The 57671-nt window shown below is 55.9% G+C and carries 48 protein-coding genes, 4 tRNA genes, 3 rRNA genes and 1 riboswitch (2 of these 56 only partly in view); of the genes, 21 read left to right on the forward strand and 34 right to left on the reverse strand.

From position 1 onward, the window contains the following. Window positions 1-546, forward strand: partial view of an alpha/beta hydrolase gene (locus ACXIZX_RS18240; protein ID WP_479404684.1) — the 3' portion only. 60 nt of this gene lie to the left of the window's left edge; only the last 546 of its 606 coding nucleotides appear in the window; its start codon lies beyond the left edge, outside the window; the stop codon is at window positions 544-546. Here the strand turns inward: ACXIZX_RS18240 and ACXIZX_RS18245 are convergent. The 3 genes from ACXIZX_RS18245 to ACXIZX_RS18255 all read right to left on the reverse strand — a co-directional run bounded on the left by ACXIZX_RS18245 (window position 543) and on the right by ACXIZX_RS18255 (window position 3144). Then, entirely contained in the window at window positions 543-1340 is a 798-nt protein-coding gene (locus ACXIZX_RS18245; RefSeq protein WP_479404685.1) for a sugar phosphate isomerase/epimerase family protein, read from the reverse strand. The two genes, ACXIZX_RS18240 and ACXIZX_RS18245, sit on opposite strands and share 4 nt — an antisense overlap. A gap of 106 nt (window positions 1341-1446) precedes the next feature. After that, the gene (gene crcB, locus ACXIZX_RS18250; protein WP_008109473.1) at window positions 1447-1824 is read right to left on the reverse strand and encodes a fluoride efflux transporter CrcB; all 378 of its coding nucleotides are present in this window, start codon (window positions 1822-1824) and stop codon (window positions 1447-1449) included. A gap of 90 nt (window positions 1825-1914) precedes the next feature. Further along, a riboswitch (Fluoride riboswitch) is annotated at window positions 1915-1990 on the reverse strand. Window positions 1991-2115: 125 nt separating this feature from the next. Continuing rightward, a complete protein-coding gene (locus ACXIZX_RS18255; protein ID WP_479404686.1) occupies window positions 2116-3144 on the reverse strand; it encodes a zinc-binding alcohol dehydrogenase family protein in 1029 nt (342 codons plus the stop codon). A gap of 135 nt (window positions 3145-3279) precedes the next feature. Here ACXIZX_RS18255 and ACXIZX_RS18260 point away from each other — a divergent pair, with 135 nt between their 5' ends. Together ACXIZX_RS18260 and ACXIZX_RS18265 are read left to right on the forward strand one after the other, a co-directional pair. Then, window positions 3280-4182 (forward strand): GntR family transcriptional regulator, encoded by a 903-nt coding sequence (locus ACXIZX_RS18260; protein WP_061723481.1) that lies wholly within the window; start codon window positions 3280-3282, stop codon window positions 4180-4182. A 174-nt stretch (window positions 4183-4356) separates the two neighbouring features. After that, on the forward strand, window positions 4357-5709 hold the full coding sequence (locus ACXIZX_RS18265) for an MFS transporter (RefSeq protein WP_008109477.1): 1353 nt from the start codon (window positions 4357-4359) through the stop codon (window positions 5707-5709). Between the two features lie 409 nt (window positions 5710-6118). Here ACXIZX_RS18265 and ACXIZX_RS18270 read toward each other — a convergent pair whose 3' ends face one another. Further along, window positions 6119-7033, reverse strand: coding sequence for a LysR family transcriptional regulator (locus ACXIZX_RS18270; RefSeq protein WP_154183256.1), 915 nt, complete (start codon window positions 7031-7033; stop codon window positions 6119-6121). A gap of 2 nt (window positions 7034-7035) precedes the next feature. Then, complete coding sequence (locus ACXIZX_RS18275) at window positions 7036-8091, reverse strand: dipeptidase (RefSeq protein ID WP_479404687.1); 1056 nt, start codon at window positions 8089-8091, stop codon at window positions 7036-7038. Window positions 8092-8289: 198 nt separating this feature from the next. Between ACXIZX_RS18275 and ACXIZX_RS18280 the strand changes: the two genes are divergently transcribed. The 6 genes from ACXIZX_RS18280 to ACXIZX_RS18305 all read left to right on the forward strand — a co-directional run bounded on the left by ACXIZX_RS18280 (window position 8290) and on the right by ACXIZX_RS18305 (window position 14941). Next, entirely contained in the window at window positions 8290-9885 is a 1596-nt protein-coding gene (locus ACXIZX_RS18280) for an ABC transporter substrate-binding protein (RefSeq protein ID WP_154193938.1), read from the forward strand. Continuing rightward, on the forward strand, window positions 9885-10895 hold the full coding sequence (locus tag ACXIZX_RS18285) for an ABC transporter permease (protein WP_479404688.1): 1011 nt from the start codon (window positions 9885-9887) through the stop codon (window positions 10893-10895). Before ACXIZX_RS18280 ends, ACXIZX_RS18285 begins: the two co-directional genes overlap by 1 nt. Then, window positions 10892-11791, forward strand: coding sequence for an ABC transporter permease (locus ACXIZX_RS18290; protein WP_154157288.1), 900 nt, complete (start codon window positions 10892-10894; stop codon window positions 11789-11791). The genes ACXIZX_RS18285 and ACXIZX_RS18290 overlap by 4 nt, the downstream gene beginning before the upstream one ends. Continuing rightward, a complete protein-coding gene (locus tag ACXIZX_RS18295) occupies window positions 11792-12619 on the forward strand; it encodes an ABC transporter ATP-binding protein (protein WP_479404689.1) in 828 nt (275 codons plus the stop codon). A gap of 73 nt (window positions 12620-12692) precedes the next feature. Continuing rightward, entirely contained in the window at window positions 12693-13433 is a 741-nt protein-coding gene (locus ACXIZX_RS18300) for an ABC transporter ATP-binding protein (protein WP_061719816.1), read from the forward strand. Then, window positions 13430-14941, forward strand: a complete 1512-nt coding sequence (locus ACXIZX_RS18305) for a serine hydrolase domain-containing protein (RefSeq protein ID WP_479404690.1) — start codon at window positions 13430-13432, stop codon at window positions 14939-14941. The genes ACXIZX_RS18300 and ACXIZX_RS18305 overlap by 4 nt, the downstream gene beginning before the upstream one ends. 77 nt (window positions 14942-15018) lie before the next feature. Here ACXIZX_RS18305 and ACXIZX_RS18310 read toward each other — a convergent pair whose 3' ends face one another. The 10 genes from ACXIZX_RS18310 to mntP form a co-directional block, all read right to left on the reverse strand. Beyond that, entirely contained in the window at window positions 15019-15855 is an 837-nt protein-coding gene (locus ACXIZX_RS18310; RefSeq protein WP_179453133.1) for a fumarylacetoacetate hydrolase family protein, read from the reverse strand. Between the two features lie 108 nt (window positions 15856-15963). Continuing rightward, complete coding sequence (locus tag ACXIZX_RS18315; protein ID WP_154183244.1) at window positions 15964-16785, reverse strand: M55 family metallopeptidase; 822 nt, start codon at window positions 16783-16785, stop codon at window positions 15964-15966. 49 nt (window positions 16786-16834) lie between these two features. Continuing rightward, the gene (locus ACXIZX_RS18320) at window positions 16835-17881 is read right to left on the reverse strand and encodes a DmpA family aminopeptidase (protein ID WP_479404691.1); all 1047 of its coding nucleotides are present in this window, start codon (window positions 17879-17881) and stop codon (window positions 16835-16837) included. 2 nt (window positions 17882-17883) lie between these two features. After that, on the reverse strand, window positions 17884-18768 hold the full coding sequence (locus ACXIZX_RS18325; RefSeq protein WP_007891891.1) for an ABC transporter permease subunit: 885 nt from the start codon (window positions 18766-18768) through the stop codon (window positions 17884-17886). Further along, the gene (locus tag ACXIZX_RS18330; RefSeq protein ID WP_008106670.1) at window positions 18768-19697 is read right to left on the reverse strand and encodes an ABC transporter permease; all 930 of its coding nucleotides are present in this window, start codon (window positions 19695-19697) and stop codon (window positions 18768-18770) included. The genes ACXIZX_RS18325 and ACXIZX_RS18330 overlap by 1 nt, the downstream gene beginning before the upstream one ends. Before the next feature lie 92 nt (window positions 19698-19789). After that, window positions 19790-21331: a glutathione ABC transporter substrate-binding protein gene (locus tag ACXIZX_RS18335; RefSeq protein ID WP_479404692.1), complete on the reverse strand. Its 1542-nt coding sequence runs from the start codon at window positions 21329-21331 to the stop codon at window positions 19790-19792. Window positions 21332-21352: 21 nt separating this feature from the next. After that, window positions 21353-23215 carry an ABC transporter ATP-binding protein gene (locus ACXIZX_RS18340; protein WP_479404693.1) on the reverse strand — a complete coding sequence of 621 codons (1863 nt, stop codon included), beginning with the start codon at window positions 23213-23215 and terminating at the stop codon, window positions 21353-21355. A gap of 18 nt (window positions 23216-23233) precedes the next feature. After that, window positions 23234-24199, reverse strand: coding sequence for an N-acetyl-D-Glu racemase DgcA (dgcA, locus tag ACXIZX_RS18345; protein ID WP_154183238.1), 966 nt, complete (start codon window positions 24197-24199; stop codon window positions 23234-23236). A 2-nt stretch (window positions 24200-24201) separates the two neighbouring features. Then, window positions 24202-25209, reverse strand: a complete 1008-nt coding sequence (dgcN, locus tag ACXIZX_RS18350; protein WP_479404694.1) for an N-acetyltransferase DgcN — start codon at window positions 25207-25209, stop codon at window positions 24202-24204. 488 nt (window positions 25210-25697) lie between these two features. Beyond that, window positions 25698-26267: a manganese efflux pump MntP gene (gene mntP / locus ACXIZX_RS18355; protein WP_061719827.1), complete on the reverse strand. Its 570-nt coding sequence runs from the start codon at window positions 26265-26267 to the stop codon at window positions 25698-25700. Between the two features lie 284 nt (window positions 26268-26551). On the opposite strand from mntP, the gene ACXIZX_RS18360 reads away from it, so the two are divergent. The 4 genes from ACXIZX_RS18360 (at window position 26552) to ACXIZX_RS18375 (ending at window position 29976) form a co-directional block, all read left to right on the forward strand. Further along, a complete protein-coding gene (locus ACXIZX_RS18360) occupies window positions 26552-26791 on the forward strand; it encodes a DUF1158 domain-containing protein (protein ID WP_007891898.1) in 240 nt (79 codons plus the stop codon). A gap of 535 nt (window positions 26792-27326) precedes the next feature. Continuing rightward, the gene (gene mqo / locus ACXIZX_RS18365; protein WP_179453139.1) at window positions 27327-28937 is read left to right on the forward strand and encodes a malate dehydrogenase (quinone); all 1611 of its coding nucleotides are present in this window, start codon (window positions 27327-27329) and stop codon (window positions 28935-28937) included. Window positions 28938-29194: 257 nt separating this feature from the next. Then, window positions 29195-29632 (forward strand): DUF417 family protein, encoded by a 438-nt coding sequence (locus ACXIZX_RS18370; RefSeq protein ID WP_479404695.1) that lies wholly within the window; start codon window positions 29195-29197, stop codon window positions 29630-29632. A gap of 38 nt (window positions 29633-29670) precedes the next feature. Next, a complete protein-coding gene (locus tag ACXIZX_RS18375; RefSeq protein WP_061719829.1) occupies window positions 29671-29976 on the forward strand; it encodes a hypothetical protein in 306 nt (101 codons plus the stop codon). Between the two features lie 74 nt (window positions 29977-30050). Here the strand turns inward: ACXIZX_RS18375 and ACXIZX_RS18380 are convergent, their stop codons facing one another. Further along, entirely contained in the window at window positions 30051-30638 is a 588-nt protein-coding gene (locus ACXIZX_RS18380) for a LysE family translocator (RefSeq protein ID WP_154157301.1), read from the reverse strand. 136 nt (window positions 30639-30774) lie between these two features. Here ACXIZX_RS18380 and ACXIZX_RS18385 point away from each other — a divergent pair, with 136 nt between their 5' ends. After that, window positions 30775-32265, forward strand: a complete 1491-nt coding sequence (locus ACXIZX_RS18385) for an aminotransferase-like domain-containing protein (protein WP_479404696.1) — start codon at window positions 30775-30777, stop codon at window positions 32263-32265. Here ACXIZX_RS18385 and ACXIZX_RS18390 read toward each other — a convergent pair. Next, window positions 32232-32855 carry a glutathione S-transferase family protein gene (locus ACXIZX_RS18390; RefSeq protein WP_008106644.1) on the reverse strand — a complete coding sequence of 208 codons (624 nt, stop codon included), beginning with the start codon at window positions 32853-32855 and terminating at the stop codon, window positions 32232-32234. The genes ACXIZX_RS18385 and ACXIZX_RS18390 overlap by 34 nt on opposite strands. A gap of 113 nt (window positions 32856-32968) precedes the next feature. Between ACXIZX_RS18390 and ACXIZX_RS18395 the strand changes: the two genes are divergently transcribed. After that, entirely contained in the window at window positions 32969-33817 is an 849-nt protein-coding gene (locus ACXIZX_RS18395) for a PhzF family phenazine biosynthesis protein (protein WP_479404697.1), read from the forward strand. Between the two features lie 70 nt (window positions 33818-33887). Here the strand turns inward: ACXIZX_RS18395 and ACXIZX_RS18400 are convergent, their stop codons facing one another. Then, window positions 33888-34646, reverse strand: a complete 759-nt coding sequence (locus ACXIZX_RS18400) for an SDR family NAD(P)-dependent oxidoreductase (RefSeq protein ID WP_061719832.1) — start codon at window positions 34644-34646, stop codon at window positions 33888-33890. Window positions 34647-34761: 115 nt separating this feature from the next. On the opposite strand from ACXIZX_RS18400, the gene ACXIZX_RS18405 reads away from it, so the two are divergent. The 3 genes from ACXIZX_RS18405 (at window position 34762) to ACXIZX_RS18415 (ending at window position 38338) form a co-directional block, all read left to right on the forward strand. After that, window positions 34762-35661: a LysR family transcriptional regulator gene (locus ACXIZX_RS18405; RefSeq protein ID WP_036648956.1), complete on the forward strand. Its 900-nt coding sequence runs from the start codon at window positions 34762-34764 to the stop codon at window positions 35659-35661. A 45-nt stretch (window positions 35662-35706) separates the two neighbouring features. Then, window positions 35707-36714, forward strand: a complete 1008-nt coding sequence (gene yhjD, locus ACXIZX_RS18410; protein ID WP_154157305.1) for an inner membrane protein YhjD — start codon at window positions 35707-35709, stop codon at window positions 36712-36714. Window positions 36715-37003: 289 nt separating this feature from the next. Continuing rightward, on the forward strand, window positions 37004-38338 hold the full coding sequence (locus ACXIZX_RS18415) for an MFS transporter (protein WP_061719834.1): 1335 nt from the start codon (window positions 37004-37006) through the stop codon (window positions 38336-38338). 47 nt (window positions 38339-38385) lie between these two features. On the opposite strand, the gene ACXIZX_RS18420 is transcribed toward ACXIZX_RS18415, so the two are convergent. Together ACXIZX_RS18420 and ilvC are read right to left on the reverse strand one after the other, a co-directional pair. Beyond that, on the reverse strand, window positions 38386-39714 hold the full coding sequence (locus tag ACXIZX_RS18420) for an IS4 family transposase (protein ID WP_479403474.1): 1329 nt from the start codon (window positions 39712-39714) through the stop codon (window positions 38386-38388). 226 nt (window positions 39715-39940) lie between these two features. Further along, complete coding sequence (gene ilvC / locus ACXIZX_RS18425; RefSeq protein ID WP_008106632.1) at window positions 39941-41416, reverse strand: ketol-acid reductoisomerase; 1476 nt, start codon at window positions 41414-41416, stop codon at window positions 39941-39943. Between the two features lie 161 nt (window positions 41417-41577). Here ilvC and ilvY point away from each other — a divergent pair, with 161 nt between their 5' ends. After that, on the forward strand, window positions 41578-42459 hold the full coding sequence (ilvY, locus tag ACXIZX_RS18430) for an HTH-type transcriptional activator IlvY (RefSeq protein ID WP_008106630.1): 882 nt from the start codon (window positions 41578-41580) through the stop codon (window positions 42457-42459). Here the strand turns inward: ilvY and ilvA are convergent, their stop codons facing one another. From ilvA to ilvL, 6 genes are all read right to left on the reverse strand, one after another. Then, window positions 42460-44007 (reverse strand): threonine ammonia-lyase, biosynthetic, encoded by a 1548-nt coding sequence (ilvA, locus tag ACXIZX_RS18435; RefSeq protein WP_479404698.1) that lies wholly within the window; start codon window positions 44005-44007, stop codon window positions 42460-42462. A 3-nt stretch (window positions 44008-44010) separates the two neighbouring features. Then, window positions 44011-45861 carry a dihydroxy-acid dehydratase gene (gene ilvD, locus ACXIZX_RS18440; RefSeq protein ID WP_008106626.1) on the reverse strand — a complete coding sequence of 617 codons (1851 nt, stop codon included), beginning with the start codon at window positions 45859-45861 and terminating at the stop codon, window positions 44011-44013. Window positions 45862-45923: 62 nt separating this feature from the next. Continuing rightward, the gene (locus ACXIZX_RS18445; RefSeq protein WP_007888821.1) at window positions 45924-46853 is read right to left on the reverse strand and encodes a branched-chain amino acid transaminase; all 930 of its coding nucleotides are present in this window, start codon (window positions 46851-46853) and stop codon (window positions 45924-45926) included. An 18-nt stretch (window positions 46854-46871) separates the two neighbouring features. Further along, window positions 46872-47129 carry an acetolactate synthase 2 small subunit gene (ilvM, locus tag ACXIZX_RS18450; protein ID WP_008106624.1) on the reverse strand — a complete coding sequence of 86 codons (258 nt, stop codon included), beginning with the start codon at window positions 47127-47129 and terminating at the stop codon, window positions 46872-46874. After that, window positions 47126-48772, reverse strand: coding sequence for an acetolactate synthase 2 catalytic subunit (ilvG, locus tag ACXIZX_RS18455; protein WP_479404699.1), 1647 nt, complete (start codon window positions 48770-48772; stop codon window positions 47126-47128). Before ilvG ends, ilvM begins: the two co-directional genes overlap by 4 nt. 149 nt (window positions 48773-48921) lie before the next feature. Then, entirely contained in the window at window positions 48922-49020 is a 99-nt protein-coding gene (gene ilvL, locus ACXIZX_RS18460; protein ID WP_071531048.1) for an ilv operon leader peptide, read from the reverse strand. A 328-nt stretch (window positions 49021-49348) separates the two neighbouring features. On the opposite strand from ilvL, the gene ACXIZX_RS18465 reads away from it, so the two are divergent. Further along, window positions 49349-50869: a YifB family Mg chelatase-like AAA ATPase gene (locus ACXIZX_RS18465; protein ID WP_479404700.1), complete on the forward strand. Its 1521-nt coding sequence runs from the start codon at window positions 49349-49351 to the stop codon at window positions 50867-50869. Between the two features lie 30 nt (window positions 50870-50899). Here ACXIZX_RS18465 and ACXIZX_RS18470 read toward each other — a convergent pair whose 3' ends face one another. Continuing rightward, complete coding sequence (locus ACXIZX_RS18470; RefSeq protein WP_008106616.1) at window positions 50900-51238, reverse strand: MaoP family protein; 339 nt, start codon at window positions 51236-51238, stop codon at window positions 50900-50902. Between the two features lie 121 nt (window positions 51239-51359). Here ACXIZX_RS18470 and hdfR point away from each other — a divergent pair, with 121 nt between their 5' ends. After that, window positions 51360-52181, forward strand: a complete 822-nt coding sequence (gene hdfR, locus ACXIZX_RS18475; RefSeq protein WP_008106614.1) for an HTH-type transcriptional regulator HdfR — start codon at window positions 51360-51362, stop codon at window positions 52179-52181. A gap of 105 nt (window positions 52182-52286) precedes the next feature. On the opposite strand, the gene ACXIZX_RS18480 is transcribed toward hdfR, so the two are convergent. From ACXIZX_RS18480 to ACXIZX_RS18510, 7 genes are all read right to left on the reverse strand, one after another. After that, window positions 52287-52362, reverse strand: a tRNA-Trp gene (locus ACXIZX_RS18480). Between the two features lie 8 nt (window positions 52363-52370). Beyond that, window positions 52371-52447, reverse strand: a tRNA-Asp gene (locus ACXIZX_RS18485). A 102-nt stretch (window positions 52448-52549) separates the two neighbouring features. Continuing rightward, window positions 52550-52665 (reverse strand): 5S ribosomal RNA (gene rrf / locus ACXIZX_RS18490). A 106-nt stretch (window positions 52666-52771) separates the two neighbouring features. Beyond that, window positions 52772-55677, reverse strand: a 23S ribosomal RNA gene (locus ACXIZX_RS18495). Between the two features lie 201 nt (window positions 55678-55878). After that, a tRNA-Ala gene (locus ACXIZX_RS18500) sits at window positions 55879-55954 on the reverse strand. A 143-nt stretch (window positions 55955-56097) separates the two neighbouring features. Next, window positions 56098-56174, reverse strand: a tRNA-Ile gene (locus ACXIZX_RS18505). A gap of 73 nt (window positions 56175-56247) precedes the next feature. Further along, window positions 56248-57671: ribosomal RNA gene (locus tag ACXIZX_RS18510) — 16S ribosomal RNA — on the reverse strand; it runs 116 nt beyond the window's last position. Together the 16S, 23S and 5S rRNA genes with 4 tRNA genes alongside form the textbook arrangement of a ribosomal RNA operon.

Here is a 57671-nt window from a genome sequence, read left to right on the forward strand (position 1 = left end):
GTGCTCGGCGAACATTGGGCGCGCCTGCTGCCAGATGTGGCGTTTGCCTCGCCGAATGCGCCCTATCCTTTTGAACATGCGATGGGATATCAGTGGTTTAGCCTGACCGGCATCACGCCTGAAAATCGCCCGGCGCGGGTGCGTGAAGCGCGCGCTGCCTTTGATGACACACTGCAACAGCTGATGACACAACACGGCATGGCGGATGCGTGGGACAAAGTGATTCTGGTGGGCTTTTCGCAGGGTTCGATCATGGCGCTGGATGCGCTGGCGTCGGGACGTTATCCGCTGGCTGGCGTGGTGGCATTTTCCGGTCGCCTGGCGTTTGATGGCGCGTTAACGCCGCAACAGTACACGCCTGCGCTGCTGATTCACGGCAAAGCTGATGATGTGATTCCGTTTAGCGAAAGTGCATCGGCGGAGCAGCGTTTGCAACAGGCTGGCGTGACGGTGGAAGCGCGCTATGAAGCGGCCACCGGCCACACCATTTCATCGCAGGGTGCGATGGATGCCGCCGGTTTTATTGCGCAATGTTTGCAGGATTAAGGCCAGTAGCGATTTAACGCCTGCCACGCCTTGTGCGCAGCCACGTCTGCTGGCTGCGCTTTCAACTTATCGTTAAACACTTCAATGCCGACCGGCCCGCTGTAACCGGCACTTTTCAGCTTATCGACAAAACGTTCCACTTCGATGATGCCATCGCCCGGCAACAAGCGCTGATGACGCGCATACTCGCTGAGCGGTTGCTTATCCTGCGGCGGCATTTCGCCCATGTCACACAGTTGCACTTCGTAGATACGATCGGCAGGAATGCCATCCAGCTGAGACGCATCGCCGCCTAACGCGCAGATGTGGAACAGATCGACCACCAAACCGATATTCGGCTGGTCCAGCCGTTGCAATCTTTCCCACGCCAGCGGCAGCGTATTATCCACGCTGCACCACGCCATCGGCTCATACATGATGCGCATGTTGTAGCGCGCGGCTTCCGACGCCATCCAACGTAAATCTTCATCAATGCGCGATGCTACGCAATCTTCACGCGTGCTGGCGGGAGCCTGAATGGTGTCGCAGCCAATGGTTTGGGCAATTTGAATGAACTGACGCAGCTCTTCGCGTTTTTGCTGGCGCTCACGATCCGGCGCACCGGTGAAATCGCGCAGCACCTGAACATTGGTGAAGCCAAGCTGTAACTGCTTTGCTAACTGTGGCGTACTGGCTTGCACATCGTCGCGCCAGATCTCAACCTGCTCGAAACCGGCGGCGCGTGCGGCACGCAGCTTCTCCTCAGGTTCACCGTTTAACAACACCAGGTTAAGGAATTTGGGGTTACTACGCATGACACAGCTCCTTAATCGTCCGGATAATCGGTGACACATTCTGTGCGTCACGCGCACAGAATGGCGATCAGTATCTACCTCTGAGGAGTTATTTCAAGCCTGAAGGTTATCCCAGCAGGTTTACCACGGCAAAACCGGCGAAGGTCATCAGCAGCGAACCGATGACATGCACCATCACGCTCGACATCGCCCACAGGTATTTGCCGGTTTGCAGCAGCCCGACAATTTCCGCAGAAAAGGTTGAGAACGTGGTTAAGCCGCCACATAAACCGGTGACAATCAGCAGTTTCCAGAAGGGATCGATATGCGGGTTACGCATGAAGAAAGCCAGCGCCGCACCGATGATAAAACCGCCCACCAGATTCACCATCAAGGTGCCCGGCGGCAGATTGGGAAACAACGCGTTAAAACGTAATGAGATCAACCAACGCAGCGAACAGCCAACCGCTCCGCCCAGTACCACCGCCAGTAACGACTTCAACATAGTTTGGAGCTCCTGAAATGAATTACGCGCAGGGCCGCGGCAGGACAGAATAACACCTGACACACCGCCGTCTCCCGCGCAGGGATACGAGTGTTGTCAGGCGTCATCAGCCGTCTGTGACCAGAACGGCGGTTGGGGAAGGTGGCACGCCATCACCTTAGGCGGGAGATAATACGCTGGCTTGGCAATGCAGACAATATGCGAGCCAGGTGCGCATTAATGCGCACCCTACGAAAACGTCACCGATCTGTCGTAGGGTCGCCATTCATGGCGACCGAACTTCCCGGAGAACTACCGCTCGAAGTGAATTACGCCTTTAATCAGTTCCCGGTTATTAATCACATCCGCTTCAAAACGCTCCACCAGCGTTGAAAAATCATAATGACGATTCAGCATCATGTCGGCACGAAGCTGCCCTTTCGCCATCAATTCGCCGACTTTAGCGAAATCTTCCAGCGTGGCGTTGCGGCTGCCCAGCAGCGTGGTTTCTTTTTTGTGAAACTCGATATCCGGGATCACCAGATCGCCTTTATGCAGGCCGACAAACACGATGGTGCCGCCGTGGCGAATCAGTTTCACCGCGCCGTTCATCGCCGCTGGACTGCCGGTGGCATCGATCACTTTAGCGGCCAAACGTCCGCCAAACTCCGCTTTAAGCTGCGCATCAAAATCGGCGTCTAATGGATTCACCGTCGCCAAACCCAGTTTCTGCGCCACGTGCGCACGGCGCTGCTCGCTGGTATCGGCCACCACCACTTTGGCACCCGCCGCCGCTGCAATCGCGGCCACGCCAAGGCCAATCGGGCCTGCGCCCACCACCAAAACCTGCTCATCCGCCGCCACGGCCGCACGGCGCACCGCATGCGCGCTGATGGCGAAGGGTTCAATCAGCGCGGCGGCTTCGGGATCAACATCATCCACCGCCAGCAAATTGCTGCTCGGCACGCTAAGAAATTCGCAGAAACCGCCATCCTGATGCACACCAATCACCGAGATGTTTTCGCAGCAGTTGGTTTTGCCGCTCAAACAGGCATCGCACTGCTGGCAGGCAACGTAGGGAATCAGCGCCACGCGCTGGCCCAGCCTGAAGCCGCTGGCCTGGCTGCCGAGTTCCACCACTTCGCCACAAAGCTCATGCCCTAACACGCGTGGATAGCTGAAGAACGGCTGATTGCCGGCCCAGGCGTGGATATCGGTGCCGCAAATCCCGGCGGCAATCGGTTTGATCAGAACGTCATTGGCGGCGGGTGTCGGCTTCGCGCGCTGCTGCCACACCATCTGGCGCGGCTCGGCGACCACCAGCGTTTTCATTGTTGTCATGGGCTTCTCCTGTGCTGTTGTCGCAGTTATGGCGAAAATCGCCGATGACAGCGTTTTGCGTTGGGGGAAGTGTGAAGCCAACCGCTTTTTTTGGGCTTTGTATGGTTTTTAATAGATAAAAAACCGGAGACGCGCATGAGCCGCAGCCAGAACCTACGTCAGAACGTGATTAACCAGATGCTGGAAGGCATTGCCAAACGGCATATCCGTTCGCCGTTGCCACCGCAGGCGGCGCTGGCCGAAATGTTCAATATCAGCCGCACCACGGTGCGCCACACCTTGCAGCATCTGCATGAGCGCGGCGTGCTGGAAAAGGTGGATGAAACCTACGTTATCGTGCGCGATCCCAGCGATGAAGATGGTTTTAACGCCCTGACGCCGCCGATTGATCAGCAGGCGCTGCAGTTTGAGCAGACCTTTTTCAACCTGATTAATCAACGTCAGCTGATGCCGGGCGATACCTTTAGCGAGCTGCAGTTAGCGCAGCAGGTGAAGGTCAGCCCGATTGTGGTGCGCGAATTCCTGCTGCGCTTTATGCGTTATGACCTGCTGGAGCCGGTGAAGCGCGGACAATGGCGCATGAAGAAGTTCGATCAGAAGTATGCCGAGAACCTGTTTGAGCTGCGTGAAATGCTGGAAACCCACGCGCTGACGCGTTTTCTTAATCTGCCTTCACAGGATGAGCGCTGGATGCAGGCGCGCGACCTGCTGGATCGCCATCGTTCAATGCGTGACACCATCGCCAGCAATTACCGCCACTTCGCCGCGCTGGATAAAGAGATGCACACGCTGATTCTCTCCGCCGCCAACAATCCGTTTTTTAATCAGTCGCTGGAGATTATTTCCGTGATTTTTCACTCGCATTATCAATGGGATGAAACCGACCTCAAGCAGCGTAATATCGTGGCGCTGGAGGAGCATATGGCGATTCTGACGGCGCTGATTAGCCGCCAGGATGTGGAAGCCTTGTGCGCCCTGCACAATCATCTCGGCACCGCCAAGACATCGATGATCCGTTCAATCCGTCAGTACAATTAAAAACCGATTAAAAACCACAAAGCATTAGCTCCCGCACGAATCTGAAACATCTCCGCAACATCCCGATCTGATTGCTTCTAGTCTCGAAGTCAATCCGTTGGGGCAGCACCTTTTTGCTGCCGCAGGATCCCACTCAAACGCATAACGATAAGTACCCAGATCCGGGAGGTCGCAATGGAAAATACTTCGGCTCGTGGCCGCGAAAACGCGCCACAACCGGCTGCAGACGGGCAAGATTTTATCCCGGCACGCAGTGACGTGGTGCGCTCGCCGCGCATCAGAAAGATCCAGATTACCGCCATGTTGCTGCTGCTGTTCGCCGCCATGATCAACTATCTCGATCGCAGCTCGCTGTCGGTCGCCAATATGACCATCCGTGGAGAACTGGGTTTATCTGCGACCGAAATTGGCGTGCTGCTGTCAGCGTTTTCACTGGCGTACGGCTTAGCACAGCTGCCGTGCGGAGCGCTGCTCGATCGCAAAGGGCCGCGCATCATGCTGGCGATTGGTATGTTCTTCTGGTCGCTGTTCCAGGCCGCGGCCGGTTTGGTGCATAACTTCACCCAATTTATTTTGGTGCGCATCGGATTAGGTATTGGTGAAGCGCCGATGAACCCGTGCGGCGTCAAGGTGATCAACGACTGGTTCAACATCAAAGATCGCGGCATGCCGATGGGCATGTTTAATGCCGCCTCGATGATTGGTTTGTCCATCGCGCCACCGATTCTGGCCGCGATGATGATGGTGATGGGTTGGCGCGGCATGTTTGTCACCATCGGCGTACTCGGCATGTTCCTCGCCATCGGCTGGTATCTGATGTACCGCGATCGCGATAACAACAAGCTGAGTGGCGAAGAGATTCACTATCTGCAGGCGGGCAGCGTGGCATCGCGCAAAGAGCCGCTGAGTTTTGCCGAGTGGCGCGGCCTGTTCAAGCAGCGCACCATGTGGGGCATGATGATTGGCTTCAGCGGCATCAACTACACCGCATGGCTGTATATCGCGTGGCTGCCGGGCTATCTGCAATCCACTTACAACCTCGACCTGAAAAGCACCGGTTTGCTGGCGGCGATTCCATTCCTGTTCGGCGCGGCGGGCATGCTGCTGAACGGTTATGTGGTCGATGCGCTGGTGCGTCGTGGTCATGATGCGGTGAAAGTGCGTAAGGTCTCTATCGTCACTGGCATGCTGTTGTCTGCTGCGTTTACCGCTTTCGTAACGCGTGCCACCGACACCACAAGCGCGGTGACGATGATCGGTATGGCGCTGTTCTGTATCCACTTTGCCGGTACATCGTGCTGGGGTTTGATTCACGCCAACGTCACGGCGCGCATGACCGCCTCGGTTGGCAGCATCCAGAACTTCGCCAGCTTCGTGTTCGCCTCGTTCGCGCCAGTGATCACCGGTTGGGTGCTGGATACCACCAAGTCGTTTAGCCTGGCGTTGATGATTTGCGCCGGTGTGACGGTGGTGGGTGCGCTGGCGTATTTGCTGCTGGTGCGTAAACCAATTACGGATGGGGTTTGAATGGTCGCCAGGAATGGCGTAATACATGTCCATTAAGCGCAGTGCGACTTTCGTTCGCCATGTGCTGAGGCAGTTGCAGTAACTTCATGCGGCGACCGAGCAGAGGGCGTCTGGCCACGCCCTCTGCACTCCCGGGCCCTGCGCCAGCCCAACCCGCCGCTGCGCGGTACCTTCACTCATTCGCGATTCCTGACGGACCGGTGTCGATTCGCTCCTGCTCAACGCCACCTCTCGCCGCATCCATGCGGCTCATCCTGGAATCCCTCACTCGTTCAGCGGATTGGGATGTCGCCTCAACACCCGCGCTGCAGCAGCATTGCGTTTTCTTAACTCACAATCGCTACAAACTCCGTAGGGTCGCCATTCATGGCGACCTGGTGCGCATAAATATGCGTACCGGCAATCGGCATCACGACGGGCGGGTGAAAAACTGCGATTCACATTGGCGCGCGATCTCCCACAGCTTGTTGCGAATCACCTGTTTTAGCTGCAGCGTGGATTGCGACTGCGGCTGATCGCGGCGGCTGATTAACATCACTTCAAACGGTAGCGGCTGCGCGACCGGCAACAGCTTGAGCTGGTCGGCATAACGGCAGGCGGTAAACAGATCGACAATCCCGACGCCGCCGCCCGCCAGTACCATATCGGCAATCACCGAATAGGTTTTGATCGACAGCGATACCGCCGGATTGAGTCCTTTATCGCGTAGCGCGCGGTGCAGCACGCGACCGAGCGGATCCTGATTCTGCATCATCAGCAGATTGTTGGCGCACAGCCACTCCAGCGTCACCGGCTCATTGTGGGTGTGATCGCGCGGCAGCAACGCCACCATCGACGACTGAAACAGCGGTTCCGCCAGTAAATCCGCATCCACCTGCTGACCAAACACCAGCGCGAAATCGAGCTGATTAGCCATGATCATGCTGCATAAGGTGCTGAAATGCTCGGTAACCAGCTCCACGCTGACCGATGCCGCCTGTTGCCGCCAGTTCACCAGCGCTGGCGCTAACACCATCTGACCAAACGCATGAGCGGCGCCGACGCGCACCGTTTGCCCTTCGCCGCGTCGCAGTTGCTCGGTGAGCTGAGTAATCGCTTGTAAACGTTGGTAGATGTCTTCCACTTCCGGCAGCAAACGCCGCCCTTCTGCGGTCACCACCATGCCCTGCGCACGCCGCTCAAACAGCGCAAAACCGAGCTGCTGCTCGGCGTGATTGAGCACGCGGCTGACATTCGGCTGCGACACATTCAGCAAACGCGCCGCCGCACTGATGCTGCCGGTCTGCACAATCGCCTGAAACACTTCAATATGCCGCAGCCGCATGATTATTCGCCCCAGGTGGCTTCAAGCACGCGCAGCCAGTTGCCGTGGCAAATCTTCTCCAGCAGCTCACGCGAATAGCCGCGTGCCGCCAGCGCCTGCACCAGCAGCGGGAATCCGGCCACGTCTTTCAGATCGCCCGGCATGGTGGCGCCATCGAGATCCGAACCAAAACCAACGCCATCTTCCCCGACTTTTTCCAGCAGATACTCAACGTGGCGTACGATGGCATCGACGCCGGTCGGCGCATGGCGATCGCCATCTTCACGCAGGAATGGCACGGCAAAATTGACGCCGACAAAGCCGTTGGTCTCGGCAATCGCCGCCAGCTGGCGATCGGTGAGATTACGCGACTGCGCGCTGATCACATGCGCGTTGGAGTGGCTCGCTACCAGCGGCGCATCGCTGATTTCTGCGGTGTGCCAGAAACCTTTCTCATCCATATGCGACAAATCAACCATGATGCGGCGGCGATTACAGTCGCGTACCAGCTGCTTGCCCGAGGCCGTCAGGCCGTTGCCGATATCCGGCGACGAAGGATAGAGGAACGGTACGCCATCGCCGAATTGATTCGGGCGGCTCCACAGCGGCCCCAGCGTGCGCAAGCCGCTGGCGTAGAGCATGTCGAGCAGTTCGCCGTGAGTATCCAGCGCTTCCGCGCCTTCCACGTGCATCACCACCGCTAACACCTTGTTTGCCATGCAGTGGCGAATATCGCGCACGCTGCGGCAAATCTTCACCTGGCCGTTTGAGGCCTGCTCAATGCGCAGCAGCAGCGCCAGCATAGAAAACGTCGCGTCGCGCGCTGAGTTGATAATTTCCTGAGGAAAATCTGCGAGGTCTGGCGCACTTCTTGCAATCAGAGGGTGGGACGGCACCCAGGTGGCGAAAATGCCACCTAACATATTTCCCTGACGGATACGCGGAAAGTCCATTTGGCCCGTTTTGGTGCCAGTGAAAAATGCATTAACCGCGTCCGGCTGATGGTGCTGCCACAGCTTATTCAGCACATCGTTGTGGCCGTCAAAGACCGGAATATCGAGGGTAATCGAGTCAGACATGTTGTTCAGTTCCATGTTCGGGGGAAAGCGCAGCACTGCCAGCTGGCGGAGCAAATTGCACCAAAAAAGGGCGAGCACCCGCGCGTGAAACAAATGGCTTAGAGCCGGTATTAATCCTCCGGCAGGTGTGTAAAGTCAAGACAAAAAACAATCAAATAACAATATTTTATTTTACTTATCAATCAGTTGGGAGTTTACATGGTTACCAGAAGACGTTTTCTTGCAGGATGCACTGCTGTACCTGTTGTTTCCTACCTCAGCCTGAATTCTTCCTTTGCCGCGACGCCGCCGACCATGCTGGTGATCGCGATGCAGCTCGATAACATCACCAGCCTCGATCCACACGAAAGCTTCGAAGCCACCGGCGGCCAGATCTGTGGCAACCTCTATCAACGTTTAGTCACGCCCGATCCAAAGCAAGCCGATAAAGTGATTGGGCAACTGGCGCAAAGCTGGGACGTCAGCAGCGATAACGGCACTTACACTTTCCATCTCGATCCGGCAGCTAAATTCGCCGATGGTTCGCCGCTCACTGCAGAAGATGTAGCGTTCTCGATTGAACGTATCGTCAAGCTGGATAAAAGCCCGGCCTTTATTATCAACCAGTTTGGCTTCACCAAAGACAACGTGACGCAGCTGGTGACCGCGAAAGATGCGCACACCGTTGAGATGAAACTCGGCGCGCCGGCGGCCGAAACCTTCCTGCTCTACTGCTTATCCGCCACCGTCGGCAGCATCGTGTCGAAGAAAGCCTGTCTGGCGAACCAGCAGAACAATGACTTCGGTAACGGCTGGCTGAAACAGCACAGCGCCGGTTCCGGTGCCTTTACCCTGCGCACCTGGAATGCCAGCGAAACGGTGATTCTGGAGATTAGCCCGCAATATGCAGGTTCAAGCAAAACCAAACGCGTGATCCTCAAACACATCGCCGACCCGGCCGCGCAGGCGCTGATGCTGAAAAAAGGCGATGTCGATGCCGCGTATGACCTCACCACCGAACAGCTGCTACAGGTGAAAAACGACAGCAGCGTGTCGCTGGTGAATCAGTCGCTGTCGGCCATCATGCTGATGTCGTGCAACACCAATAATCAGTACCTGAAAAAACCGCAGGTGTGGCAGGCGCTGAAGTGGGCGCTGGATTACGAAAGCATCCAGAAAAACATTCTGTCGATGAGTTTTGTTACTCATCAAAGTTTCCTGCCGAGCGGCTTCCCGGCGGCGCTGGACGATACGCCATTCCACAAAGATCTGGCGAAAGCCAAAGCGCTGCTGGCCGAAGCGGGTTACCCGGATGGCTTCGAAATCACCCTCGATCACTACTCAATGCAACCGTATCCGGACATCGCGCAGGCGATTCAAACCCAGCTGGGCGCGATTGGCATCAAAGTGTCACTGATCGCCGCCGAAAACCGTCAGGTTCTGACCAAAATGCGCGCGCGTCAGCATCAGCTGGCATTGACGGTTTGGGGTGCCGATTACTTTGATCCTAACTCCAACACCGAAGCCTTCTGCGTTAACACCGACAACAGCGATAACGCGCGTGCGCGCACGTTGGCGTGGCGCTGCAGCTGGTCAGATGAAGAGTTCAATAAACTCACCGAGCAGGCGTTACATGAGCCGGATCCGGCGAAGCGTATCGCGCTCTATCAGCAGATTCAGCAGCTAGGCCGCGAGAAGAGCCCGTTCATTTTCATGATGCAGAAGACCAAAAACGTGGCCACCAGCAAAGCGCTGAGTGATGTTCACATGACCGTGCTGGAGCAGTGGCCGTATGCGCAGGTGAAAAAAGCCTGATGCCGTTACTGAAGAGAATCGTCAGCACCCTGGGAAGCCTGGTGCTGACGCTGTTTGGTCTGTCGGTTTTGACCTTTTTCATTGGCCGCGTTATGCCCACCGATCCGGTGCTGGCGGCGGTCGGTGATAACGCACCGCAATCGGTGGTTGAGCGCGTGCGTGCGGAAATGGGGCTGGATCAGCCCCTTTACGTGCAGTTTGGTCATTACCTTAATCAACTGCTGCATGGCGATCTCGGTAAATCGATTCTCACCTCGAATCCGGTGATTACCGACATTGCCCGCTTCTTCCCCGCCACCATGGAGCTGGCAACAGCGGCGATCATCATCGCGGCGCCGATCGGCATTCCGCTCGGCGTGTGGGCGGCGGTGCGTCAACGTTCGTGGGTCGATCAAACCATTCGCGTCATCTGTCTTGCGGGCCATTCACTGCCGGTGTTCGTGCTGGCGTTGCTGAGCCTGCTGGTGTTCTACGCGGTACTCGGCATTGCGCCCGGCCCCGGACGGCAGGACATCATCTGGCAGGATATGGTGCCGCAGGTCACCGGCTTCCTCACCATCGATTCGCTGCTGGCCGGGGAAACCGACGCCTTCTGGGATGCGCTGGCGCACATGGCGCAGCCGGTGCTGATTCTGGCCTACTTCAGCATGGCCTACATCACGCGTATGACGCGCACCTTTATGCTTAACGCGCTGAGCGGCGAGTTCGTGATCACCGCGCGCGCCAAAGGTTTATCGTCACGGCGGGTGATTTGGCGGCATGCGTTTCCCACCGTGGCGGTTCAGCTGGTCACGGTGCTGGCGCTGACCTACGCCGGATTGCTGGAGGGCGCGGTGGTGACGGAAAACGTCTTCGCCTGGCCCGGTATCGGCCAATATCTCACCACATCGCTGATGAACGCCGACATGAACCCGGTAATCGGCGCAACCTTGCTGGTCGGCACCGTGTATGTGCTGCTCAATCAGCTGGCTGACCTTCTCTATCGACTTTGGGACCCGCGCGTAAAATGATCTTCTTCTCACGAGAATGGCTGCTCGACGACACGCCCGCCAATCGTCGCCAGGCGGTGTGGGGCCGGCGTTATCGCCTGTGGCTCAGCCTGCGCAGCAATCCGCTGGCGATGGCCGGACTGCTGGTGGTGGCGGTGATGCTGCTGCTGGCGCTGTTTGCGCCGTGGCTGACGCCGTTCGATCCCGGCGTGCAGCATCTGGAAAACCGTCTTGCGGCACCTTCTGCCGCGCACTGGCTCGGCACTGATGAACTGGGGCGCGATGTCTGGACGCGCATTATCTATGGCGGCCGCACCACGCTCGGCATGGTAATCGCCGTGGTGCTGCTTACCGCGCCACTCGGCCTGCTGATTGGCTGTATCGCCGGTTATGCCGGAGGCTTCATCGATAAAGCGCTGATGCGCCTGACCGATATCTTCCTCGCCTTCCCGCGTCTGATTCTGGCGCTGGCGTTTGTTGCCGCGCTGAAACCCGGCGTTGAGAGCGCGATTCTGGCGATTGCCCTGACGTCATGGCCGCCTTATGCGCGTCTGGCGCGCGCTGAAACGCTGCAGTTCCGCCACAGCGACTTTATCGCCGCCAGCCGTCTGACCGGCGCGTCGCCACTGCGCATTATTCTGCGCCACATCATGCCGCTGTGCGTGCCAAGCCTGATTGTGCGCGTCACGCTGGACATGAGCTCCATCATTATCACCGCCGCCAGCCTTGGCTTCCTTGGCATGGGCGCGCAGCCGCCGTCACCGGAATGGGGCACGATGATCGCCACCGCGCGTCGCTTCCTGTTCAGCGAATGGTGGGTGCCATTAATGCCGTGTATCGCGATTTTCCTGACGTCGCTGGCGTTTAACTTTCTCGGCGACGGTCTGCGCGACGTGCTGGATCCTAAGGAGCGCTAAATGTTGGTGGAAATCGAGAACCTGCGCGTTGCCTTCCGCTCGCGCAGCGAAACCTTTGAAGCAGTGCGCGGCGTCAGTTTTAGCGTGGGCCGCGAGAAGTTCGCCATTGTCGGCGAAAGCGGTTCCGGCAAGTCGCTGACCGCGCGCAGCCTGATGCAGTTATTGCCGGGCAATGCAGAAGTCAGCGCTGACGTGCTGCGCTTCGACGGTATCGATTTGCGCGGTGCCAGCGAGAAAGTGCTGCGTAAAATTCGCGGCAAGCGCGTCGGTTTTATCCTGCAAGACCCGAAATATTCACTCAACCCGGTGATGACCATCGGCCAGCAGATCGCCGAAGCCTGGCGCGAGCACAAAGGCGGCAGCCATAAAGCGGCGATGCAGGCGGCGATTGAGCTGCTGGAGCAGGTGAAAATTCGCGATCCCGCAGCCGTGGCGAAACACTATCCGCATGAAGTCTCAGGCGGTATGGGCCAGCGCGTGATGATTGCCATGATGCTGGCGCCCGATCCGGAACTGTTGATCGCTGATGAACCCACCAGTGCGCTGGATGCCACGGTGCAGGCGGAGATCCTCAAGCTGATTGACGAATTGGTCTCGGCGCGCGGCATGGGGCTGATCCTGATCAGCCACGATTTACCGCTGGTGTCGCACTTCTGCGATCGCGTGGCGGTGATGTATGCCGGCCGCATCGTCGAACTGCTCGATGCCGGGCAATTGCAACAGGCGCAGCATCCTTATACGCGCGGTTTGCTGGCGTGTTTGCCGTCGTTGCGCCATCCGCGCGAGCGTTTACCCGTATTGCAGCGCGATGCCGCGTGGCGCGAATAACTATCGGCGCACAGCGTAGGGTCGCCATTCATGGCGACCGTTTAAATGGACGCACAGAATTTACAGGCTTCCCATGATTCAAATCGATAACCTGCGCATCAACTTCGGTGCGCACACGGCGGTGAAAGACGTCAGCTTCTCAGTCGGTAACGGCGAAAGCTTTGGCCTGGTCGGTGAAAGCGGCTCGGGAAAATCCACCATCCTGCGTGCACTCGCTGGGCTGAATGCCGACTGGCAAGGCAGCATGCTGTTTGGCGGTATGCAGCTCAGCGCCAAACGCAGCCGCGCCTTCTATCGTCAGGTGCAGATGGTGTTTCAGGACCCGTTTGGTTCGCTGCATCCGCGTCAAACTATTGATCGCATCCTGCACGAACCGCTGCTGGTGCATCAGCTCGATCGCGCCGAACAGCGCATCAGCCAGGCGTTAGGCGAAGTGGGCTTGCCCGCCTCGGTACGTTTCCGCTATCCGCATCAGCTGTCGGGCGGCCAGCGTCAGCGCGTGGCGATTGCACGCGCGCTGATCGCCGAACCGGAAGTGCTGCTGCTGGATGAACCGACCTCGGCGCTGGATGTGTCGGTGCAGGCCGAAATCCTCAATTTACTCAGCGATCTACGCAGCGAGCGCAAACTCACCTACATTATGGTGACGCACAATCTCGCGGTGGTAACGCACCTGTGTCAGCGCATTGGCGTGATGCAGAATGGCGAGATGGTGGAGCAGCTGAGCGCCGACGATCTGCGCGCGCGGCGCATCCAGCATCCGCATACCGCCCAACTTTTCGATCTCAGCATGACGCTGGAGGAACCGGCATGACCGCTAACTGGCAACGCGCTGCGGATGTCGCACAACAGATCACTGAAAGCTGGCAACAGCCGGGCGCGCCGGGCGGCGCAATGATTCTGTTTGATGCGCACCAGATTCACTCAACGCACTGCGCCGGATTGGCCGATTTGGCGCAGCAAACGCCGTTCAGCGCCGACAGCGTGGTGCGTTTCGCCTCGATCACCAAACATCTGTTCGCCGCGCTGGTGACCGGGCCGGGACGCCGCTACCTCAAGCTCGACGATGCGTTGGCGCAGCATCTGCCGCAGCTGAACGGAGCCAACGGCCAAATCACCGTCGGCCAGGCGCTGGATATGAGCAGCGGTTTGCCGGACGTGCGCGAAACCTTATCGCTGCTGGGATTATCGGTGTACAACGCCACCAGCGCCGACGACCTGCTGGATTTTATCGCGCGCGAAGGCGAGCTCAACTATGCGCCCGGCAGCGAAATCTCCTACACCAACACCGGCTATCGGCTGGTGGAAGAGGCGCTGAAAGCCAAAGGCGTGTTATTCAATGATCTGCTGCAGCAGTACATCTGCGATCCGCTGGATATCAACCTGATTGCGCCGGAAAGCTGGTTCGATATCGTGCCTGGTTTGGTGCCTGGCTACTGGCAAAACGGCGCGCAGTGGCAGCTCTCCAGCGCCGGTTTGCATCTCTCGGCATCGGGCAGCGTCACTGGCAGCCTGAATCATCTGACGCGCTGGCTGCAAAGCCTGCTGGCCGATAGCGGACCGGGCGCGGGCGTGCTGCAACGCTTGAGCGCGCCGCGTAATCTCAACGATGGCCGCACCAGCGGATACGGTTTGGGCATTACCAGTTCGACGCTCGGCAGCCAGACGCTGTTTGGTCACGGCGGTTCGCATGCCGGTTATAAGAGCTATTTCCTGCTGCATCCGGAACTGAAAATCGGCGTGGCGCTGGTCGCCAACCGCGAAGATGTCACCACCTCGGAAAGCGTGCTGCGGGTGATGGCGGCGCTGCTCAACCGCGCGTTACCGGAGAAAGGACACGATTTAACGCCCGGACTTTACGTGGCGCAAGACGCCGCCGACTGGCTGGAAATCAAAGGCGTGACCGCCACCTGGCTCGGCGCAGGCGAAACCTTGTGGCGTGACGATGTGCACGGCACGGCGGTGTCGCTCTCCAGCACTTTCCCGATGCGGTTACGTCATGATGGCACGGCGATTGTGGGAGAGATTGGCCATGCCGCACGACGTTTTGTGCCGGTACAGGCCGATCAGGCCAGTCTCGATAATCTGCAAGGCCGCTGGTTCGCGCCGCATTGGCGCAGCGAGTTGGTGATTGAGGGCGAAAGCTTAATCATGGGCATCGGCCCGGCGGCGATTCGTGCGCGTTTGCAGTCGCTGGGTAACAATCGGCTATTAGCCACCGCGCAGGATGGACCGTGGGAGAAGCGCTTCGCGATTGTGCGCGAAGGCGATACGCTGCGGCTGCTGTTGAATCGCAGCCGCGTGGTGACGTTTACACGTTAACGCAACGTAATATTCCAGGTGCGCATTAATGCGCACCCTACAAAACCGTCGTAGGGTCGCCATTTATGGCGACCGTTTTATGCGATACGGTGACGTAATTTTCCGATCTTTTCGATTTCCACTTCAATCTCATCGCCGGGGAACATAAACAACGGTGGCGTGCGTTTTTTACCGACGCCGCCCGGTGAACCGGTGATGATCACATCGCCTGGCGACAGCGGGCTGAACGCGGAAATGTACTCGATAATCTTCGCCACCGGATGCACCATGCTCGCGGTGGTGTCGTTCTGCACTTCGCGCTGGTTGAGCCAGGTTTTGATCGCCAGCTGCTGCGGATCGGGGATCTCGTCGGCGGTGGTCATCCACGGCCCGAAACCGCCGGTTTGCTGCCAGTTTTTCCCGGCGGTGAACCAGGTAAACTGCATGTCGCGCACCGTGGCATCCATAAAGCAGCTGTAACCCGCAACGTGATTCAGCGCATCGGCGGCTTTCACCTGATAGGCCGCTTTGCCAATGATCACCGCCAGTTCGCCTTCGTAATCAAATTCCTGCGTGGTAGCGGGTTTCAGCAGCGGCTGCTCGTGCGCCGCCAGCGAATCCGCGAAACGCACAAACAGCGTCGGCGCTTCAATCGTCTCGGCGAACTCTTTGCGTTTGTCGGCGTAGTTCATGCCAACGCAGAACACTTTGCCAGGATTTTCTACCACCGGCAGAAAGCGGATGGCGCTAAACGGATGATCAATGGGCTGTGAAACGAAAGCATCGAGATCGCTTAACGCGCCGCGTTGCAGCAAGGTTTTCAGGTCCGGGCAGTCAGCGCCGAGACGCGCGCCGATATCAATCACGCCCTCTTGCTGCACGATACCGTAACTTTTTCTTTCCTGGTCAATAAGATAAAAACTGCAGAGCTGCATGACTGCCTCGTTGTTATATATAAATTGCGCGCAGGTTAGCAAAATTCAGCAGGAAATGCGGACCGACCTGATGATTTAGCGCGGTCGCCATAAATGGCGCCCCTACGATCACGATTGTGTACTTGCCAGATAGGAGAAGGCGCTCAGCAGGCTGATTAACGTATTCATGTCGTCGGCGCGATAGCCAACGGTGACCGCGTCAATGCGCGTCACGCCGGGAATCAGGCTAAACAGGTCCGCCAATACCGGTTTGCTGGCTTGCAGCTGCATCTCATAAGGCGCGCTCAGCCGCGTGGTGCTGATCTGACGTTTGCGCTGTACCGCAGCAGTTGCCGCAGCGCGAATGGCGTTTTGCGCCGCCTGCGGGCTGATGGATTCGGCGCAGGTGTGCGAGATGGCGCGCTTCACGCAGACGTAATCTACCGAGGGATAATGCTCGGCAATCCAGCCTTTGAGCTGATCGTCACCGCTCACCAGCCACAGCGGCGTGCCCTGTTCGGCAGCGGCTGCGGCGTAGATGTCAGTCTCGCCCATCACCTTGCCGTTGATGTGAATGCGCCAGAACGCACGGCCATTAATGGTGTGCGCCAGCACGCCCGGTTCGCCCGCCGCACTGTGATAGCCGATAAAGAACAGGCCATCAAACGGCTGCTGCTCAATGCCTTCCACCATCGATAAGCCGCGCGGTTTGCCCTGCACCATGCGCGCGCGGGGATCAATATTTTCCGCGCGCAGGTTGGTCATCTGCGCGTGGCTGTCGGCCACCACCACTTCCGTCGCGCCACCGGCAAATGCGCCATCGATGGCGGCGTTGACTTCTTGTTCCATGAGTCCGCGCGCTAACTGATATTCGGCGTGGCCCGGTGAACACTGTTCAGGGCGCATGACGCCGGCGATGCCTTCGATGTCGGCAGAGATGAAGATTTTCATGAGGTTGGTTCCGTGCGGTTATTGGCAGAGGTCGCCATGAATGGCGACCCTACGATGCAGCTAATCGATCTAATACTTCGGTTAACGACGGGCGATGATGGCCGCGGAAACCGGTGACGGCTTCGGCGCTGAGTAAGGCATCCAGCACCGCGTGTTCGGTGGCATCGGCGGCGGCGGCGAGCAGCGGTTCCAGCGTGGATTCTTCTGGCGGTTGCGGCTGTGGCTGGGTGGAAAATGCCACTGCAATATCGCCCGAACCGTGGCCCCAATAGCTACCCAGGCGTCCCAAACCGGCACCGGCGCGTTTAGCGACGCGCTTCAGCTGACGCGCATCGAGCGGCGCATCGGTCGCCATGATAATGATGATGGAGCCGGCATCGCGCTGCGGCGTCAGTTCCGGCAGTAGCGGCGCGATCATTTCACCCAGGCGCACGCCATCCAGCGTCAGCGCGGTCAATGCGCCGAAGTTCGCCAGCACCAGCACGCCCAGCGTGGCATTGAGCGACGGAATCATGCGCGATGCCGTGCCAATGCCGCCTTTTAAACTGAAACAACTCATGCCGCGCCCGGCACCGACGCTGCCGCGATCGAAATCTGCCGTGGCGTCATAGAGTGCTTGCTGCGCCATCGTCTCGGTGATCGCCAGCGCCTGAATATCGTTGAGCCAGCCGTCGTTGCACTCCAGCGCCAGCGGATTGACCGTGGGCAAGCTGCGGCCCAACTCGCTGTTGCGGCTGATGGCATCGCGCACCAGCGTGGTAAACAGCGTGCCGACCGCCAGCGTGTTGCTTAGCAATATCGGCGTTTGCAGCACGCCCAACTCTTCAACCTGCACCAAACCAACCGGTTTGGCGAAACCGTTAAACACCGCCGCCGCACAAGGCAGCGGCTGGGTAAACAGATTGTCGCCCGGCGGCACAATCGCGGTGACGCCGGTTTGCCGCTCGCCGTCGGCTAACGTGTAGTGACCGACGCGCACGCCCGGCACATCGCTAATGCGATTGGTTGTCCCGCTGGCGCTGCGCGGTTGTCCCAGCTGGCGCTCGCTGCGCCAGCGTTGCAGCAGCACGTCGCGCTGCAGTTGTTGAAAGTCCATGCTTAGCTCTTCAGTTTAGGATCGAGCGTGTCGCGCAGCGCATCACCCAACAGGTTAAACGCCAGCACGGTAATAAATATCGCCAGACCCGGAAATACGCTGACGTGCCACAAGCCAGCCATCATCATGCTGCGGCTCATCGCCAGAATATTGCCCCACTCCGGCACATCGGGTTCCGGGCCGAGGCCGATAAAACTCAGCCCGGCGGCGGTCAGAATACTGGTGCCGATACGCATAGTGAAATAGACAATCACGTTTGACAGCGTGCCCGGCAGAATATGGCGCAGCAGAATCACGCGATCCGGCGCACCGGCGCAGCGCACCGCTTCGACATACGCCGCCTGCTTCAGCGACAACGTGGACGCACGCACGATGCGGGCAAACACCGGCACGCTGAAGATCGCTACCGCGATGATGACGTTGTTGAGTCCTGGACCGAGAATCGCCACCACCGCAATCGCCAGCAGCATGCCGGGAAAGGCAAACAGCACGTCGGAGCCACGCATAATCAGCATATCGATCCAGCGTCCGTAATAGCCCGCCAGCAGGCCGAGCAGCACGCCAACCACCATGCCGAGCGTCACCGACAGCACACCAACATACAGCGAGATACGCGCGCCAAAGATGATGCGGCTGAACAGATCGCGACCGAGTTCATCGGTGCCCATCCAGTGCGTGCTGGAGGGCGGCGATGACAGCGCCATCCAGTCGGGTGCCATCGGATCCCATGGCGCCAGCCACGGCGCGAAAATGGCCACCAGCACCAGCAGCAGCACAAAGCCGCCGGAGACCAGCGCCAGCGGATTACGCACCAGCGCGTGCAGGAAATCGCGCCACGGCGAACGGATCGCCTCCTGCGCGTGGGCAGGCAGAGATTGCAGACTCATCAGGGCTCCTGTCGCAGGCGAATCGCTGGATTGACCACGGCGTACAGCAGATCGACCAGCAGGTTAATGACAATAAACTCAAACACAAACAGCATGACTAACGCCTGGATCACCGGCTGATCCTGCGCCTTGATCGACTCGATCAACAGCCAGCCCAATCCCGGCCAGTTAAACACGCTCTCGACCACGATCGATCCGCCGAGCAGAAAACCGAACTGCAAACCGAGCATGGTGATCACCGGGATCAACGCATTGCGCATCACGTGTTTCCACGTCACCAGCCGATTGCGCAGCCCTTTGGCTTTGGCGGTGCGCACGTAATCTTCCTGCGCCACTTCGAGAAATGCCGAGCGGGTGAAGCGCGCCATCACCGCCGCCACCGAGGAACCGAGCGTGATCGCCGGTAATACGATGTCGCTGGGCTGATTGAAGCCGCTGACGGAAAACAGGCCAAACGGCATGGCGACAAACTGGATCAGCAGCAGACCTAGCCAGAAAGTGGGCATTGAGATGCCGCCGACGGCGACGCTCATTAAGGTCCAGTCCTGCCATTTACCGCGTTTCAGGGCGGCAAATACGCCGAGGAATAGGCCCAGAATCACCGACCAGGCAAAACCGGCCAGCGCCAGCCACAGCGTGGGCATAAAGCCCTGTTTGATCACGTCCAGCACCGGCTGTTGAGTGCGATAAGTGACGCCCAGATCGCCGCGCAGCAGGCCGCCGATCCAGTTGATATATTGCTGCGGCAGCGGATCGTTGAGTCCAAGATGCTGACGCGCTGCTTCCACCGCGGCCAAAGGCGCATCCGGTCCGGCGTAGATACGCGCCGGATCGCCAGGCAGCAGTTTGATGAAGCCGAAGACCAGCAGCGAGACCACCAGCAATACGGGGATCATCTCCAGCAGTCGGCGAATGATGTATGCGAACATGCGGTTCCTTTTGGTTGGGTGCGGATTGTTCCAGGTGCGCATGAATGCGCACCCTACAACGTAGGGTCGCCATTAATGGCGACCGCCAACCTTTACTTAAACGTCGCCTGATTAAACAGGAAGTTGCCATCCGGCAGCATCGACACTCCGCTCAGCGTGCTGCGTTTGCCGACCAGATTGTCTGGCGTGCCGAGGAAGGCGACTGGCGCCTCTTTCCACAACGCTTTCTGTGCCTCGGCGTAGGCCTCGCCACGCTTAGCCGGATCGGCGGTGGCTAAGCCGCCAGCAATCGCTTTGTCGGCTTCGGCGTTGCTGAAGTACGAGACGTTATACGAGGTCGGCACCCAGGATTCGGTGGCGTAGAGTGGACGCAAGGCCCAATCGGCATCACCGGTTGATGTCGACCAGCCGCCGTAATAGAGATCAAATTCCGCCGCTTTCGGGTCCTTCACGCCCCACAGTTTGGCGTTGCGCGTGCCGGAATCCATCGGCGTGACCGTGGCGCGAATCCCCACAGTTGCCAGCTGCGCTTTTAATACCTGCGCGGCACGCACGCTGGCGGTGGCGTTGGTGACCCACAGTTTGAGATCGAGGCCGTTCGGATAACCGGCGGCTTTCAGCAGCGCTTTGGCTTCATCTGGCGCATAGCGATAGTTCGGCGCGCTCTGCTTCTGGTAGAACTGCACGCCTTGCGGAATCGCCGAGCTGGCCGGTTTGCCCATGCCGGCAAACGCCACTTTAAGCCACAGATCGCGGTCGATGGCGTAGTTGATCGCCTGACGCACACGGACATCAGCCAGCGGTTTGTGCTGGGTGTTGATCGCCATGTAATAGAGATAAATGCTCGGATCGCGCTGCACCGCCAGTTTGCTGTCGCTCTGCACGGTGGCGATCAGGTCGGATGGCAATGGCCAGATCGCATCTACCTGGCCGGACTTCAGCGCCGCCACGCGCGTGGCATCTTCCGGGCTTGGCGAGAAAATCACGTTATCCACTTTTGGCCAGCCCTTTTGCCAGTAGCCGTCGTACTTCGCCAGCGTCACGGCTTTACCCGGCTGCCAGGTCACGAATTTGAAGGGACCGGTGCCGACCGGATGCAGGCGCAGCTGCGCTTCTTCCGGATACTGCTTGAGAATCGCCGGGCTCCACATCACCGCCGACGGATGCGCCAGCGTGTTGATGAAGGCACCAAACGATTGGTTCAGCTCGATTTTCACCTGATCCGGCGCCAGCACCGTCACTTTCGCAATCATCTTGTAAAGGCTGTTGCGCTTGAGGCCTTTGGTCTGATCGGCAAGGCGATCGAGGTTGGCTTTTACCGCTTCGGCATCGAACGGCGTGCCATCCTGGAAGGTCACGTCTTTACGCAGCGTCAGAGTAAATTCGGTGGCGCTGTCGTTGCTGGTGTAGCTGGTGGCGAGCCACGGCTGCAGCTTCATCCTGGCATCGAACTGGAACAGACGCTCGAAGATGCCGCTCTGCACCGAGTAGCTGACGTTATCGGAGGTATCGTGCGGATCGAGGCCGGTGATGTCGGCATACATCGAAATGCGCAGATCCTGCGCCTGAGCAGCGGCGGCCAGCGAGAGGGTCAATCCCAGCGCGAGCGCAGTACGGCGGAAAATCGGGTTCATGAAATCTCCTGGTATTGAGGGTTAGCGCGAAACAAAATCAGCGACCCAGTGTTGCGGAGCAACCTGGCGATAACGCGGTTTAACGACCGTTTCTCCCACCTTGCGCAGCGGCGAAGGAATTTCGCCGTCCTCGAAAGTGCGGGGTTGACGGTTCTGGGGATCGGCCACCGGCACCGAGGCCAGCAGACGTTGGGTATACGGATGTTGCGGCTGGTTGAACACCGATTGACGCGGCCCCAGCTCAACGATCTGGCCGAGATACATCACCGCCACGCGGTTAGCGATACGTTCCACCACCGCCATGTCGTGCGAGATAAAAATCCACGCCACGCCGGTTTGCTGTTGCAGATCCATCATCAGATTCACCACCTGCGCCTGAATCGACACGTCCAGCGCCGAGACGGCTTCGTCGGCGATGATCACTTTGGGTTTCAACGCCATGGCGCGTGCAATAGCGATACGCTGACGCTGGCCGCCGGAAAATTCGTGCGGATAGCGCTGTGCGTGTTCCGGCAATAAGCCCACGCTTTTCAGCAACGCATCAACCTGCGGCGACGCTTCTTCCAGTGACTTCACCATGCCGTGCAGCAGCAGCGGTTCGGCAATGGTAAAGCCGACGGTGAGACGCGGATTGAGCGAGGCGTAAGGATCCTGAAACACCATCTGGATTTCACGGCGCAGCGGCTGGAACTGCGCCTCTTTCAGGTTGGCGATTTCATTGCCCTGGAAATGAATGCTGTCGGCGTCGCTGTTGATCAGCCGCATCAGCGCGCGACCGGTGGTGGATTTACCGCAGCCGCTTTCGCCGACAATCGCCAGGGTTTCGCCCGGCCACAGGCTGAAATCGATCTGCTCCACCGCGTGCACCTGATGGGTGAGCGCCGAGAAAATGCCGCTGCGAATCGGGTAGTAGACTTTCAGGCCGCGTACATCCAGCAGCGGCGTTTCGTCGTAGCGCGCGGTGCGTTGCTCGCTGTTATCGCTGGCATTGCTGCCCAGCAACGGAAAACGCTGTGGCCATGCGTGTTCGCGCATATCGCCGAGCTTCGGCACTGCGGCCAATAATGCTTTGGTGTAAGGATGCTGCGGCGCGTTGAAGATTTCAGTTACCGTGCCCTGCTCAACTACTTCGCCGCGCAGCATCACCACCACGCGATCGGCGATTTCTGCCACCACGCCCATGTCGTGGGTGATGAACAGCACCGCCATCTGCTTCTCGCGTTGCAGGTCACGCAGGATGTGCAGAATGCGCGCCTGCACCGTGACATCCAGCGCGGTGGTCGGCTCATCGGCGATTAACAGTTGCGGATCGCAGGCCAGCGCCTGAGCAATCATCACGCGCTGGCGCATGCCGCCCGATAGCGAATGCGGATAGCTTTTCATCACCCGATCGACATCAGCGATGCGCACCTGGCGCAGTAATTCACGTGCGCGCGCCTCGGCCTGAATTTTGTCGCAAATCTGATGATCCCGCAGCGCTTCGGTCAGCTGATCGCCGACGCGCAGCACCGGATTGAGCGAGGTCATCGGCTCCTGAAAAATCATCGCCATTTCACGACCACGTAAAGCACGGCGCTGCGCTTCATTTAGCGTGGCAAGCTGATGCGCGTTGCCCTGACGATCGCGGAACTGCATGCTGCCGCGATCGATACGTCCGGATGAGGCCAGCAAGCCCATTACCGCCAGCGAGGTGACCGATTTACCCGAGCCACTTTCACCGACCACGGCGACAATTTCGCCCTGATGAATGTTAAAACTGATGCCTTTCAGCGCCTGATTTTCGCCGCTGCGGCCGCGAAAACTGACGCTGAGATCCTGAATCGCGAGCACCGGTGCTGAACCGGCAACGCTGGCGGCGTTGGGTGTAAGTAAAGTGTCCGTCATCGTTGCTCCGCGTGCGGGTTACAGCCAGATTTGGCCTTGAGCGTAAGAAAGGAAGGGCGAGCTATCGGCGGCCAGCCAGATTGGGCCATCGAGATCGACATGCTCAGCGGCAATCGCCACCGGCAGCGCCGCTTCCATCGCCAGTGAAGAGCCGAGCATGCAGCCGACCATCAACCGCATATCGCGCTTCTGCGCCTCTTCCACCATCGCCAGCGCTTCGGTTAAACCGCCGCACTTATCCAGCTTGATGTTGATCATCTCGTAGCGATTGCGCAGCTGCGCGATGTCTTCACGTGTGTGGCAGCTCTCATCGGCACACACCGGAATCGGGTGCGCGAAGCGCTGCAACTCCTGATCCTGGCCCGCCGGTAACGGCTGCTCGACCATCGCGATGTTAAAACTCGCCAGCGCGTTGAACAGGCTGGGCAAATCCACGCCCGACCAGGCTTCATTGGCATCAATGATTAAGGTGGCGCGCGGCGCGGCCTGACGAATCGCGGCGACTTTTTCCAGAATCTCGTCGCGATTGAGTTTGATTTTCAGCAGGATGGCGCCGCGTGATACCGCATCGGCAGCGGCGGCGGCCATGTTCTCGATGGAATCGAGGCTGAGGGTTTCGGCGGTGATCACCGATGGCGGCTGACGACGCTCGCACTGTTGCCACAGCGTGTGCTTCGCCAGCGCGGCATCAAGTCGCCACAGCGCGCAGTCCAGCGCATTACGCGCTGAACCGGCAGACAAACGGCTTTGCAGATCGAGGCGGCTCAGGCCCGCTTCCATGTCGGCGCGCAACGCTTCCAGTTCGGCGTTGACGCTTTCTGGCGTTTCATCGTAGCGCGGCGTGGGCGTACATTCGCCGCGGCCAATAAAGCCGTTTTGCTCCAGCGTCACGCGAATCACCGTGACCGCCGTGCGTGTGCCGCGTGAGATGGCAAACGGACGCGCCAGCGGCAGCTCCAGCACTTCAATCTGCATGCGCCGCATAATTAGCCTCGCTCCTGCAGCAGCGCGGCGATATCCGCAATGCCGAAACGCACCGGATCGGTGGCAGGCACGCCGAATTCTGCGGTGATTTCTGCGCAATAGGCGCGCGCTTCTTCTTCGCTGTAGTTCGAGGTGTTGATGGCGAAACCGGCCAGTTGCACCGCGTCGCTGGTAACGTGCGCCGCGCGCAGGTTGGCTTCGACGCAATCTTTCAGGCTGACCATCGGCTGATGCGGCAGATGACGCATATGCGGACGGCCCATTTCATGGCACATCACCAGCCAATGCGGCTGCGCACCGTGAATCAGGCCCATGCTGACGCCAGCATAGGAAGGATGGAACAGTGAACCCTGGCCTTCGACGATATCCCAGTGATCGGCGTCATTGGCTGGCGACAGCGCTTCAACCGCACCGGCGATGAAGTCGGCAATCACCGCATCAATCGCAATACCTTCGCCTGCCACCAAAATGCCGGTCTGGCCGGTGGCGCGGAAATCGGCTTTCATGCCGCGTTCGCGCATCGCGGCTTCCAGCGCCAGCGAGGTGTACATCTTGCCTACCGAGCAATCGGTGCCGACAGTAAGTACACGCTTACCTGTGCGCTTCTTACCGCTGCCTACTTCCAGTTTTGGACGCATGTGGCGCAGGTCGAACAGCTCCACGCCGAACTCTTTAGCCAATGCCACCAGCTCCGGCTCATCCACCAGACGATGGTGCAAACCGCTGGCAACGTTCATCCCGGCTGAGATGGCGCTTTTTACCGTGTCGAGCCAATGAGTGGGCAAGTAACCGCCGGCATTCGCGGTGCCGAGCACCAGCGTTTTGGCTCCGCGCGCTTTGGCAGCGGCAATGTCGAGGACGTCGAGGCCCAGCGATACGGTGCAGCCCGGCAATTTGATTTCGCCAACGCACTGCTCTGGACGCCAGACGTGGATGCCGCGTGCGGTTTTAGCGGCCAGTGGATCGGTTACGTCGCCGAGGAAGAGTAAATAAGGTTGTGGGATCAGCATGATGTTTCTCGTTTCAGACGGTTTATAGGGCCTGAATTGACTATTTCATGCAGGAGAAAGGGTGACGAATGCTTGTTTAGTTGCGGGGTATAACGTGCGGCTATAGCCAGATCGAAATCTGATGGCTGAAGGGTTTTATCAGCAAGTTAGGGAGAAAATGGGGGGAATTGCGGCTGGAGAGATAAGAAAACAGTTGATAACCACAGGTCGATCCCTGACCGCGATTATCGAGGGTATTCTGTTAGCGCTGGATTAATGCTGTGCGCCTGGCGGTACGTGCTTGAAGGTTTCAACGTAAGCGTTAAACACGTAGCGGAAAAAGCGTTTCATAAGGCACCTGGTTCAAAAATTGTTGAAGAAATACGCAAAAAGTATAGCCGCTGAGCGTTTTTACCGCAATTATTTTTGAAGTAGATCACATAATGAAGGGAAATTAGGAATTGAGTGATGCAGTTAAAAGCGGTCACCATGAATGGCGACCCTACAAATTAAAACCAACCTAAGTGCTGGCCCAAAATTGTGCAGCCAATGCTGATCAGCACTACACCGCCCAGCACTTCGGCCCATTTGCCCATCACCGGACCGATAAATCGGCCAACCAGCACGCCGGTGGTCGCCATAATAGTGGTAGCGGCGCCGATGGTGACGGCGGTCATGATGATATTCACTTGCAGGAACGCCAGGCCAACACCCACGGCCAGCGCATCAAGACTGGTGGCGACAGCGGTTAGCGCCAGTACCATAAAACCGTGACGCTGCGGCGCTTCGCACGGCTCATCGGCGGTTTGACGGAAGCCTTCCATCATCATACGGCCGCCCAGCACGGTTAACAGCACGAACGCCACCCAGTGATCCCACGCCATGATGTAGCGGCTGGCCGCAAGACCAATTGCCCAGCCAATCAGCGGCGTTAACATCTCGATGACGCCAAAGATCAAACCGGTACGCAGCGCTTCTTTGAAATTCGGGCGATGCAGCGATGCGCCTTTGCCCAATGCTGCGGCGAAAGCGTCCATCGACATGCCAAAGGCCAAAATCAGGGTTGCGATAAATGTCATGGGTTTTCAATCAATGCTGCGGAACAGGCGCTAAAACCGCTACTTCTCCGCATTTATTGTTCAGTAATGAAAAAGTGCGCGCAGTCTAACACGCAAAAACGGCAAAAAAAAGACAGTAAAATCAGGGATTTAAGTATAGCAAAGGCTATAACTCTTAACTTTCGCTATTTTTGACGCTAAGTGAATGGAATAGAAGAAATTTCTTAGAGCGATTCGGCACGGGGATTGCACCGTAGCGCGGTTTTATGCGCTAATGCCCGCGCTAACTGATTTGGAAAATGACCATGAATAACCCATTCGAAACGCTGATCATCCCAGGCGGCATTCTGCTGCTGGGCTTTCTTTCTGCCCTGCTGCTGCCCGCGCCTTCATTTGGTATTGAGCTGGCAAAACAGCTGCAGGAAAGCCTGCATCTGATGGATGTTAATCAGCTGTATACCATCGTCTTTAGTTTGTGGTTTTTACTGCTGGGCGCGATTGAGTTTTTCGTGATTCGCTTCCTCTGGCGCCGCCGATCGCGCTGATCATTTTTCCGGCAAGGTGATGCATTTTTCTTCTGGCGGGCACCCACGCCCAAGCTGAAATTCATCACCACAAAAATGTAACATTACTTTTACACGATATGGCGAAATATCGCGCAACATAAAATCCGCATAAATAATCAATTTAGTTAAAACTCATAATTTTCAACATATTAAAATGTGACACACCTCACTCACCGTTTTCAACCCCACCAAAAGCACTCACAATAGCGCAACAACTGCATTACTCTAACCGTCTGATTAAGAGATAAAAATCCCTTATGACCGCGGGGTTGAGCTGATTAATTCTTATGCTGAATCATTTCCGCCTTTAAAAAATAAACAAACGTTTAATTCCGATACGAGAATGTTATATTCGAATGCATATGCATAACGTGCAGTTAACCGTTATCGTCCCCATGACTTATACCTGAGTCTTAACCTTTGAGAGATAGCGCCACGCGCTCGAAAGAAGCGCGGCTATTTCGCCTGCGAACCTGTTGAGCTTCAGGTCAACAGAGAGAGGAGATGTCGCCTCATGAGTACTACTGCGGTAAATCTGGCGCTCGCCGCTGCTGGCATGGAAAGTGCAAACCTTCAGGAACGAAAAGACGTCGACGTACTGCTGATTGGCGCAGGCGTGATGAGTGCGACTTTGGGCGCATGGCTGCAAGATCTCGAGCCTGACTGGTCGATTGAGATGGTTGAACGTCTTGATGACGTGGCCGTTGAATCCTCTAATGGCTGGAACAACGCCGGAACCGGTCACGCCGCGCTGGCGGAGCTCAACTATACGCCGCAGAAGGCGGATGGCAGCATCGACATCGCCAAAGCGGTGGCGATTAACGAATCGTTCCAGATTTCGCGCCAGTTCTGGGCGTATCACGTTCAGAAAGGCAACCTGCGCAATCCTAAAAGCTTTATCCACAGTACGCCGCACATGAGCTTCGTTTGGGGCGACGATAACGTTGAATTCCTGCGCAAGCGTTTCAATGCATTGCAGAAAAGCACGCTGTTCCGTGGCATGAATTACTCTGAAGACCGCGATCAAATCACCGAGTGGATTCCGCTGGTGATGAACGGCCGTGACAGCAAACAGAAAGTGGCGGCCACCTGGACCGAAATGGGCACCGATGTGAACTTCGGTGAAGTAACGCGTCAGCTGATTGCTTCTTTAGAAAAGAAAGCCAATTTCCGCCTGCGTCTGCGCCAGGAAGTGCGTGATATCAAACGCCTGAGCGACGGTCGCTGGCAGGTCACGCTGCATAATCTGGCCAGCGGTGAAAATCGCGTGCTGACCACGCGCCAGCTGTTTATCGGTGCGGGCGGCGCGGCGTTACCGCTGCTGCAGAAATCCGGCATTCCGGAAGTGAAAGGCTACGCCGGTTTCCCGGTGGGCGGTTCATTCCTGGTGACGGAAAATCCTGACGTCGTGAAACAGCACATGGCGAAGGTTTATGGCAAAGCCAGCGTCGGCGCACCGCCGATGTCGGTGCCACACGTCGATACCCGCGTGCTGGATGGCAAACAGGTGCTGCTGTTTGGGCCGTTTGCGACCTTCTCCACCAAATTCCTCAAGCAGGGTTCGTTGCTGGATATGTTCGGCGCGATGAACACCAGCAACCTCAAGCCGATGGTGCAGGTTGGCCTGAAGAGCTTCGACCTGGTGAAATATCTGGTTGATCAGGTTTTGCAAAGCGACAGCGATCGTATGGAAGCGTTGCGCGCTTACGTGCCGCAGGCGAAGCAGGAAGATTGGCGTTTAGTCACTGCCGGCCAGCGCGTGCAGATCATCAAGAACGATGCCGTTGAAGGCGGCGTGCTGCGTCTCGGTACCGAAGTGGTGACCTCGGAAGATGGTTCGATTTCGGCGTTGCTGGGTGCATCACCGGGCGCCTCCACCGCCGCGCCGATTATGCTTGAGCTGATGGCGAAAGCCTTCCCGGAACAGATGCGTTCACCGGAATGGCAGACCAAAATCCGCATGGTGATCCCTTCGTGGGGCCGCAAGCTGAACGGCGACGTCGCATTGACCGAGAAAGTGCTGGCCGATACCAGCCGTGTGCTGCAACTCGACTACGAGCCGGTGATTACACCTGATGCCGCCAACGATGAAGCGCGCGAAACGGCGCACGTGGTGGGGAAGTAACAAGGTAGTTCTATCCTGGTCGCCATGAATGGCGACCCTACAAAGGGTGAGCGTCGCTCGCCCCTTATTCCTTTTTTCTATTCCCCCGTAATTAATGACATCGTTGATTATATTTAATGATTACGTTAATTAAATGCTAAAAAACCTTTCCCTGTATAAAATTGATTTAACTGACTTCGCATACTCTCTATACGCGAATTGATGCAATCATAATAATCCGCATCAAATATCTCTTAATGTATAATGAGGTCATTGCGATGACAGTGAAAAATGATTATTTATTCTGCGCCATTCTTTTTCTCAATAAAAAAGACACCATCGCCCTGCGGTTATCCTTGATCGTTGTTTTCCTATTTTTTGGTATCGCCAAGTGGTTTGAATTTGAAGTGGAGGCGCTGACTCCGATAATTACCACAACATGGCTCAGTATTTTGAAGGACATGCTGGGACTGCATGGCACCAGCTACTTTCTTGGCGTAGTGGAATTAACCACCGTGGCGCTGCTGGTGCTAGGATTCAAAAATCCGATGGCGGGTGCCGCTGGCGCCACGTTGATCGTTTTAACGGGTGTGGTGACATTGAGCCTACTACCACAGCTTGGCACGATCGATAGTTTTATACTAAAAGATATTATGGTTGTAGCTATTGGTTTAACATTGCTTAAACAAGATTTAGTTCGCTGGCAGCAAGCTTAAGCTCGCCTCCCCAACAATGAATTATTCAAAGAGATAATATGATCATGGAACAACAATTCTCTGAAGCTGATGAAGCTTATATGACAAAAAAAATACCTCAATATATAGATGCGTTGGTTGAGAAGATTAATGACAAAATTATTGAAACAGAAACGACTGCCAGCTGGGATTTTGTTTCGCGCGGCATTACCTTTAATCACCACTTCCCCGCTAATGCCGATTTTTTGACAATCAGCGTGGTTGAAGCGCTTTTTCATAAACTCCACGCCGGAGATAAAGACTTAGCTGAATTAATGCTGACGATGATGGGTAAGCAAGCGGGAATAGAGCTAAAACGGTGTTAATATTTTATCGCAATGAAAACACTTTTAAACCCACGTTGCTGCGTAATAAGCAGCAACGTGGATAATGAATATGATTAACTCAACAATACCGCGTCGTACAACATCCAGCCCGTTGTCGCCACCAGCGACAGCGCCATTAAGCTGTTAAACGCCTGGCGCTTCCACGCGATTTGCAGATGATTGCGTAAACGATCGCCGAGCGCTGCCCAAATCAAAATGCACGGCAGATTCAGTGCCGCAAATCCCAGCAATACCGTCAGCACGCCGTTGCTGTTGGCGTACATCAGCGCCACGTTGGTGACCATCAGCCAGGCTTTGGGATTGACCGCTTGAAACAGGATGCCGCCCACCAGCGTCATCGGACGCGGACGTTCGCGCAGTTGCGGCGCGCCGGCACGGAAAATCTTCCACGAAAGCCACAGCAGATAGCTACAGCCAACCACCGTTAGCGGCAGACGAATCGCGCCCATCCAGTGCAGCAGCGCATCCAGCGCAACACTCGCCAGCAGCATCTGTATTGCGCAGCCCAGCAGGATGCCAAACAGCATCGGCAGCGTGCGTTTAAAGCCAAAGTTAACGCCCGACGTCGCCAGCAACAGGTTGTTCGGGCCTGGCGTGATCGACATAACGGTGACGTAGCTGAAGAATGAGGGATCAAGCATGATGCGCTTCCTGAAGTATCAATGATGTCTTCATGCTAGTGCGTATGCTGTAATGGAAACAGAGACACAAAACCACTATTGTAATGGATACAGTTGTCTCAAAAATGAATTGTACCCATTGTGCGCGGAGGCTTTTGTGTCCCTTCCACTTTCATCTGGTCAAACGCTGTATCAGCAGCTGGTCGATAGCTTTGCCGAGTCGATTCATCAGGGCACGTTGAAGCCTGGCAAGCGGCTGCCGGCGATACGTCGCGTGGCACAATCGCATCAGGTGAGTATCAATACCGTGCTTAATGCGTGGCAAATTCTCGAAGATCGCGGCTTGATTGAATCGCGTCCGCAGTCGGGTTATTACGTACGTGGCGTGCTGCCCGCCGTGACGCGCCCGGTAAAACCGCTGCCAGCAAAAATCAACGATCCTAGCGCGCAAAAGCTGGAGCTGATTGAGCAAGTGTTCGCGGCGCAAAATAATCCTGATTACACCAATATCTCGCTGGCCTGTCCGCAGGATGGCACTTTCTATCCGGCGGCGCGAATAGCGCGAATTACTGCGTCGATTTTGCGCCAGAATCCCGACATTATCGGACGCTATGCGCTTCCGCCTGGTAGTGAGCGCTTACGGGAGGAGATTGCGCGTCGTGCCCTGCACAACGGCATCAACCTGCCACCGCAGGCGATCACGCTGACGCATGGCTGTATGGAAGCGCTCCAGTTGGCGCTGCGTGCGGTGACCAAACCCGGCGATTGCATTGGTTTGGAGTCGCCAACCTATTTCTTCCTGTTCCCGCTGCTGGCGTCGCTGGGTTTGAAAGCGCTGGAAATCCCCACCGATCCGCATCAGGGATTGTCGCTGGATGCGCTGGAGATGCTGTTGCAGGAGAAGCGGATTCAGGCGGTGATCGCCATGCCGGGCGCGCAGAACCCGTTGGGATACGTGATGCCGCTGGAGAACAAAAAGCGGCTGGCGAAGTTAGTGAATACTTACCACATTCCACTGCTGGAGGATGGTTTGTATGACGAATTGCAGTTTGAGTGGCCGCTGTCGCCGCCGGTGAAGGCGTTTGATAGCGATGGCTGGGTAATTTACTGCACCAGCTTTACCAAAACCGTGGCGCCTGATTTCCGCGTCGGCTGGACGGCCGCCGGGCGTTTTCATGATGCTATCGCTCACCTCAAAGCGGTTTCGTCGATGGCGGAATCACGCTTGTTGAGTGAAACCCTGGCCGAATTCCTTGCCAGCGGCGGCTACGATCATCATCTGCGCACGCTGCGTCGGCGCTATGCCGCCAATCTGGATGCGGCGCGCGGTATCCTGGCCCGCCACTTTCCGCAGGGCACGCGCGCTACCCTGCCGTGCGGCGGGTTTGTTTTTTGGGTCGAACTACCGGGAAATATTGATACCGTGGAGATGTTTCATCGTCTGCTGCAGGAGCAAATCTGTGTGACGCCAGGCGCGCTCTACTCGCTGAGCGATCGTTATAAACACGCCTTGCGTCTCTCCTGCTGCTATCCGTTTGATGAGCGTTATACGTGGGCGTTGCAGCGCACCGGCGCGCTGGCCTGCGAAATGACAGGTTTGGCGCCGGGGCAGGATCAGGGTTTGCCGTTGCGGCCCCAGGTGGTGTAAGGCTCGCGCTCGGTCAGACGCTCGTAATAGGTCTGGACCGCCGGGAAGTTAGGATGCTCCAGCGGGGTTTCAAACCAGCGATTCACCGCCAGACCAACCGGAATATCTGCCAGCGAGAAGTTGCGGCCTGCGACGTAGCGCCCGGTTTTCTCCAGATGCTGGTTGAGAATGTTCATGGTGTGCGTCCAGCCTTTAACGGCCGCCGCCAGCAAACGGGGATCCTGATGCGCTGGCGAGTTGCGCACCAGTGACATAAACGCGTAGCGCCATGAGGTGTTGAGTTCGGTGGCTTGCCAATCCATCCACTGATCGACCGGCGCGCGTGCGCGTGGATTATCGGGATAGAGCCATTCGCCGCCATTGCTGTTGGCGAGATAGCGCAGAATGGTGTTGGATTCCCACAACACGAAATCGTCCTCGATAATCACCGGGACCATGGCGTTGGGATTGAGCGCCATAAACTCTGGCGAGTGCAGCGATTGCGGATCATCGCCCCAGGGTTCTAATTCGTACGCAATATCGAGTTCTGCGCACAGCCACAGAACTTTTCGCACGTTAATTGAAGAAGTACGGCCAAGAACTTTTAACATTGCGGACTCCGATTCCAGAATTCTTAATCTATTCATAGCCCTGTTGCTGGCCTTTCGCAATCAGCAGGATGTAAATCCCGATTTCAGACAACCTCAACGAGGAAGGAGTGACAATGAAGGTCGCATTTAAACAGGTGGATGTGTTTACCTCATCGGCGTTTAAAGGTAATCCGCTGGCGGTGATTATGGATGCACAGGGATTGAGTGACGCGCAGCTGACGGCGATTGCGCGCTGGACCAATCTGTCCGAAACCACCTTTGTGCTGCCGCCACAGGATGCGGCGGCAGATTACCGCGTGCGCATTTTTACCGTGGAAGGCGAACTGCCGTTTGCCGGACATCCGACGCTCGGCACCGCGCATGCGCTGCTGGAAGCGGGCTGGCCGCTGAAAACGCCGGGCAAAATCGTGCAGGAGTGCGGCGTAGGTCTGGTTGAGGTGAAAATCAGCGATGACGGCGCGCTGGCCTTTGCGGCACCCGCCGCAAGCTTAACGCCCTTCAGCGATGCGCTGATGAGCAGCGCGCTGAACAGTGAAGCTTTCGATCTCAGCCAAACGCCGACCATCGTTGATATGGGCATTCGCTGGCTGCTGATTCCGATGAGTAGCGCGCAAGCGGTGCTGGATGTGGTGCCGTCAGCAGCCGATTTACACCGTTTACAACAGCATGCTGAGGTTAACGGCACGGCGATTTTTGGTGCATTACCAGCAGGTGAAAACGAGCAGTATGAAGTGCGCGCATTGCTGGTTGAGAACGGCAGTTTGACCGAAGATCCGGTGACCGGCAGCGCCAACGCCTGTCTGGCACGCTACTTCGAGGCGAACCACCAAACGCGGGATTACCGGGCGCGTCAGGGCAGCGCGATTCAGCGTGAAGGTCGGATTCAGGTGAGTTTTACGGATAAGGCGATCTGGATTGGCGGCCAAACGGTGACGGTGATTGATGGGACGATTGATCTGTAAGGTTGCCATTTATGGCAACCTGGCTGGCGTCGCTGTTTAACGAGGTCGCCATGAATGGCGACCCTACGGATTACAGGCCTTGTCCGCCTGAGGCTTCGATGCGCTGTGCGGTGATCCAGCCGGTTTCATCGCTGAGGATCGCACTGATGGCATCGCCGATATCATCCGGCAAACCGACGCGGCCCAGCGCGGTCACCGAGGCGATATGATCGTTGAGATCTTTGGTATCACGCACGCGACCGCCGCCGAAGTCGGTTTCAATAGCGCCTGGCGCAAGAATGTTGACGCGAATATGGCGCTCGCCCAACTCTTTAGCCTGATAGCGGGTTAACACTTCCATCGCGCCTTTGATTGAGGCGTACGTACCTGAACCCGGCAGCGTCAAACGGGTTAAACCGCTGGAGATATTCAGGATGCGTCCACCATCAACGATCAACGGCAGCAGTTTTTGCGTCAGGAAGAACGGTCCTTTGAAGTGCACATTCACCAGCGCGTCAAACTCATCTTCGGTGGTCTCTGCGAACAGCTTGTAGTGACCGTGACCGGCGTTGTTCACTAAATAATCAAAGTTGTTACGCTGCCAGGTTTTCTGCAGCGCTTCTTTCACCTGCGCCACGAAGCCGTCGAACGTGCTGGTATCGCCCACATCCAGCTGCAGCGCCACCGCACGCGCGCCCAGCGCTTCAATCTCTTGCACTACCGCCTGCGCTTCTTCCGCATGACCGCGATAGGTAAACAGGATATCAGTGCCTTTGGCGGCCAGTTTTAGCGCCCCATTCTTGCCTAAACCGCGATTTCCGCCGGTAATCAATGCAATTTTATGACTCATGTTTCGCTCCAGTTGGAAAATTGAACACGTGTTAAGGATATTCGTGAATAATTGATCTATAAACGCAGAGGAATACGCAGCACTGTTTCACTAACAACAACAATCGGTGAACAACATGGATAAAATTCACGCAATGCAGGTTTTTGTGCGAGTGGCAGAAATGGGCAGTTTTACCCGTGCAGCAGAAAGTTTAGGTTTACCGAAAGGCAGCGTATCGCGCCAGCTGCAGGCGCTGGAGAATCAAATGGGAACGCGCCTGCTGCATCGCACCACGCGACGCGTGCATCTGACGCAAGACGGCCTGGTTTATTACGATCGCTGCCTCGATTTACTTTCGATGCTCGACGACATGGACAGCCTGTTCCAGCACGATCCCGGCACCTTAAGCGGCAAGCTGCGCGTGGATATGTCGGTGGCGATGGCAACCGGCTTTGTGCTGCCGCGCCTGCCGGAATTTTTGCAGCACTATCCCGGTCTGGAAATTGAGCTGAGCAGTAGCGATCGCCAGGTCGATGTGATTCGCGAAGGATTTGACTGCGTGGTGCGCGTTGGCGAGCTGAAAGATTCCGGGCTGATTGCGCGGAAAATCGGCTCGCATGCCTTGATCAATTGCGCCAGCCCCGGCTACCTTTCCCGATTCGGCATGCCGGTGCGGCTGGAAGATCTGTCGCAACATGCGATGGTGCATTACACCCAGCAGCTTGGACAACCTTCACTGGGCTTTGAATATTTTGATGGCAAACAGTGTCATTACGTTCAAACCGGCGGCGTGGTGACGGTAAACAGCACCGAAACCTATCGCGCGGCGTGCATGGCCGGGCTCGGCATTATTCAGGTGCCAGCGATTGGCGTGCAGCCGCTGCTGGAGTCAGGACAACTGGTTGAAGTACTGCATCACTTCCCGGCGAAACCGATGCCGATCTCGCTGCTTTACCCGCATCGCCGTAACGTGGCGCGCCGCGTACGGGTGTTTATGGAGTGGTTAAGCCACGTCTTGCAGGAGTACGTCACATAAGGCGCTATAATTGTATTTTCGCAGTGAACAGGATGACTATCGTCTATGACGGACAAAAAACCTATAGAGACAGCGGCCAAGGCAGAAGCCAAGCCGCTAATTGATATTAAAACCGGCAATAAAACCGTGGATGGCTCGATTCAAAATGTGTCGCGCTTCGCTGCCTGGTTTCAGGCGATTCCGGCAGTGGCGCATTTTATGCGCGCGCTGGAACGCTTTAACGATCGCCTCGGCAGCCAGTTTGGCGCGGCTATCACCTACTTCTCATTTCTTTCACTGATACCGATTTTGATGGTCTCCTTTGCGGCGGTCGGCTTTGTGCTGGCGTCGAATCAGGATTTGCTCACCGAGTTGATCAACAAAATCGTTAACAGCATCAGCGATCCGACGCTGGCCACCACGCTGAAGAATACGGTGAACACCGCGATTCAACAGCGCGCCACAGTGGGGATAACCGGTTTGCTACTGGCGCTCTACTCCGGCATTAACTGGATGGGCAATTTGCGTGAAGCGGTACGTGCGCAGTCGCGCGACGTGTGGGAACGCACGCCAGACGATCAGGAGAAACTCTGGAAGAAGTACGCACGCGACCTGCTTTCGCTGCTGGGTTTGATGTTTGCGCTGGTGATTACACTGTCGCTGACCTCGATTGCCGGTGCGGCACAGGCGGCGATCGTTAATGCGTTGGGGCTTGAAGACATTGAGTGGCTGCGTCCGGCGATGACAGTGATTGCGTTATCTATCTCCATCTTTGCTAACTATCTGCTGTTCCTGTGGATCTTCTGGATTCTGCCGCGCCACAAGCCTCGTAAAAAAGCACTGTTTCGTGGCACGCTGCTGGCGGCGATTGGTTTTGAGGTGATTAAGTTTGTGATGACGCTGACGCTGCCAAAACTGGCGACTTCGCCATCAGGTGCGGCTTTTGGTTCGGTGCTCGGCTTGATGGCGTTCTTCTACTTCTTTGCGCGTTTGACACTGTTCTGCGCTGCGTGGATCGCCACCGCTAAATACAAAGATGATAAAGAGATGCCGCAGCCGCATCAGGCTAAATAAGCCGACGAGGTTGTTACATTTGCCGTACTAGCTAAAAATGTTTCCTGCTGGCTACTTTTTCAGCAAAAACCAGCAGGAAACGCTAAAGGGTCACTTTAATTTGGCCCTTTTGCAGAGATTCCCGCCAAAAAAATCACACTTCCCGTTCCCATCCGCCACTGATTGCAGCAACTCAGAAATTATCCACTTATTCGCCGAAAAAGCCCGGTCTGACGCGGTTTTTCGCCATTGAATGCCGCAAACCAGGTGCGTAAGATTCTCTGTCTACATTTACAATTAAGAAACACTTATGCAAGCCTCCATCACAGAAACACTCGACAAAAAACACGACGACGCGCCGGTCAATTCACGTGGCAAAGTGGTTGTGGCATCGCTTGTCGGCACCGCCATTGAGTTCTTCGATTTCTATATCTATGCCACCGCCGCGGTGATTATTTTCCCGCACATTTTCTTCCCGCAGGGCGATCCGACCGTGGCCACGCTGCAGTCGCTGGCAACCTTCGCGATCGCCTTCGTGGCGCGTCCAATTGGTTCGGCCGTCTTCGGACATTTTGGCGACCGCGTTGGCCGTAAAGCAACCTTGGTGGCATCGCTGCTGACCATGGGCGTTTCGACGGTGCTGATTGGTTTGCTGCCAGGATATGAAACCATTGGCGTGGCAGCGCCACTGCTGCTGGCGCTGGCGCGTTTTGGTCAGGGCCTTGGACTCGGTGGTGAATGGGGCGGCGCAGCACTGCTGGCGACCGAAAATGCCCCGGCGAAAAAACGTGCGCTTTATGGTTCATTCCCACAGCTCGGCGCGCCGATTGGCTTCTTCTTCGCTAACGGCACCTTCCTGCTGCTTTCATGGTTGCTGACCGACGAGCAGTTCATGAACTGGGGCTGGCGCGTGCCGTTTATTCTCTCTGCGGTATTGGTGTTAATTGGCCTGTATGTGCGCGTTTCGCTGCATGAAAGCCCGGTATTCGCCAAAGTGCAGAAAGAGAATAAGCAGGTGAAAATGCCAATTGGTACGTTGCTGAGCAAGCATCTGACCGCCACCATTCTCGGCACTTTTATCATGCTCGCCACTTACACGCTGTTCTACATCATGACCGTGTACTCGATGAGTTACGGCACCGCGCCCGCGCCGGCTGGTCTTGGCTATTCGCGTAACAGCTTCCTGTGGATGCTGATGGTGGCGGTGATTGGTTTTGGTGTGATGGTACCGATTGCCGGTCTGCTGGCCGATCGCTTTGGTCGTCGTAAAACCATGATCACCATTACGTTGATGATTATCGCCTTTGCATTGATGTTCCCAATGCTGCTGGGTTCTGGCTCTCAGGTGCTGGTGATGGGCTTCCTGATCCTTGGTCTGAGCATTATGGGCCTGACGTTCGGTCCGATGGGCGCTCTGCTGCCAGAACTGTTCCCGACTGAAGTGCGTTATACCGGTGCATCCTTCTCCTACAACCTGTCGTCGATTCTTGGGGCTTCTGTGGCGCCTTATATCGCGACCTGGCTGAATGCCAATTACGGTTTGCAGGCGGTGGGTTTCTATCTGGCCTCGATGGCGGTGTTGACGTTGATCGCGCTGATTGCCTGTAAAGAGACGCGTAATCAGACGCTGTATGAAGCGGTGTAATTGATTGAGCGTTGAGAGAACCCGGCTTAGGTCGTAATGCCAGTCAGTTAAGCCTGACTGGCATTTCTTCTTTTGGCTGTCGGGTACTTCCAGGGCCTCTCTTTCACCACTCTCGGGAACGACCTCTCCCGTCGCCCCGGCAGTTTGACTATCTGCGCTATCGCGTCCACATTTTTCACCAGTTCCGGGATCCGCCCCGGTGACGCGCCCTCAAGCGTCCAGAGCAGCTTCATGACCCAGGCCGCAGACTCGCTGAAGCTCAGCTGATTAGGCCAGTATCCCTTAAGCGTCGACGCCATTTTTATCATCTGATATCTCACCAGATTATACGCAAGCAGCACGCCCCACAGCTCCTGACGCACCATCTCCGGTTTTTTGCTGCGCAGCGTCAGCCGGTTATCCTGCAGCCCCTGCTTGATTTCCCGATACCCCAGCTCTATCTCCCAGCGATGGCTGTACAGGTCCGCTATCTCTTTCCCCGGATAGCGCATCGCATCCGTCATCGACGTCAGGAACCGCCACGTCTTTCCTTTAATTTCCCGGCTGATAAGCCTCATCTCTGCATATTCCGCCAGATGAGGCCACTTCTTCCGCGCCTGAGGGGAGGTTTTAACACGGATGAGCGCATCTCCTTTTCCCAGGCGGCGTACCTCTTCGTACTGCAGGTCTTTGCGGGCTGCTATCATCCAGTGACGGTTTTCCCCCGCCTGATGCCAGGCGCTGAGCAGGCCGAACGAGGTATAGCCCTTGTCGAACAGCGTCAGGCTGTTGTCGGGGACGCGTGGGATAAGCCCTTCCGCCAGTATCATTTCGTTCTCATTCTGGCAGCCCATCACGGCGCCGCCGATAAGATGGCTGGTCAGCTCCATCAGGCAGACCACGCGTACCTGCGGATAGGGCGATGCACCGGCAACCGTTTTTGTGCGGGCGATAGCCTTTTCATTATCCGGCGTTTCCTGCGTGCGCCAGACGACGCCGTCAACCGCGTGAAGCGTCAGCCCACACCAGTCAGGATGCGTGGTCTGCGCGTGCCAGAGGTCGCTGCTTTGTTCGAAGACACGCCTGACGGCATCGTCTCCCAGGCGCTGCCGGGCCTGCACCACGGCGCTGGGCGCAACAAAAGGCCGGTTTCCCGGCAACAGAATATCAAGGCGATTCACGATGGCGTGCAGGGGCTCTTTGCGCTCAAGCGCCATGCCGATAAGGCACCAGACCATCATATCGGTGGTAAGACGACGCTTGCGGAGGGTAACGGAGCCTGACTCCTGAATGCAGCGGGCGATCAGTTCGGGCTCAAGGACATCCGCGAGTGTAGTGAGTGGGTTACGCAGAGAATCGTAGCAAGAGACAATATCAAGGGCCTGACGGAGCTGCATAAAAAAATCCGGAAACGAAACGTTCCCGGATTCTTACACAGCCACTGGATCGTTCAACTGATCCTTAACTGATCGGCATTACGGCTTAGGTCGGGTTTTTTATTGGGTGCGGTTTAAACCAGGTCGCCATGAATGGCGACCCTACGTTGTAATCGACAATCTTACATAACAAAAAACCCCGGCAAGCCGGGGTTTTTATTGTGCTGAAAACGGTGTCGTGCGTGGCTTAGCCAGCGACAGCGATACGTTTCATATCGGTCATGTAGCCACGCAGTTTGCGGCCTACAGATTCGATTGGATGCTGACGAACGGCTTCGTTGACGTCACGCAGCTGTGCGTTATCAACCTGAGTCCCTTCAACTGCTTTGCCCAGATCGCCCGGCTGCAGCGTGGTCATGAACTCTTTAAGCAGTGGAACTGCCGCGAAGGAGAACAGGTAGTTACCGTATTCTGCGGTATCCGAGATAACCACGTTCATCTCATACAGACGCTTACGTGCGATGGTGTTGGCAATCAGCGGCAGCTCGTGCAGTGATTCGTAGTAAGCCGACTCTTCGATGATGCCCGCGTCAACCATGGTTTCGAACGCCAGCTCAACGCCTGCTTTCACCATCGCAACCATCACGACGCCTTTGTCGTAGTATTCCTGCTCTTCGATTTTGCCATCAAACTGCGGTGCGTTTTCGAATGCAGTTGCGCCGGTCTCTTCACGCCAGGTCAGCAAGTTTTTGTCGTCGTTAGCCCAGTCAGCCATCATGCCTGAAGAGAATTCGCCAGAGATGATGTCATCCATGTGCTTCTGGAACAGCGGTGCCATGATGGTTTTCAGCTGCTCAGACAGCGCGTACGCACGGATTTTCGCTGGGTTAGACAGGCGATCCATCATCAGCGTAATGCCGCCGAACTTCAGGGATTCGGTGATGGTTTCCCAGCCGAACTGAATCAGTTTCTCGGTGTATGCCGCATCGTGACCTTCAGCCACCAGCTTGTCGAAGCACAGCAGAGAACCGGCCTGCAGCATACCGCACAGAATGGTCTGCTCGCCCATCAGGTCAGATTTCACTTCCGCAACGAAGGAAGATTCCAGCACGCCCGCACGGTCGCCGCCGGTCGCTGCTGCCCAGGCTTTAGCAATCGCCATGCCTTCGCCTTTTGGATCGTTTTCCGGGTGAACGGCGATCAGCGTAGGAACACCGAAACCACGCTTGTATTCTTCACGTACTTCAGTACCCGGGCACTTCGGTGCCACCATCACTACGGTGATGTCTTTACGGATGGTTTCGCCCACTTCAACGATATTGAACCCGTGTGAGTAACCCAGCGCAGCGCCATCTTTCATCAGCGGCTGAACAGCCTGAACTACCGCGGAGTGCTGCTTGTCTGGCGTCAGGTTAACCACCAGATCGGCCTGTGGGATCAGCTCTTCGTAAGTACCCACTTTGAAGCCGTTATCGGTCGCTTTGCGGAAAGAGGCACGCTTCTCAGCAATCGCTTCAGCACGCAGGGCATACGCCACGTCCAGACCAGAATCACGCATGTTCAGGCCCTGGTTCAGACCCTGAGCACCACAACCAACGATGACCACTTTCTTGCCTTTCAGGAAGCTAGCGCCATCAGCGAATTCGTCGCGTGACATGAAACGACATTTGCCCAGCTGCGCTAACTGGTTGCGCAGATTCAAAGTGTTGAAGTAATTAGCCATGGGTACTCCGGTTAGATGTTGTGTTTGTTTTTGTTCAGTAACGACGTTGTCTCTTACGCCGCGAATGACCCCATCATATGACAGGAAATCCGTTGCTTAAATTGATATATTAGCAAGGTCACATTGCAAAATTTGCAACATAACCTTGAGGCGATATGCGCATGGATTTACGAGACCTGAAACTCTTCCTTCATCTGGCTGAAAGCTGCCACTTTGGCCGCACTGCGCGTGCCATGCACGTCAGCCCTTCAACCCTATCGCGCCAGATTCAGCGCCTGGAAGAGGATGTCGGTCACGCGCTGTTCCTGCGTGATAACCGTACCGTGACGCTAACAGAAGCCGGTGAGCGTTTGCGCCAGTTTGCGCAGCAGACGTTGCTGCAATATCAGCAGCTGCGCCATGTGATGGATCTTAACGGCCCTTCACTGAGCGGCGAGCTGCGCCTGTTTTGCTCGGTGACCGCCGCTTACAGCCATCTGCCACCGATTCTCGACCGCTTCCGCGCCGAACATCCGCAGGTAGAGATCAAACTTACTACCGGTGATGCCGCCGATGCGATTGAGATGGTGCAATCCGGTGATGCCGATCTCGCCATCGCCGGTCGCCCTGAATCGCTGCCCGCCAGCATAGATTTTACGCCACTGGGCCTGATTCCGCTGGTGCTGATCGCTCCGGCGCTGCCTTGTCCGGTGCGCAATCAGGCAACGCAGGAGCAACCCGATTGGGCGCAGATTCCATTTATCCTGCCGGAACAAGGACCTGCACGCCGTGGTATCGATTTATGGTTCCGCCGCCAGCGCATTCCCAATCCACAGATTTATGCCACGGTTTCTGGTCATGAAGCGATTGTGTCGATGGTGGCGCTGGGATGTGGTATTGCACTGTTGCCGGATGTGGTGCTGGAGAACAGCCCGGAACCGGTGCGCAATCGCGTGTTAACGCTGGAGAATGTGGAGTCTGTCGCGCCGCTGGAACTCGGCGTTTGCGTACAAAAAAAGCGGCTCGGAGAGCCGCTTATCAATGCGTTCTGGCACCAGCTGTAATTACTGCCCGGCGAGGAAGAAACGGAACGCCGGGTTATTCGCTTCGTCATGCCATTCGTAGCCCAACGCGGTGAGATGGGTTTCGAAATCCGGTTCTTGATCGTTAGCTTCAAACGCCGCCAGCACGCGGCCGTAATCGGTGCCGTGGCTGCGATAATGGAATAGCGAGATATTCCAGTGCGCGCCAAGCGTCTGCAGGAACTTCAGCAGCGCGCCCGGTGCTTCCGGGAATTCAAAGCTAAACAGGCGTTCGCGCAGCGGCTTCGATGGACGTCCGCCCACCATGTAGCGCACGTGCAGCTTGGCCATTTCATCATCCGACAGATCCACCACGTTATAACCGGCTTCGCTCAGTTGGCTGATGATCTCACTGCGCTCCTCCAGCCCGCGCGTTAAGCGCACGCCAACGAAAATGCAGGCGTTATCCGCATCTGCGTAGCGATAGTTGAACTCGGTGATTGAGCGTCCGCCGATGGTCTGACAGAACTTGAGGAAACTGCCCTGCTGCTCTGGAATGGTGACCGCCAGCAGCGCTTCACGCTGTTCGCCCAGTTCGCAACGCTCAGAGACATAGCGCAAGCCGTGGAAGTTCACGTTGGCACCCGACAACACGTGCGCCAGACGCTCGCCTTTGATGTCGTGCAGCTGGATGTACTTCTTCATGCCCGCCAGCGCCAGCGCGCCTGAAGGTTCCGCCACGGCGCGCACATCTTCGAACAGATCTTTCACCGCTGCGCAAATCGCATCGCTATCCACCGTGATGATGTCATCGAGATACTCCTGACACAGGCGGAAGGTTTCGCTGCCGATGCGTTTAACCGCCACGCCTTCAGCAAACAAGCCCACGCGCGCCAAATCAACCGGCTCTCCGGCATCCAGCGCCGCCTTCAGACAGGCCGAATCTTCCGACTCCACGGCAATCACTTTGATCTGTGGCATCAGCTGTTTGATCAGCACCGCAACGCCTGCCGCCAGACCGCCGCCGCCGACCGGCACGAAAACGCGATCGAGATGCGCATCTTGCTGCAGCAGTTCCATCGCCAGCGTGCCCTGCCCGGCGATCACCGCCGGATGGTCAAACGGATGAACGAAGGTGTAACCCTGCTGCTCTGACAGCTCAATCGCTTTGGCTTTCGCCTCGTCGAAGTTAGCACCAAACAGATAAGCCTCACCGCCAAATGCGCGTACTGCATCAACCTTGATGTCTGCCGTGGCCAACGGCATCACAATCAGTGATTTGATGCCAAGCGTGCTGGCCGAGAGCGCCACGCCCTGCGCATGGTTGCCGGCCGAAGCCGTCACCACGCCGCGCGCTTTTTGCTCTTCGTTCAGCCCGGCAATCATCGCGTAGGCCCCGCGCAGCTTGAAGCTGTGCACGGGCTGACGATCTTCACGCTTCACCAGAATGGTGTTGCCAAGACGCGATGAAATTTTTTCCATTTTTTGCAGCGGCGTCACCTGAGCAATTTCATACACCGGTGAACGCAGCACTGCGCGCAAATACTCCGCGCCGTTTGGCTTTGCGGAGAGCGGTTGAGACTCAGCCATTAGTTAGCCTCCCAGCTTAGACTTATCGCGCACCGCGCCTTTGTCTGCGCTGGTCGCCAGTGATGCATAGGCGCGCAGGGCAAAGGAGACTTCACGCACACGGCCGTGCGGGGTATAAGCCGCATCGCCACGCGCTTGCTCTTCTTCACGACGTGCGTGCAGTTCGTTATCCGGTACCGCCAGCTTGATGCCACGGTTCGGGATATCGATTTCAATCATGTCGCCATCTTTCACCAGCGCGATGGTGCCGCCGCTCGCCGCTTCCGGAGAGGCGTGACCAATCGACAAGCCCGACGTACCGCCAGAGAAGCGACCATCGGTGATCAGTGCGCAGCTTTTGCCGAGGCCCATGGATTTCAGATAGGTGGTTGGATAGAGCATTTCCTGCATGCCCGGCCCGCCTTTCGGTCCTTCGTAGCGGATTACTACGACATCGCCAGCCACAACTTTGCCGCCAAGGATCGCTTCAACCGCATCATCCTGGCTTTCGTACACTTTGGCCGGGCCTTTGAAGGTGAGGATCTCTTTGTCTACACCCGCGGTTTTAACGATGCAGCCATCTTCCGCAATGTTGCCGTAAAGCACGGCTAAGCCGCCATCCTGCGAGTAAGCGTGTTCGCGAGTACGAATACAACCATCGGTACGATCGTCATCCAGCGTGTCCCAACGGCAATTCTGCGAGAACGCCTTGGTGGTACGAATACCAGCAGGACCGGCGCGGAACATATCCTTCACCGCCTGATCTTTGGTCAGCATGATGTCGTACTGATCCAGGGTTTCACGCATGCTCTGCTGCAAAATGTTGCGCGCGCTGGTGTCGATCAAACCGGCGCGATCCAACTCACCGAGAATGGCGATAACGCCACCCGCACGGTGCACATCTTCCATGTGATATTTCGGCGTGCTTGGCGCCACTTTACACAGCTGCGGTACTTTGCGAGATAAGCGATCGATATCGGAGATGTTGAAGTCGATTTCGCCTTCCAGCGCCGCTGCCAGCAGGTGCAGAACGGTGTTGGTGGAACCGCCCATGGCGATATCCAGCGTCATCGCATTCTCAAATGCGGCTTTGGTGGCGATGTTACGCGGCAGCATGTTGACGTCATCCTGCTCGTAATAACGTTTGGTCAGGCTAACGATGCGCTTACCGGCATTGATGAACAGCTCTTTACGATCGGCGTGCGTGGCCAGCAGTGAACCGTTACCTGGCTGAGATAAGCCCAGCGCTTCGGTCAGACAGTTCATCGAGTTGGCGGTAAACATACCGGAACAGGAACCGCAGGTTGGGCAAGCAGAACGTTCGATCTGATCGCTGTCGGCATCGCTGACGTTCGGGTTGGCGCCCTGAATCATTGCATCAACCAGATCCAGTTTGATGATTTGATCAGACAGTTTGGTTTTACCGGCTTCCATCGGGCCGCCAGACACAAAGATCACCGGAATGTTGAGGCGCAGTGACGCCATCAGCATGCCCGGGGTGATTTTGTCGCAGTTGGAGATACAGACCATGGCATCGGCGCAGTGCGCGTTGACCATGTACTCCACTGAATCGGCAATTAGCTCGCGTGAAGGCAGTGAATACAGCATGCCGCCATGACCCATGGCGATACCGTCATCCACCGCAATGGTGTTGAACTCTTTAGCCACGCCGCCAGCTGCTTCGATTTCCTCAGCAACCAGTTTGCCAAGATCGCGCAGGTGCACGTGGCCCGGTACGAATTGGGTGAATGAGTTGACCACGGCGATAATCGGTTTACCGAAATCATCGTCGGTCATTCCTGTCGCGCGCCACAAGGCACGGGCACCGGCCATGTTACGTCCATGGGTGGTGGTGGCGGAACGGTACTTAGGCATGCTCTATTTACTCCAGTAATAATCAGGTTGCGGGCGCCATCTGACGCCCGCAAAAAATCTCGTTATGCGTTAACCGGATCCAACCAGCCCCACTTGTCTTCCGTCTCGCCAGTGAACAGGCCAAAGAATGCCTTCTGGATACGACCGGTGACCGGACCACGTTTACCTTCGCCGACCTGAATGCCGTCGACGCTACGCACCGGAGTGATCTCCGCTGCAGTACCTGACATGAAGACTTCGTCTGCCAGATACAGGGATTCGCGCGACAGAACCTGCTCACGCACTTCGATACCCATGTCTTGCGCCAGCTTAATGATGGCGTCACGGGTGATGCCCGGCAGCGCAGAAGAGGTGAACGGTGGCGTGAACAGAATGCCATCTTTCACTTCGAACAAGTTTTCGCCAGCACCTTCTGAAATATAGCCGTTGGTGTCGAGGGCGATACCTTCCTGATAGCCGTGGCGGCGCGCTTCGCTACCGACCAGCAGAGAAGAAAGATAGTTACCACCCGCTTTCGCGGCGGTCGGCAAGGTGTTTGGTGCAACGCGATTCCACGAAGAAACCATCGCGTCGATGCCGTTTTCCAGCGCTTCAGCGCCCAGGTAAGCACCCCAAGGGAAGGCGGCGATGATTACATCGGTGGTGTAGCCATCTGGCGGGTTCACACCCAGACCCACGTCACCGACGAAGGCCAGCGGACGGATATAAGCGCTTTTCAGTTTGTTCACGCGGATTACTTCGCGGCACGCTTCCATCAACTCATCAACGCTGGCTTTAATCGGGAAACGGTAAATTTTGGCGGATTCATGCAGACGCTTCATGTGCTCACGGTGGCGGAACACTACTGGACCTTTGTGTGAGTCGTAGCAACGCACGCCTTCAAACACAGAAGTACCGTAGTGCAGTGCGTGAGACATAACGCTGACCTTGGCGTCTTCCCACTTAACCATCTCACCATTGAACCAAATAAAGTCTGCTTTCTTCGTACTCATTGCTTTTTCCTTTGGCGACTATGCGCGGATTTGTTGTGTTGTCTGTTGTTGGATCTCGACGCAAGCGACATCCATAAGTTTGCTTAACTGCGAAGACAGTAAATCGACTGAGCGTTGGCTGGCAACGGTCATTTCGATATTAATGTTCTCCGCATTGACCGCAGAGGCCATATTCATCGCACACACCTGGAAACCACGGTGACGCACGACACGCAAAATGCGCTCCAATATTTCAGGACGAAAGCGGGCTTCGATAGACAATTGATGCTGATTCATGCGGTTTTCTCCATCATGTTTGCGTTGCTGGCACCCGGCGGTACCAATGGCCAGACGTTTTCATGCTCATCTATCGAAACATGCAGGAAGTAAGGACCTTCACTGTTCAGCAGAGCATCGAGGGCGGCGTCGACCTGATCTTTACGGCTAATGCGCTGGCCTGGAATATCAAAGGCGCTGGCCAGCGTGAGGAAATCGGGGTTATCGGTCAGGATGGTTTCGCTGTAGCGACCATCAAAGAACAGTTGCTGCCACTGGCGCACCATGCCGAGACGCTGGTTATCCAGCAGCAAAATCTTCACCGGCAATTTGCCGCGCTTGATGGTGCCCAGCTCCTGAATGTTCATCATGATGGAGCCATCACCAGATACGCAGATCACCGTATCTTCTGGACGTGCAACCTGCGCACCAATCGCCGCCGGCAGACCAAAGCCCATGGTGCCGAGGCCGCTGGAGGTGATGAAGTTTTCTGGCGCGGTGAAACTCATGTGCTGTGCGGCCCACATCTGGTGCTGACCGACGTCGGTGGTGACCACGGCGCTATCCGCTTTACGATCAGACAACTGCTTCAGCAGCAACGGCGCGTAGATTGCTTCGCCTGGGTGATCGTAACGCCAGTCGAACTCTTTTTTCATCGCGCTGACTTCTTTGCGCCAGCCATCAATGTGCATCGGCATGCTCAGTGCGGGCAGCACCTGATTCATATCGCCCTGCAGTGAAACGTGCGCGCGGCGCAGTTTGTTCAGTTCGGCAGGATCGATATCGATATGGATAACGCTGGCGTGCGGCGCGAAGGTATCCAACTTGCCAGTAACGCGGTCGTCAAAGCGTGCGCCGACGGCAATCAGCAAATCACAGGATTGTACTGCGAGGTTAGCGGCTTTGGTGCCATGCATGCCCAGCATCCCGAGATAGAGATCGCTGCTGGCATCCGCGCTGCCGAGCCCTTTCAGAGTGGAAACCATCGGGATGCCGGTTTCCTGCGCCATGGCACGTAAGGCAGGGACCGCCTGCGCCATACCAACGCCGCCACCGATATACAGCATCGGCTTATGCGACTGCGCCATCAATGCGCGCGCCTCCGCAATATGCTGCGCTGAGTGGCTGACTTGTTCCTCAACCGGCAGCAGATGTGGCGTCAGTTCGCCGTTGGCGATCTGAATGTCTTTTGGGATATCAACCAGAACCGGGCCGGGACGACCCGATTGCGCGATGGCAAAAGCTTCTGCCATCACTGAAGGCAAATCATCAAGCGATTCAACGAGGAAACTGTGTTTAGTGCAGGCTAAGGATAAACCGAGAACGTCAATTTCCTGGAAGGCGTCGGTGCCGATGAAGGCCGATGAGACCTGGCCAGTGATCGCTACAACCGGGATCGAATCCATCATCGCATCCGCCAGACCGGTGATCAGGTTGGTGGCGCCCGGACCCGAAGTGGCGATACAGACGCCAGTCTTGCCGGTTGCACGGGCATAACCAATGGCCGCCATCACCGCACCCTGCTCATGACGGCACAGTAGGTGTTCCACGCCGCCATCGTAGAGCGCATCGTACACTGGCATGATTGCGCCGCCAGGATAGCCAAACACTGTATCGACACCCTGCGCGCGTAAAGCCTGAACTACCCACTGTGCACCTGTCATGGTTATTCTCCTGTATTCCTAGGGGAACAACAGAATTTTATGCTACTGCTCATAATCTGTTCCTCGCTAATTTGCTGATATTTAGGCTGGTTAAAAAAAAACCCCCGGACCTTTCGGTGCGGGGGTTTTTGGAATTCCAGACTTGATTTTTAAGCCTTTCTTTCTCCAAGCGATGCCCCGCACGGTGGGATAATAATCACCACCACGCTAATCACGACTAGGCTAATCACTTGTAGAAGGGCTTTCATGTGTTGTTTGTTTTTTCGATTGTTCGAAGTAATACCTACAGAGTTATCATAGTTAGCACGTCATTGACAATAATTTTCATTGGGAATTTTTATGACGGCGCTGGCGGTTGTGCGTTATCACATTGTAAGTAAAAGGTTATTTACATTTGTGATAAAAATTCATAACGCCCGCTTCGCAATCTTCATTTGCGGTTTACGAATAGGCTCTGATTTTTAGTGAAACCGCTGCAATTCTCAGCGAATGTCAGGAATCTGGTTCTGATGTTGAGCAGATAGCCATTGTTCATCCACCTGGCTGCTCTGATGATAAGGACAACAAGGAGCGGTTATGTCTTTATCCAAAGTATTAACACGAGCTGCGCTAGGTGTTCAGGCTCCGCTGGTGACGGTGGAAGTACACATCAGCAACGGCTTGCCGGCCCTGACGCTAGTTGGACTGCCTGAAACCACGGTAAAAGAAGCGCGGGAAAGGGTGCGTAGCGCGATTATTAATAGCGGATTTACCTTTCCGGCGAAGCGCGTCACCATCAATCTGGCACCTGCTGATCTGCCTAAAGAAGGCGGACGCTATGACCTTCCCATCGCTATCGCCATTCTGGCAGCCTCTGAGCAGCTGCCAGACGCAAAACTAGGGCAATATGAATTCCTGGGGGAGTTAGCGCTTAACGGCGCGCTCTGTGGCGTTCAGGCCGCTATTCCGGCGGCGATGGCGGCGCTGCAAGCGGGCAGACAAATGGTGTTAGCTGAACAGAATCAACAGGATGTTGGGTTGATTCAACAAGGCGAGACGCTGGTTGGCAAACATCTGGTAGAAATCTGTGCATTCCTGCATAACAAAACTACCCTCACCGTCGCGCATTATCACCCTGAAACGCTTGAACAGGAAAAGCAGGACCTAAGCGATATCATTGGTCAGGATCAGGGCCGACGGGCACTGGAGATCACTGCAGCTGGCGGGCATAACCTGTTACTGATTGGACCGCCGGGCACCGGCAAGACCATGTTGGCGACGCGTCTGCCCGGTATCATGCCGCCGTTAGACGACCAGGAAGCGCTGGAGTGCGCCGCTATTGCCAGTCTGGTAAGCAGCGGCAATCTCCATCATCAGTGGCGCAAACGGCCGTTCAGAGCGCCTCACCATAGTGCATCACTCTATGCGCTAGTTGGGGGTGGTTCATTGCCACGACCGGGGGAAATATCTTTAGCACACAACGGAGTGTTATTTCTCGATGAGCTGCCAGAGTTTGAGCGCAGAATGCTGGATGCATTGCGCGAGCCGATCGAATCCGGGGAAATCGCCATTTCACGCACACGTGCTAAAGTGACTTATCCCGCGCGCTTTCAATTGATCGGTGCAATGAATCCTAGCCCGACCGGGCATTATCAGGGCAATCATAATCGCTCATCACCTCAGCAAGTGTTGCGCTATCTCAATCGCCTATCAGGACCTTTTCTCGATCGCTTTGATTTATCGTTAGAAGTTCCACTTCTTCCGAGCGGATCGCTGAGTAAGAAACAACAAGTCAGCGAAAGCAGCGCTGAGGTTTTAGCACGCGTCCTTGCCGCGCGGCAGATTCAAACAACCCGCAGCGGAAAAGTGAATGCTCATCTCTCAAACCCGGAGATTTTACGTTGGTGTCCATTGAAGCAGCAGGATGCTGAATGGCTGGAAGAGGTGTTGAATTCGTTGGGGCTTTCGGTACGCGCCTGGCAGCGGATTTTAAAGGTGGCGAGGACAATCGCTGATTTAGCAGGTGAAGAACAGATTACGCGGAGCCATTTGCAGGAAGCAGTGGGATATCGCAGCATCGACCGCTTAATGACCTATCTGCATAAAACTCTGGAATAAAAAACGGGGCTTATATAAGCCCCGCTATTCTTAATCATCGCTATCGCTAAAATCTTCCACCGTGTCCATCTGCGGCTTGCCGCCAGAAAGCGTGTGGAAACGCTTAGGTCGCTTGATACGTGCGGTATATTTCGACCATACACGTTCAGCTTCCGTTTGCGGCTCACGAAGACCACGACATACTTCTAAAAATGAACGCTCTTCTTCTGTAATGGGTTCACGCTTAGCGAGATCCAGTTCATTAAAGGCGTAACCGTGGCGCTCCAGAAGCTGAGCTTCTTTAATGGTGAAATCACCATGACGCGAAAAACCACGTGGGTAATGTTTGTTATCAAAGAAACGATTCGTTGTTGCGAAGCTATCCGCCATTTTACACGCTCCTGACTCTCATATGGCCGTGCTATTTATGGCGCGGAGTATTAGATAGGCTTGACAGAGTGTAAAACAAAACATTTAAATCAGTACGACAAACAATTTTTGGGAGAATGCAGTGGATACGGAATTACTGAAAACTTTCCTCGAAGTGAGCAGAACACGCCATTTCGGGCGTGCTGCTGAAGCGCTTTACCTCACGCAATCTGCCGTTAGTTTTCGCATTCGTCAGCTGGAAAACCAGCTGGGCGTAAACCTTTTTACTCGTCACCGTAATAACATCCGGCTGACTTCAGCGGGCGAGCGTTTATTGCCCTATGCCGAAAGCTTGATGAGTACCTGGCTGATGGCCAAAAAGGAAGTTTCACATACACAGCAGCATCATGAGCTTTCGATAGGAGGTAGCGCATCTCTTTGGGAAGCGTATTTAACTCCTTGGTTGCAAACACTTTATGAGAATCGCGAAAGCCTCCATCTTGAGGCACGCATCGCCCAACGACATTTGCTGGTTAAGCAGTTGCATGAACGTCAGTTGGACCTGTTGATCACTACCGAAGCACCAAAAATGGATGAGTTAACCAGCCAGCAAATAGGTCATATTTCGCTCGCATTATTCCGGGCGCGCAAAACTGAGAAACGTGAAAAATATGACTATATCAAGCTGGAATGGGGCGCTGATTTTCATCAGCATGAAAGTTATCTGTCCAGTGATGATGTCCCCGTATTAACCACGACATCGGCACATTTGACGCGCGAATTACTACACACTACTGGTGCTTGTGCATTTTTACCTGATTTTTGGCACGGCATTTATAGTGATTTGATGGTTATTCCAGATACACCCGTCGCCGTGCGACCATTATATGCGGTGTGGCTGCAGAATAGCGATCAGCAAAGTCACATTCGTCAGCTGCTTAAATATCCGGTTTTGACACAATAAGATAATAAATGAGGGAGTTTGAGTGGATCGCAGTGAAACTCAAACTCATTTCACTGCCGAATTTTGGACAAAAAAAATCCTTTGCCGAAGCAAAGGATTATTTTCTGGCAGGGGCGGAGGGACTCGAACCCCCAACACCCGGTTTTGGAGACCGGTGCTCTACCAATTGAACTACGCCCCTAATTAGGGTGGCGGAACGGACGGGGCTCGAACCCGCGACCCCCTGCGTGACAGGCAGGTATTCTAACCAACTGAACTACCGCTCCACCGATTCTGTACTGATATCAGATAATCGTTCTGATTTCAGGTGTTTCGCCCTTCCCGCGTCACGGGGAAGGTCACGACCCGGTAACGGGTCTTAAATTGATGCCTGGCAGTTCCCTACTCTCGCATGGGGAGACCCCACACTACCATCGGCGCTACGGCGTTTCACTTCTGAGTTCGGCATGGGGTCAGGTGGGACCACCGCGCTAAAGCCGCCAGGCAAATTCTTTGTGCAAAAACGAATAACATCCGCTTCCGCTGATTCTTTAATCCGTAAACAAGCTGAAAATATCCGGTCTCTCAGACCAAAACGCCTCTGGCGTTGTAAGGTTAAGCCTCACGGGTCATTAGTACCGGTTAGCTCAACGCATCGCTGCGCTTACACATCCGGCCTATCAACGTCGTAGTCTTCAACGTCCCTTCAGGACTCTCAAGGAGTCAGGGAGAACTCATCTCGGGGCAAGTTTCGTGCTTAGATGCTTTCAGCACTTATCTTTTCCGCACTTAGCTACCGGGCAATGCCATTGGCATGACAACCCGAACACCAGTGGTGCGTTCACTCCGGTCCTCTCGTACTAGGAGCAACCCCCCTCAATTCTCCAGCGCCCACGGCAGATAGGGACCGAACTGTCTCACGACGTTCTAAACCCAGCTCGCGTACCACTTTAAACGGCGAACAGCCGTACCCTTGGGACCTACTTCAGCCCCAGGATGTGATGAGCCGACATCGAGGTGCCAAACACCGCCGTCGATATGAACTCTTGGGCGGTATCAGCCTGTTATCCCCGGAGTACCTTTTATCCGTTGAGCGATGGCCCTTCCATTCAGAACCACCGGATCACTATGACCTGCTTTCGCACCTGCTCGAGCCGTCACTCTCGCAGTCAAGCTGGCTTATGCCATTGCACTAACCTCCTGATGTCCGACCAGGATTAGCCAACCTTCGTGCTCCTCCGTTACTCTTTGGGAGGAGACCGCCCCAGTCAAACTACCCACCAGACACTGTCCGCAGCCCGGATTACGGGCCTACGTTAGAACATCAAACATTAAAGGGTGGTATTTCAAGGTTGGCTCCACGCAGACTGGCGTCCACGCTTCAAAGCCTCCCACCTATCCTACACATCAAGGCTCAATGTTCAGTGTCAAGCTATAGTAAAGGTTCACGGGGTCTTTCCGTCTTGCCGCGGGTACACTGCATCTTCACAGCGATTTCAATTTCACTGAGTCTCGGGTGGAGACAGCCTGGCCATCATTACGCCATTCGTGCAGGTCGGAACTTACCCGACAAGGAATTTCGCTACCTTAGGACCGTTATAGTTACGGCCGCCGTTTACCGGGGCTTCGATCAAGAGCTTCTCCTTGCGGATAACCCCATCAATTAACCTTCCGGCACCGGGCAGGCGTCACACCGTATACGTCCACTTTCGTGTTTGCACAGTGCTGTGTTTTTAATAAACAGTTGCAGCCAGCTGGTATCTTCGACTGCCTTCGGCTCCATCCGCGAGGGACTTCACCTGATGACAGCGTGCCTTCTCCCGAAGTTACGGCACCATTTTGCCTAGTTCCTTCACCCGAGTTCTCTCAAGCGCCTTGGTATTCTCTACCTGACCACCTGTGTCGGTTTGGGGTACGATTTCGTGTTACCTGGAGCTTAGAGGCTTTTCCTGGAAGCAGGGCATCAGTTACTTCACCACCGTGGTGGCTCGTCATCACGCCTCAGCCTTAAGATATCCCGGATTTACCAAAGATATCAGCCTACACGCTTAAACCGGGACAACCGTCGCCCGGATAACCTAGCCTTCTCCGTCCCCCCTTCGCAGTAACACCAAGTGCAGGAATATTAACCTGCTTCCCATCGACTACGCTTTTCAGCCTCGCCTTAGGGGTCGACTCACCCTGCTCCGATTAACGTTGAACAGGAACCCTTGGTCTTCCGGCGAGCGGGCTTTTCACCCGCTTTATCGTTACTTATGTCAGCATTCGCACTTCTGATACCTCCAGCACCCCTCACAGGACACCTTCAACGGCTTACAGAACGCTCCCCTACCCAACAACGCCTAAGCGTCGCTGCCGCAGCTTCGGTGCATGGTTTAGCCCCGTTACATCTTCCGCGCAGGCCGACTCGACCAGTGAGCTATTACGCTTTCTTTAAATGATGGCTGCTTCTAAGCCAACATCCTGGCTGTCTGTGCCTTCCCACATCGTTTCCCACTTAACCATGACTTTGGGACCTTAGCTGGCGGTCTGGGTTGTTTCCCTCTTCACGACGGACGTTAGCACCCGCCGTGTGTCTCCCGTGATAACATTCTTCGGTATTCGCAGTTTGCATCGGGTTGGTAAGCCGGGATGGCCCCCTAGCCGAAACAGTGCTCTACCCCCGAAGATGAGTTCACGAGGCGCTACCTAAATAGCTTTCGGGGAGAACCAGCTATCTCCCGGTTTGATTGGCCTTTCACCCCCAGCCACAAGTCATCCGCTAATTTTTCAACATTAGTCGGTTCGGTCCTCCAGTTAGTGTTACCCAACCTTCAACCTGCCCATGGCTAGATCACCGGGTTTCGGGTCTATACCCTGCAACTTAACGCCCAGTTAAGACTCGGTTTCCCTGCGGCTCCCCTATACGGTTAACCTTGCTACAGAATATAAGTCGCTGACCCATTATACAAAAGGTACGCAGTCACCCCATAAATGAGGCTCCCACTGCTTGTACGTACACGGTTTCAGGTTCTGTTTCACTCCCCTCGCCGGGGTTCTTTTCGCCTTTCCCTCACGGTACTGGTTCACTATCGGTCAGTCAGGAGTATTTAGCCTTGGAGGATGGTCCCCCCATATTCAGACAGGATACCACGTGTCCCGCCCTACTCTTCGAACTCACAGTATGTGCACTTTCGTGTACGGGGCTATCACCCGGTATCGCGCGACTTTCCAGACGCTTCCACTAACGCACAAACTGATTCAGGTTCTGGGCTGTTCCCCGTTCGCTCGCCGCTACTGGGGGAATCTCGGTTGATTTCTTTTCCTCTGGGTACTTAGATGTTTCAGTTCCCCAGGTTCGCCTCGCAACACTATGTATTCATGTTGCGATGATGCACTGAGTGCACCGGGTTTCCCCATTCGGACATCGTCGGCTGTAGCGGTTCATATCACCTTACCGACGCTTTACGCAGATTAGCACGTCCTTCATCGCCTCTGACTGCCAGGGCATCCACCGTGTACGCTTAGTCGCTTAACCTCACAACCCACAGGCGTTTTGCAACGCTGCAGACTGCAAGCATTTGAGAGACTCGAACATATCGCAGCTTCATTCTTATTACGGAGAATGAATACGATACGTCGTTTCAATTTTCAGCTTGTTCCGGATTGTTAAAGAGCATAATACTTCGCAGCACACCGTTTCCGGTACGCTCTGAAGTATTGTTTTGAGTCACTGTAATGGTGGAGCTAAGCGGGATCGAACCGCTGACCTCCTGCGTGCAAGGCAGGCGCTCTCCCAGCTGAGCTATAGCCCCATACAGTTACTGCAGAGACCACTACTACCACTCACCAGGAGTTCCGTTTTCGACAAACGGTAATTTCTTTTCAGGCAAGGCAAAGTGTCGCGACGTATAGTTCACTATACGAGCGGCGCTTTAACGCAGCATGAGGAGAAATTTGGTAGGCCTGAGTGGACTTGAACCACCGACCTCACCCTTATCAGGGGTGCGCTCTAACCACCTGAGCTACAAGCCTGTAGAGGTTTTTTCTGCTCGTTACTTTCTATCAGACAATCTGTGTGAGCACTACGCGGGAAGGTATCTTCAGGTAAGGAGGTGATCCAACCGCAGGTTCCCCTACGGTTACCTTGTTACGACTTCACCCCAGTCATGAATCACAAAGTGGTAAGCGCCCTCCCGAAGGTTAAGCTACCTACTTCTTTTGCAACCCACTCCCATGGTGTGACGGGCGGTGTGTACAAGGCCCGGGAACGTATTCACCGTAGCATTCTGATCTACGATTACTAGCGATTCCGACTTCACGGAGTCGAGTTGCAGACTCCGATCCGGACTACGACGCACTTTATGAGGTCCGCTTGCTCTCGCGAGGTCGCTTCTCTTTGTATGCGCCATTGTAGCACGTGTGTAGCCCTACTCGTAAGGGCCATGATGACTTGACGTCATCCCCACCTTCCTCCAGTTTATCACTGGCAGTCTCCTTTGAGTTCCCGGCCGAACCGCTGGCAACAAAGGATAAGGGTTGCGCTCGTTGCGGGACTTAACCCAACATTTCACAACACGAGCTGACGACAGCCATGCAGCACCTGTCTCAGAGTTCCCGAAGGCACCAAAGCATCTCTGCTAAGTTCTCTGGATGTCAAGAGTAGGTAAGGTTCTTCGCGTTGCATCGAATTAAACCACATGCTCCACCGCTTGTGCGGGCCCCCGTCAATTCATTTGAGTTTTAACCTTGCGGCCGTACTCCCCAGGCGGTCGACTTAACGCGTTAGCTCCGGAAGCCACTCCTCAAGGGAACAACCTCCAAGTCGACATCGTTTACGGCGTGGACTACCAGGGTATCTAATCCTGTTTGCTCCCCACGCTTTCGCACCTGAGCGTCAGTCTTTGTCCAGGGGGCCGCCTTCGCCACCGGTATTCCTCCAGATCTCTACGCATTTCACCGCTACACCTGGAATTCTACCCCCCTCTACAAGACTCTAGCCTGCCAGTTTCGAATGCAGTTCCCAGGTTAAGCCCGGGGATTTCACATCCGACTTGACAGACCGCCTGCGTGCGCTTTACGCCCAGTAATTCCGATTAACGCTTGCACCCTCCGTATTACCGCGGCTGCTGGCACGGAGTTAGCCGGTGCTTCTTCTGCGGGTAACGTCAATCGGTGAAGTTATTAACTCCACCGCCTTCCTCCCCGCTGAAAGTACTTTACAACCCGAAGGCCTTCTTCATACACGCGGCATGGCTGCATCAGGCTTGCGCCCATTGTGCAATATTCCCCACTGCTGCCTCCCGTAGGAGTCTGGACCGTGTCTCAGTTCCAGTGTGGCTGGTCATCCTCTCAGACCAGCTAGGGATCGTCGCCTAGGTGAGCCATTACCCCACCTACTAGCTAATCCCATCTGGGCACATCCGATGGTGTGAGGCCCGAAGGTCCCCCACTTTGGTCTTGCGACGTTATGCGGTATTAGCTACCGTTTCCAGTAGTTATCCCCCTCCATCGGGCAGTTTCCCAGACATT

The organism is Candidatus Pantoea symbiotica, assembly GCF_056491525.1.

What these genes read in the sequence shown, in the direction of transcription:
- ACXIZX_RS18245 (WP_479404685.1), bottom strand. Translation starts at nt 1,340, where the DNA reads ATGCGTAGTAACCCCAAATTCCTTAACCTGGTGTTGTTAAACGGTGAA.
- crcB (WP_008109473.1), bottom strand. Translation starts at nt 1,824, where the DNA reads ATGTTGAAGTCGTTACTGGCGGTGGTACTGGGCGGAGCGGTTGGCTGT.
- ACXIZX_RS18255 (WP_479404686.1), bottom strand. Translation starts at nt 3,144, where the DNA reads ATGACAACAATGAAAACGCTGGTGGTCGCCGAGCCGCGCCAGATGGTG.
- ACXIZX_RS18260 (WP_061723481.1), top strand. Translation starts at nt 3,280, where the DNA reads ATGAGCCGCAGCCAGAACCTACGTCAGAACGTGATTAACCAGATGCTG.
- ACXIZX_RS18265 (WP_008109477.1), top strand. Translation starts at nt 4,357, where the DNA reads ATGGAAAATACTTCGGCTCGTGGCCGCGAAAACGCGCCACAACCGGCT.
- ACXIZX_RS18270 (WP_154183256.1), bottom strand. Translation starts at nt 7,033, where the DNA reads ATGCGGCTGCGGCATATTGAAGTGTTTCAGGCGATTGTGCAGACCGGC.
- ACXIZX_RS18275 (WP_479404687.1), bottom strand. Translation starts at nt 8,091, where the DNA reads ATGTCTGACTCGATTACCCTCGATATTCCGGTCTTTGACGGCCACAAC.
- ACXIZX_RS18280 (WP_154193938.1), top strand. Translation starts at nt 8,290, where the DNA reads ATGGTTACCAGAAGACGTTTTCTTGCAGGATGCACTGCTGTACCTGTT.
- ACXIZX_RS18285 (WP_479404688.1), top strand. Translation starts at nt 9,885, where the DNA reads ATGCCGTTACTGAAGAGAATCGTCAGCACCCTGGGAAGCCTGGTGCTG.
- ACXIZX_RS18290 (WP_154157288.1), top strand. Translation starts at nt 10,892, where the DNA reads ATGATCTTCTTCTCACGAGAATGGCTGCTCGACGACACGCCCGCCAAT.
- ACXIZX_RS18295 (WP_479404689.1), top strand. Translation starts at nt 11,792, where the DNA reads ATGTTGGTGGAAATCGAGAACCTGCGCGTTGCCTTCCGCTCGCGCAGC.
- ACXIZX_RS18300 (WP_061719816.1), top strand. Translation starts at nt 12,693, where the DNA reads ATGATTCAAATCGATAACCTGCGCATCAACTTCGGTGCGCACACGGCG.
- ACXIZX_RS18305 (WP_479404690.1), top strand. Translation starts at nt 13,430, where the DNA reads ATGACCGCTAACTGGCAACGCGCTGCGGATGTCGCACAACAGATCACT.
- ACXIZX_RS18310 (WP_179453133.1), bottom strand. Translation starts at nt 15,855, where the DNA reads ATGCAGCTCTGCAGTTTTTATCTTATTGACCAGGAAAGAAAAAGTTAC.
- ACXIZX_RS18315 (WP_154183244.1), bottom strand. Translation starts at nt 16,785, where the DNA reads ATGAAAATCTTCATCTCTGCCGACATCGAAGGCATCGCCGGCGTCATG.
- ACXIZX_RS18320 (WP_479404691.1), bottom strand. Translation starts at nt 17,881, where the DNA reads ATGGACTTTCAACAACTGCAGCGCGACGTGCTGCTGCAACGCTGGCGC.
- ACXIZX_RS18325 (WP_007891891.1), bottom strand. Translation starts at nt 18,768, where the DNA reads ATGAGTCTGCAATCTCTGCCTGCCCACGCGCAGGAGGCGATCCGTTCG.
- ACXIZX_RS18330 (WP_008106670.1), bottom strand. Translation starts at nt 19,697, where the DNA reads ATGTTCGCATACATCATTCGCCGACTGCTGGAGATGATCCCCGTATTG.
- ACXIZX_RS18335 (WP_479404692.1), bottom strand. Translation starts at nt 21,331, where the DNA reads ATGAACCCGATTTTCCGCCGTACTGCGCTCGCGCTGGGATTGACCCTC.
- ACXIZX_RS18340 (WP_479404693.1), bottom strand. Translation starts at nt 23,215, where the DNA reads ATGACGGACACTTTACTTACACCCAACGCCGCCAGCGTTGCCGGTTCA.
- dgcA (WP_154183238.1), bottom strand. Translation starts at nt 24,199, where the DNA reads ATGCGGCGCATGCAGATTGAAGTGCTGGAGCTGCCGCTGGCGCGTCCG.
- dgcN (WP_479404694.1), bottom strand. Translation starts at nt 25,209, where the DNA reads ATGCTGATCCCACAACCTTATTTACTCTTCCTCGGCGACGTAACCGAT.
- mntP (WP_061719827.1), bottom strand. Translation starts at nt 26,267, where the DNA reads ATGACATTTATCGCAACCCTGATTTTGGCCTTTGGCATGTCGATGGAC.
- ACXIZX_RS18360 (WP_007891898.1), top strand. Translation starts at nt 26,552, where the DNA reads ATGAATAACCCATTCGAAACGCTGATCATCCCAGGCGGCATTCTGCTG.
- mqo (WP_179453139.1), top strand. Translation starts at nt 27,327, where the DNA reads ATGAGTACTACTGCGGTAAATCTGGCGCTCGCCGCTGCTGGCATGGAA.
- ACXIZX_RS18370 (WP_479404695.1), top strand. Translation starts at nt 29,195, where the DNA reads ATGACAGTGAAAAATGATTATTTATTCTGCGCCATTCTTTTTCTCAAT.
- ACXIZX_RS18375 (WP_061719829.1), top strand. Translation starts at nt 29,671, where the DNA reads ATGATCATGGAACAACAATTCTCTGAAGCTGATGAAGCTTATATGACA.
- ACXIZX_RS18380 (WP_154157301.1), bottom strand. Translation starts at nt 30,638, where the DNA reads ATGCTTGATCCCTCATTCTTCAGCTACGTCACCGTTATGTCGATCACG.
- ACXIZX_RS18390 (WP_008106644.1), bottom strand. Translation starts at nt 32,855, where the DNA reads ATGTTAAAAGTTCTTGGCCGTACTTCTTCAATTAACGTGCGAAAAGTT.
- ACXIZX_RS18395 (WP_479404697.1), top strand. Translation starts at nt 32,969, where the DNA reads ATGAAGGTCGCATTTAAACAGGTGGATGTGTTTACCTCATCGGCGTTT.
- ACXIZX_RS18400 (WP_061719832.1), bottom strand. Translation starts at nt 34,646, where the DNA reads ATGAGTCATAAAATTGCATTGATTACCGGCGGAAATCGCGGTTTAGGC.
- ACXIZX_RS18405 (WP_036648956.1), top strand. Translation starts at nt 34,762, where the DNA reads ATGGATAAAATTCACGCAATGCAGGTTTTTGTGCGAGTGGCAGAAATG.
- yhjD (WP_154157305.1), top strand. Translation starts at nt 35,707, where the DNA reads ATGACGGACAAAAAACCTATAGAGACAGCGGCCAAGGCAGAAGCCAAG.
- ACXIZX_RS18415 (WP_061719834.1), top strand. Translation starts at nt 37,004, where the DNA reads ATGCAAGCCTCCATCACAGAAACACTCGACAAAAAACACGACGACGCG.
- ACXIZX_RS18420 (WP_479403474.1), bottom strand. Translation starts at nt 39,714, where the DNA reads ATGCAGCTCCGTCAGGCCCTTGATATTGTCTCTTGCTACGATTCTCTG.
- ilvC (WP_008106632.1), bottom strand. Translation starts at nt 41,416, where the DNA reads ATGGCTAATTACTTCAACACTTTGAATCTGCGCAACCAGTTAGCGCAG.
- ilvY (WP_008106630.1), top strand. Translation starts at nt 41,578, where the DNA reads ATGGATTTACGAGACCTGAAACTCTTCCTTCATCTGGCTGAAAGCTGC.
- ilvA (WP_479404698.1), bottom strand. Translation starts at nt 44,007, where the DNA reads ATGGCTGAGTCTCAACCGCTCTCCGCAAAGCCAAACGGCGCGGAGTAT.
- ilvD (WP_008106626.1), bottom strand. Translation starts at nt 45,861, where the DNA reads ATGCCTAAGTACCGTTCCGCCACCACCACCCATGGACGTAACATGGCC.
- ACXIZX_RS18445 (WP_007888821.1), bottom strand. Translation starts at nt 46,853, where the DNA reads ATGAGTACGAAGAAAGCAGACTTTATTTGGTTCAATGGTGAGATGGTT.
- ilvM (WP_008106624.1), bottom strand. Translation starts at nt 47,129, where the DNA reads ATGAATCAGCATCAATTGTCTATCGAAGCCCGCTTTCGTCCTGAAATA.
- ilvG (WP_479404699.1), bottom strand. Translation starts at nt 48,772, where the DNA reads ATGACAGGTGCACAGTGGGTAGTTCAGGCTTTACGCGCGCAGGGTGTC.
- ilvL (WP_071531048.1), bottom strand. Translation starts at nt 49,020, where the DNA reads ATGAAAGCCCTTCTACAAGTGATTAGCCTAGTCGTGATTAGCGTGGTG.
- ACXIZX_RS18465 (WP_479404700.1), top strand. Translation starts at nt 49,349, where the DNA reads ATGTCTTTATCCAAAGTATTAACACGAGCTGCGCTAGGTGTTCAGGCT.
- ACXIZX_RS18470 (WP_008106616.1), bottom strand. Translation starts at nt 51,238, where the DNA reads ATGGCGGATAGCTTCGCAACAACGAATCGTTTCTTTGATAACAAACAT.